Annotated in this window: 57 protein-coding genes and 2 pseudogenes (1 of these 59 only partly in view); 19 read left to right on the top strand and 40 right to left on the bottom strand. The window is 43.4% G+C overall.

The window, feature by feature from the left end; genetic code table 11:
- Nucleotides 1-93: 93 nt before the first annotated feature.
- Nucleotides 94-618, bottom strand: a complete 525-nt coding sequence (locus CVD23_RS13145; protein ID WP_101579003.1) for a hypothetical protein — start codon at nt 616-618, stop codon at nt 94-96.
- 158 nt (nt 619-776) lie between these two features.
- Here CVD23_RS13145 and CVD23_RS13150 point away from each other — a divergent pair.
- Nucleotides 777-941 (top strand): annotated as a pseudogene (locus CVD23_RS13150) (YtoQ family protein); the annotation flags it as partial.
- A gap of 46 nt (nt 942-987) precedes the next feature.
- Here CVD23_RS13150 and CVD23_RS13155 read toward each other — a convergent pair.
- On the bottom strand, nt 988-1,503 hold the full coding sequence (locus CVD23_RS13155; protein WP_101666269.1) for a DUF84 family protein: 516 nt from the start codon (nt 1,501-1,503) through the stop codon (nt 988-990).
- Between the two features lie 132 nt (nt 1,504-1,635).
- Complete coding sequence (locus tag CVD23_RS13160) at nt 1,636-2,709, bottom strand: M42 family metallopeptidase (RefSeq protein ID WP_101579006.1); 1,074 nt, start codon at nt 2,707-2,709, stop codon at nt 1,636-1,638.
- A 172-nt stretch (nt 2,710-2,881) separates the two neighbouring features.
- On the opposite strand from CVD23_RS13160, the gene CVD23_RS13165 reads away from it, so the two are divergent.
- The gene (locus tag CVD23_RS13165; RefSeq protein WP_101579007.1) at nt 2,882-3,196 is read left to right on the top strand and encodes a PepSY domain-containing protein; all 315 of its coding nucleotides are present in this window, start codon (nt 2,882-2,884) and stop codon (nt 3,194-3,196) included.
- 115 nt (nt 3,197-3,311) lie between these two features.
- Here the strand turns inward: CVD23_RS13165 and CVD23_RS13170 are convergent, their stop codons facing one another.
- The 4 genes from CVD23_RS13170 to CVD23_RS13185 all read right to left on the bottom strand — a co-directional run bounded on the left by CVD23_RS13170 (nt 3,312) and on the right by CVD23_RS13185 (nt 5,595).
- Nucleotides 3,312-3,512, bottom strand: a complete 201-nt coding sequence (locus tag CVD23_RS13170; RefSeq protein ID WP_101579008.1) for a hypothetical protein — start codon at nt 3,510-3,512, stop codon at nt 3,312-3,314.
- 263 nt (nt 3,513-3,775) lie between these two features.
- Complete coding sequence (locus CVD23_RS13175; protein WP_101579009.1) at nt 3,776-4,150, bottom strand: nucleotide excision repair endonuclease; 375 nt, start codon at nt 4,148-4,150, stop codon at nt 3,776-3,778.
- A gap of 266 nt (nt 4,151-4,416) precedes the next feature.
- Nucleotides 4,417-4,617, bottom strand: coding sequence for a cold-shock protein (locus tag CVD23_RS13180; RefSeq protein ID WP_101579010.1), 201 nt, complete (start codon nt 4,615-4,617; stop codon nt 4,417-4,419).
- A 99-nt stretch (nt 4,618-4,716) separates the two neighbouring features.
- Entirely contained in the window at nt 4,717-5,595 is an 879-nt protein-coding gene (locus CVD23_RS13185; protein WP_101579011.1) for a GNAT family N-acetyltransferase, read from the bottom strand.
- Between the two features lie 170 nt (nt 5,596-5,765).
- On the opposite strand from CVD23_RS13185, the gene CVD23_RS13190 reads away from it, so the two are divergent.
- Together CVD23_RS13190 and CVD23_RS13195 are read left to right on the top strand one after the other, a co-directional pair.
- Nucleotides 5,766-6,140: a hypothetical protein gene (locus tag CVD23_RS13190; RefSeq protein WP_101579032.1), complete on the top strand. Its 375-nt coding sequence runs from the start codon at nt 5,766-5,768 to the stop codon at nt 6,138-6,140.
- A 60-nt stretch (nt 6,141-6,200) separates the two neighbouring features.
- On the top strand, nt 6,201-7,466 hold the full coding sequence (locus CVD23_RS13195; protein ID WP_101579012.1) for an erythromycin esterase family protein: 1,266 nt from the start codon (nt 6,201-6,203) through the stop codon (nt 7,464-7,466).
- A gap of 63 nt (nt 7,467-7,529) precedes the next feature.
- Here the strand turns inward: CVD23_RS13195 and CVD23_RS13200 are convergent, their stop codons facing one another.
- Together CVD23_RS13200 and trmB are read right to left on the bottom strand one after the other, a co-directional pair.
- Entirely contained in the window at nt 7,530-8,369 is an 840-nt protein-coding gene (locus CVD23_RS13200) for a YtnP family quorum-quenching lactonase (RefSeq protein WP_101579033.1), read from the bottom strand.
- Nucleotides 8,370-8,482: 113 nt separating this feature from the next.
- The gene (gene trmB / locus CVD23_RS13205) at nt 8,483-9,127 is read right to left on the bottom strand and encodes a tRNA (guanosine(46)-N7)-methyltransferase TrmB (protein ID WP_101579013.1); all 645 of its coding nucleotides are present in this window, start codon (nt 9,125-9,127) and stop codon (nt 8,483-8,485) included.
- Nucleotides 9,128-9,325: 198 nt separating this feature from the next.
- On the opposite strand from trmB, the gene CVD23_RS13210 reads away from it, so the two are divergent.
- The gene (locus CVD23_RS13210) at nt 9,326-9,604 is read left to right on the top strand and encodes a YtzH-like family protein (RefSeq protein WP_101579014.1); all 279 of its coding nucleotides are present in this window, start codon (nt 9,326-9,328) and stop codon (nt 9,602-9,604) included.
- A 1-nt stretch (nt 9,605) separates the two neighbouring features.
- Here the strand turns inward: CVD23_RS13210 and CVD23_RS13215 are convergent, their stop codons facing one another.
- The 5 genes from CVD23_RS13215 to thpR form a co-directional block, all read right to left on the bottom strand.
- Nucleotides 9,606-10,376 carry a phosphotransferase family protein gene (locus tag CVD23_RS13215; RefSeq protein WP_101579015.1) on the bottom strand — a complete coding sequence of 257 codons (771 nt, stop codon included), beginning with the start codon at nt 10,374-10,376 and terminating at the stop codon, nt 9,606-9,608.
- A gap of 285 nt (nt 10,377-10,661) precedes the next feature.
- Nucleotides 10,662-12,812, bottom strand: a complete 2,151-nt coding sequence (gene pulA / locus CVD23_RS13220; RefSeq protein WP_101666270.1) for a type I pullulanase — start codon at nt 12,810-12,812, stop codon at nt 10,662-10,664.
- Nucleotides 12,809-13,786, bottom strand: a complete 978-nt coding sequence (locus CVD23_RS13225; RefSeq protein ID WP_101666271.1) for a diacylglycerol/lipid kinase family protein — start codon at nt 13,784-13,786, stop codon at nt 12,809-12,811. Before CVD23_RS13225 ends, pulA begins: the two co-directional genes overlap by 4 nt.
- Nucleotides 13,787-13,819: 33 nt before the next feature.
- Complete coding sequence (locus CVD23_RS13230) at nt 13,820-14,782, bottom strand: NERD domain-containing protein (RefSeq protein ID WP_101666272.1); 963 nt, start codon at nt 14,780-14,782, stop codon at nt 13,820-13,822.
- 25 nt (nt 14,783-14,807) lie between these two features.
- Nucleotides 14,808-15,380, bottom strand: coding sequence for an RNA 2',3'-cyclic phosphodiesterase (thpR, locus tag CVD23_RS13235; RefSeq protein ID WP_101579019.1), 573 nt, complete (start codon nt 15,378-15,380; stop codon nt 14,808-14,810).
- Between the two features lie 232 nt (nt 15,381-15,612).
- On the opposite strand from thpR, the gene cysK reads away from it, so the two are divergent.
- Nucleotides 15,613-16,548 (top strand): cysteine synthase A, encoded by a 936-nt coding sequence (cysK, locus tag CVD23_RS13240; protein WP_180955662.1) that lies wholly within the window; start codon nt 15,613-15,615, stop codon nt 16,546-16,548.
- Between the two features lie 409 nt (nt 16,549-16,957).
- Here the strand turns inward: cysK and pepV are convergent, their stop codons facing one another.
- Both pepV and CVD23_RS13250 read right to left on the bottom strand, forming a co-directional pair.
- Complete coding sequence (pepV, locus tag CVD23_RS13245; protein ID WP_101666273.1) at nt 16,958-18,373, bottom strand: dipeptidase PepV; 1,416 nt, start codon at nt 18,371-18,373, stop codon at nt 16,958-16,960.
- A gap of 143 nt (nt 18,374-18,516) precedes the next feature.
- Nucleotides 18,517-19,056 (bottom strand): DUF3231 family protein, encoded by a 540-nt coding sequence (locus CVD23_RS13250; RefSeq protein WP_101666274.1) that lies wholly within the window; start codon nt 19,054-19,056, stop codon nt 18,517-18,519.
- A 450-nt stretch (nt 19,057-19,506) separates the two neighbouring features.
- Here CVD23_RS13250 and CVD23_RS13255 point away from each other — a divergent pair, with 450 nt between their 5' ends.
- Entirely contained in the window at nt 19,507-19,728 is a 222-nt protein-coding gene (locus CVD23_RS13255; protein ID WP_101579035.1) for a DeoR family transcriptional regulator, read from the top strand.
- A 116-nt stretch (nt 19,729-19,844) separates the two neighbouring features.
- Here the strand turns inward: CVD23_RS13255 and CVD23_RS13260 are convergent, their stop codons facing one another.
- From CVD23_RS13260 to CVD23_RS13275, 4 genes are all read right to left on the bottom strand, one after another.
- Nucleotides 19,845-20,984: a dihydrolipoamide acetyltransferase family protein gene (locus tag CVD23_RS13260; protein ID WP_101666275.1), complete on the bottom strand. Its 1,140-nt coding sequence runs from the start codon at nt 20,982-20,984 to the stop codon at nt 19,845-19,847.
- A 15-nt stretch (nt 20,985-20,999) separates the two neighbouring features.
- Nucleotides 21,000-22,022, bottom strand: a complete 1,023-nt coding sequence (locus CVD23_RS13265; RefSeq protein ID WP_101666276.1) for an alpha-ketoacid dehydrogenase subunit beta — start codon at nt 22,020-22,022, stop codon at nt 21,000-21,002.
- Between the two features lie 30 nt (nt 22,023-22,052).
- Nucleotides 22,053-23,009: a thiamine pyrophosphate-dependent dehydrogenase E1 component subunit alpha gene (locus CVD23_RS13270; protein ID WP_101579036.1), complete on the bottom strand. Its 957-nt coding sequence runs from the start codon at nt 23,007-23,009 to the stop codon at nt 22,053-22,055.
- 800 nt (nt 23,010-23,809) lie between these two features.
- On the bottom strand, nt 23,810-25,756 hold the full coding sequence (locus CVD23_RS13275) for a sigma-54-dependent Fis family transcriptional regulator (protein WP_101666277.1): 1,947 nt from the start codon (nt 25,754-25,756) through the stop codon (nt 23,810-23,812).
- 284 nt (nt 25,757-26,040) lie between these two features.
- Between CVD23_RS13275 and CVD23_RS13280 the strand changes: the two genes are divergently transcribed.
- The 9 genes from CVD23_RS13280 (at nt 26,041) to CVD23_RS13320 (ending at nt 35,599) form a co-directional block, all read left to right on the top strand.
- On the top strand, nt 26,041-27,594 hold the full coding sequence (locus CVD23_RS13280; RefSeq protein ID WP_101579037.1) for a spore germination protein: 1,554 nt from the start codon (nt 26,041-26,043) through the stop codon (nt 27,592-27,594).
- 23 nt (nt 27,595-27,617) lie between these two features.
- Nucleotides 27,618-28,790, top strand: coding sequence for a Ger(x)C family spore germination protein (locus CVD23_RS13285; protein WP_101666278.1), 1,173 nt, complete (start codon nt 27,618-27,620; stop codon nt 28,788-28,790).
- On the top strand, nt 28,783-29,001 hold the full coding sequence (locus CVD23_RS13290) for a hypothetical protein (RefSeq protein WP_101579026.1): 219 nt from the start codon (nt 28,783-28,785) through the stop codon (nt 28,999-29,001). Before CVD23_RS13285 ends, CVD23_RS13290 begins: the two co-directional genes overlap by 8 nt.
- 13 nt (nt 29,002-29,014) lie before the next feature.
- A complete protein-coding gene (locus tag CVD23_RS13295) occupies nt 29,015-30,088 on the top strand; it encodes a GerAB/ArcD/ProY family transporter (RefSeq protein ID WP_101666279.1) in 1,074 nt (357 codons plus the stop codon).
- A gap of 167 nt (nt 30,089-30,255) precedes the next feature.
- The gene (locus CVD23_RS13300; RefSeq protein WP_101666280.1) at nt 30,256-31,890 is read left to right on the top strand and encodes a spore germination protein; all 1,635 of its coding nucleotides are present in this window, start codon (nt 30,256-30,258) and stop codon (nt 31,888-31,890) included.
- A gap of 12 nt (nt 31,891-31,902) precedes the next feature.
- The gene (locus CVD23_RS13305) at nt 31,903-33,111 is read left to right on the top strand and encodes a Ger(x)C family spore germination protein (RefSeq protein WP_101578688.1); all 1,209 of its coding nucleotides are present in this window, start codon (nt 31,903-31,905) and stop codon (nt 33,109-33,111) included.
- A 6-nt stretch (nt 33,112-33,117) separates the two neighbouring features.
- Nucleotides 33,118-33,351 (top strand): hypothetical protein, encoded by a 234-nt coding sequence (locus tag CVD23_RS13310; RefSeq protein ID WP_101578687.1) that lies wholly within the window; start codon nt 33,118-33,120, stop codon nt 33,349-33,351.
- An 18-nt stretch (nt 33,352-33,369) separates the two neighbouring features.
- On the top strand, nt 33,370-34,488 hold the full coding sequence (locus tag CVD23_RS13315) for a GerAB/ArcD/ProY family transporter (RefSeq protein WP_101666281.1): 1,119 nt from the start codon (nt 33,370-33,372) through the stop codon (nt 34,486-34,488).
- 7 nt (nt 34,489-34,495) lie between these two features.
- On the top strand, nt 34,496-35,599 hold the full coding sequence (locus tag CVD23_RS13320; RefSeq protein WP_101578685.1) for a GerAB/ArcD/ProY family transporter: 1,104 nt from the start codon (nt 34,496-34,498) through the stop codon (nt 35,597-35,599).
- 134 nt (nt 35,600-35,733) lie between these two features.
- Here the strand turns inward: CVD23_RS13320 and CVD23_RS13325 are convergent, their stop codons facing one another.
- The 9 genes from CVD23_RS13325 to CVD23_RS13365 all read right to left on the bottom strand — a co-directional run bounded on the left by CVD23_RS13325 (nt 35,734) and on the right by CVD23_RS13365 (nt 43,225).
- A complete protein-coding gene (locus CVD23_RS13325; protein WP_101578684.1) occupies nt 35,734-35,937 on the bottom strand; it encodes a hypothetical protein in 204 nt (67 codons plus the stop codon).
- Between the two features lie 102 nt (nt 35,938-36,039).
- A complete protein-coding gene (locus CVD23_RS13330) occupies nt 36,040-36,273 on the bottom strand; it encodes a hypothetical protein (RefSeq protein ID WP_101578683.1) in 234 nt (77 codons plus the stop codon).
- A 668-nt stretch (nt 36,274-36,941) separates the two neighbouring features.
- A complete protein-coding gene (locus CVD23_RS13335; protein ID WP_101578682.1) occupies nt 36,942-37,499 on the bottom strand; it encodes a glycerol-3-phosphate responsive antiterminator in 558 nt (185 codons plus the stop codon).
- 11 nt (nt 37,500-37,510) lie between these two features.
- Nucleotides 37,511-37,756 carry an HPr family phosphocarrier protein gene (locus tag CVD23_RS13340; RefSeq protein ID WP_101578681.1) on the bottom strand — a complete coding sequence of 82 codons (246 nt, stop codon included), beginning with the start codon at nt 37,754-37,756 and terminating at the stop codon, nt 37,511-37,513.
- 21 nt (nt 37,757-37,777) lie between these two features.
- Entirely contained in the window at nt 37,778-38,173 is a 396-nt protein-coding gene (gene dhaM, locus CVD23_RS13345) for a dihydroxyacetone kinase phosphoryl donor subunit DhaM (RefSeq protein ID WP_101578680.1), read from the bottom strand.
- Complete coding sequence (gene dhaL, locus CVD23_RS13350) at nt 38,170-38,796, bottom strand: dihydroxyacetone kinase subunit DhaL (RefSeq protein WP_101578679.1); 627 nt, start codon at nt 38,794-38,796, stop codon at nt 38,170-38,172. Before dhaL ends, dhaM begins: the two co-directional genes overlap by 4 nt.
- A gap of 18 nt (nt 38,797-38,814) precedes the next feature.
- On the bottom strand, nt 38,815-39,810 hold the full coding sequence (gene dhaK, locus CVD23_RS13355; protein ID WP_101578689.1) for a dihydroxyacetone kinase subunit DhaK: 996 nt from the start codon (nt 39,808-39,810) through the stop codon (nt 38,815-38,817).
- A gap of 115 nt (nt 39,811-39,925) precedes the next feature.
- Nucleotides 39,926-41,953, bottom strand: a complete 2,028-nt coding sequence (locus CVD23_RS22725) for a sigma 54-interacting transcriptional regulator (RefSeq protein WP_101666282.1) — start codon at nt 41,951-41,953, stop codon at nt 39,926-39,928.
- A 66-nt stretch (nt 41,954-42,019) separates the two neighbouring features.
- Nucleotides 42,020-43,225 (bottom strand): MFS transporter, encoded by a 1,206-nt coding sequence (locus CVD23_RS13365; RefSeq protein ID WP_180955659.1) that lies wholly within the window; start codon nt 43,223-43,225, stop codon nt 42,020-42,022.
- 266 nt (nt 43,226-43,491) lie between these two features.
- Between CVD23_RS13365 and CVD23_RS13370 the strand changes: the two genes are divergently transcribed.
- Nucleotides 43,492-45,531 (top strand): molybdopterin-containing oxidoreductase family protein, encoded by a 2,040-nt coding sequence (locus CVD23_RS13370; protein WP_101666284.1) that lies wholly within the window; start codon nt 43,492-43,494, stop codon nt 45,529-45,531.
- A 72-nt stretch (nt 45,532-45,603) separates the two neighbouring features.
- On the opposite strand, the gene solA is transcribed toward CVD23_RS13370, so the two are convergent.
- The 9 genes from solA to CVD23_RS13415 form a co-directional block, all read right to left on the bottom strand.
- A complete protein-coding gene (gene solA, locus CVD23_RS13375; RefSeq protein WP_257988426.1) occupies nt 45,604-46,731 on the bottom strand; it encodes an N-methyl-L-tryptophan oxidase in 1,128 nt (375 codons plus the stop codon).
- Nucleotides 46,732-46,888: 157 nt separating this feature from the next.
- On the bottom strand, nt 46,889-47,644 hold the full coding sequence (locus CVD23_RS13380; RefSeq protein ID WP_101666286.1) for a maleate cis-trans isomerase family protein: 756 nt from the start codon (nt 47,642-47,644) through the stop codon (nt 46,889-46,891).
- 65 nt (nt 47,645-47,709) lie between these two features.
- A complete protein-coding gene (locus CVD23_RS13385; RefSeq protein WP_101666287.1) occupies nt 47,710-48,486 on the bottom strand; it encodes an ABC transporter permease in 777 nt (258 codons plus the stop codon).
- Nucleotides 48,487-48,522: 36 nt separating this feature from the next.
- Complete coding sequence (locus CVD23_RS13390; protein ID WP_101666288.1) at nt 48,523-49,272, bottom strand: ABC transporter permease; 750 nt, start codon at nt 49,270-49,272, stop codon at nt 48,523-48,525.
- The gene (locus CVD23_RS13395; protein ID WP_101666289.1) at nt 49,269-50,081 is read right to left on the bottom strand and encodes an ABC transporter ATP-binding protein; all 813 of its coding nucleotides are present in this window, start codon (nt 50,079-50,081) and stop codon (nt 49,269-49,271) included. The genes CVD23_RS13390 and CVD23_RS13395 overlap by 4 nt, the downstream gene beginning before the upstream one ends.
- 88 nt (nt 50,082-50,169) lie before the next feature.
- Nucleotides 50,170-51,237, bottom strand: coding sequence for an ABC transporter substrate-binding protein (locus CVD23_RS13400; protein ID WP_180955660.1), 1,068 nt, complete (start codon nt 51,235-51,237; stop codon nt 50,170-50,172).
- Nucleotides 51,238-51,291: 54 nt separating this feature from the next.
- Nucleotides 51,292-51,921, bottom strand: coding sequence for a 3-isopropylmalate dehydratase small subunit (gene leuD / locus CVD23_RS13405; protein WP_101578669.1), 630 nt, complete (start codon nt 51,919-51,921; stop codon nt 51,292-51,294).
- A complete protein-coding gene (gene leuC / locus CVD23_RS13410; protein ID WP_101578668.1) occupies nt 51,918-53,342 on the bottom strand; it encodes a 3-isopropylmalate dehydratase large subunit in 1,425 nt (474 codons plus the stop codon). Before leuC ends, leuD begins: the two co-directional genes overlap by 4 nt.
- A gap of 15 nt (nt 53,343-53,357) precedes the next feature.
- The gene (locus CVD23_RS13415) at nt 53,358-54,560 is read right to left on the bottom strand and encodes a CaiB/BaiF CoA transferase family protein (protein WP_101578667.1); all 1,203 of its coding nucleotides are present in this window, start codon (nt 54,558-54,560) and stop codon (nt 53,358-53,360) included.
- Between the two features lie 235 nt (nt 54,561-54,795).
- Here CVD23_RS13415 and CVD23_RS13420 point away from each other — a divergent pair, with 235 nt between their 5' ends.
- Both CVD23_RS13420 and CVD23_RS13425 read left to right on the top strand, forming a co-directional pair.
- Nucleotides 54,796-55,467: a GntR family transcriptional regulator gene (locus tag CVD23_RS13420; RefSeq protein ID WP_101666290.1), complete on the top strand. Its 672-nt coding sequence runs from the start codon at nt 54,796-54,798 to the stop codon at nt 55,465-55,467.
- Nucleotides 55,464-56,348, top strand: coding sequence for a hydroxymethylglutaryl-CoA lyase (locus tag CVD23_RS13425; RefSeq protein ID WP_101666291.1), 885 nt, complete (start codon nt 55,464-55,466; stop codon nt 56,346-56,348). Before CVD23_RS13420 ends, CVD23_RS13425 begins: the two co-directional genes overlap by 4 nt.
- A gap of 79 nt (nt 56,349-56,427) precedes the next feature.
- Here CVD23_RS13425 and CVD23_RS13430 read toward each other — a convergent pair.
- Together CVD23_RS13430 and CVD23_RS13435 are read right to left on the bottom strand one after the other, a co-directional pair.
- Nucleotides 56,428-56,823: pseudogene (locus tag CVD23_RS13430) on the bottom strand (glucosamine-6-phosphate deaminase); the annotation flags it as partial.
- Between the two features lie 83 nt (nt 56,824-56,906).
- On the bottom strand, nt 56,907-57,671 hold the 3' portion of the coding sequence (locus CVD23_RS13435) for an MFS transporter (RefSeq protein WP_101578664.1). Its footprint extends 489 nt past the window's final position; only the last 765 of its 1,254 coding nucleotides appear in the window; the start codon falls outside the window, past its right edge; it ends in the stop codon at nt 56,907-56,909.

A 57,671-nucleotide genomic window follows, 5' to 3' on the forward strand; every position in this document is an offset into this window, starting at 1 on the left:
ATCAGCAAAACTATTCGGATTTATAACACATATTGACTTTTGGACAATTTATAAATCGCGTCCTCTTAATTGACGGAATGTAAAAAGGAAGGGCTATTTGCTCCCTTCCTTTTCGTTAAATTGCACTGAGCGGATGATTTGTGCCATGATTTCAGCTTCTGATTTCAGGTTTCTTGTTTTCACTTCAGAAGTGATTTTGATCCCGCCATTTCCAATCGTCACTTCATTCTTGTTCTTTTCAAGGTTTTTAATCAGTAAAAACCCAAAGCGATCATCGTCAGCAAAAGTTTTCTTGACATCATACTTCTGCTGCCTGGCAGTTGCCTCGTAAACTACTTGACTATCACTGCCTTCATGCTGGTTATAGAAGAGGAGATACTTTTTTGCCCCATTTTTTAAAACGATATTATTTGCTGCTGCATCTTCTATTTCCATACCAAACGGCAAATGGTATTGGATATCTTCATTTTTTTTATTTGTTTTTTTTGCATCGCTGCGTAAAGCTTTTTCAACAGCAGCTTCTGCAGCTTTTTGCTCTTCCTTTACAGATGCGGAACATGCTCCGAGTAAAAAAACAGCAATCACTAAAAGCAAGGCTGCTTTATAGTGCTTTCTCATACTATTTTCCTCCCTGCAATAGTCACAAATTCTCCTTTCCTATCATACCGTTCTTTTTAATAGGCTGACAAGACATCTTTGTAATTTTCATAACCAGCTTGGTTACATTTTGGTTAAAATGGTAAACTGAAGGAAGATCACTAAAGGAGGTTAGCAGGATGGAGTTAATTGTATACTTGGCCGGTGAGATTCACAGCAGCTGGAGAAAAGACTTAAAGGAAGGCGCTGAAAGGCTGCAGCTCCCTGTTAAATTTGTAGGACCAATGGAGGATCATAGCCGCTCCGATTTGATCGGCGAGGAAATTCTCGGTGAAATGCCAAATAAATTTTCAGTGCCAGCCTCCTAAGGAAGCTGGCACTGTCCTGTCGTTATTCATCGTTTTGCCTGTATATGTACTGCCCGATTAACAGATGCATGATGTGTGAGAACATCGCGGCTCTGTCGACCAAACCGGATGTGAAAATGCCTACCGCACCTGCATTTTTACGGACATTTGTCTTTTTTGCATAATCATCCATCACCGGACCCAACTCTTCCCCGGCCCGCAGCCTTTGCGAAATTTCCTCCGGAAGCACGAATCTTGCCCCTCCCGCGATGATTGGCGGCTTTTCTTGCTGGACAAATGCTCCCCAATTGCATAATAACAAGCCGCTGCTTGATTCTTGCACGCCTCCTTCGAGCCCGATTCCAATATCACATTCGCCTGTTTCGAGTGCAAGAATTGCTCTGTTAACAGCCCCCTCAATCGTTTCATCATCACTGAAAGGCTGTTCCCTCACCCCGGAAGGCACATCTGTGCTAATGACTTTTGCCTGAAAATTTGCAAACGCCTGTTGAACGGCCGAGACCTTGGCCGGATTTTTTGATCCAATGATCACCTTCATGATACTGTTCACCCTTTTTGAGTATGGTAAAAGGAGGACTGACCAAGCTCCTCCCCCAAGATCAGCTATTTTGTTTCATAGTTGCAACTTAACTGATGAAGGAAATGCGCGAGAACCGCTATAACCTAATGATCAGCTATTTTGTTTGATTGTCGCAACTGTCGAGCGGTCGCAAGCTTTCATAAGCTTTACCAGCAATTGCTTCGCCGCCGCATAATCATCGACATGGATGATTGAGGCATGGGTATGAATATAGCGGGAACAGATGCCAATCACTGCGCTTGGCACACCTTCATTGGAGATGTGGACACGGCCGGCATCGGTTCCGCCTGGTGATACAAAGTACTGGTATGGAATATCGTTCGTTTCAGCTGTATCAAGAACCAGCTCTCTCATACCGCGATGTGTGACCATCGACCGGTCGAAAATCCGCAATAACGCACCTTTGCCGAGCTGGCCGAACTCGTTTTTGTCGCCTGACATGTCGTTGGCCGGGCTTGCATCAAGGGCAAAAAACAGATCGGGTTTAATCATATTGGCGGCCGTCTGCGCCCCCCTTAGACCAACCTCTTCCTGAACCGTTGCCCCGGAATAAAGCGTATTTGGCAATTTTTCATCCTTAACCTCCTTTAATAGCTCGACCGCCAATCCGCAGCCATAGCGGTTATCCCATGCTTTTGCCAAAATCTTTTTATTATTCGCCATCGGCGTAAACAGACAGATCGGGACGATTTGCTGGCCCGGCTTAATTCCGATGTTGATAGCGTCGTCACGGTCATCTGCACCAATGTCAATCAGCATATTATTGATTTCCATTGGCTTATTCCGTTTCGCTTCGTCCAGCAAATGCGGGGGAATCGATCCGATAACGCCGATAACCGGGCCTCTGTCGGTAATGATTTGCACGAGCTGGGCCAATAACACCTGGCTCCACCATCCGCCTATCGTTTGGAAGCGGATCATGCCGTTATCGGTGATGGATGTCACCATAAAGCCTACTTCATCCATATGGCCTGCCACCATAATCGTTGGCCCGTTTTCCGGCCCTTTTTTCAAGCCGAAAATTCCGCCAAGCTTGTCCTGCACCACCTCATCGGCATATTGACTCAATTGCTCACGCATAAACTTGCGGACTTGATGCTCATTCCCCGCCGTTCCGGGCAGCTCCGTTAACGTTTTAAAAAGCTGTAATGTTTGCTCGTTCATTAACTTACTCCTTCTATCACCATTTTTAGTATGTATATTTTTTATTTTACAGAACTTTCGAACGGCTTACCACCATTGTCATTCGGCAAAATAAATTGTATGTTTATGATTTTTTCCCAGAAAAATATTTGATATGATGAAAAGAGCAATTGAAATCACTGGAGGTGCAATCATGAACTGGAAATCGTTTTTCCTTGGCGTCGGGGTAGGAATCGTGACCGGCTTCGCCGCAAAAGAACTGCTGGCTGAAAACAGCTGCGTTTCTTCCGAAAAAGTCCTTGCCCATGTAAAATCAGAATTCAAAAAAGAAGCCCCAATCAGCGGCTCATGGATCCATATGAAAACAGAACCTTACGAAAAAAACCAGCTGCACTACAACGTCTATCGAGGCGGCATTTCGAGGACCGTCAATGAGGAAGCTGAGCAATATGAGTTTGTAGCCGATGCAAAAACCGGAACAATCCTTGATATTTACCCGATTACTTAAAGAATTTGATTAGGAAAGAAATTCTGGATTATGGCAGCGCAGAACCGTTTACAGATGTTAAAAGCAACTCCTGAACCAAACATTCGGGAGTTGCACTCTTTTTTTCAGTCCAATTTTAATATGCTCCGTATTGTTGTCCAGGGTACTGATCTAATTGTGCTCTGTAATGATACGCTCGTGCCTTATGCTCGCTTTCTCTTTCTCCGTAAGTGAAATACGCCCTTGGGTCCTGGGCACAAGCCTCTTTCATCCTCTTAAATTCTTCACATAATCCCAAATGATACAAATACCTGCTGTAAGCATCCTGATGTGGCATAATGAGTCCTCCCTCATAAATGAACCGTTATTTGTTAAACAAGCATTTTACCCTGCAACTGCTGTTCACACGTTTAATTTATGTATAATTCAGAAATAGGTGTTAGGCATTTAATCACCTGCAAATGACATGGGCTTAAATCGTGGCAGCTATGCACGGGAACCAGTATTTTTGTTGCTAAAAAAAAGACAAACGATACTCCGTCAGAAGTATCGCACATGGTTCAGGGCTAGCTGCCTGTGTTTTATTGATTATCCGATAAATTACTTAAAATATACCTTATCGATATTGTATTTCGCCTGCTGAGTGTTAATAATATACGTTTCATATATTTCGCGCTCCATGGCGCTGTCCACGTAGCAAACGGCAATTTCGTATACTTCGTCCCGATGCTGTTTGATGGGTGAGACATTATCTTCAAAATGTTTCTTTATTCTTTGTCGGAGCTTCCTTGCCTTTCCAACGTATAGTAATTCGTCATTGATGTTAGAGAACATGAAAATTCCGCTTTTATCGCGTGGAATCCGCATATAATCAGTGAAGCCATACACGCTGCTGATTTCCGGCTCCCCTTGCTCACCCAATTGATTGCTTTTAGTGATAACTAAATCAGGAGTCGGTGCTTCTATTCTAATCATTACATTCACTTCCTATTTTCTATGGTGGTGTTCTTACCATTTTTTTATCCGAATCAGAACTTTTTCATTATCGCATAACAATGGCAAAAAATGCATCATCAGATTTTAATACGTCTAGGTATGTATTGCCTGGCACAGCTTTATACTAACATAAACCTTTTACTTTATCTGCCCCCTGCTCCTGTTACGGAGCAGGGTTATTTTTTATTACAAAATTAAAATAAAAACAGACTCAGGATTTCGAGTCTGTTTAGATGTATCCCTGGTTAGGCCTTATTTACGTTTGTCGCTTGCGGTCCACGCTGGCCATCTTCCACTTCAAAAGTCACTTCCTGGCCTTCGTCCAACGTTTTGTAGCCTTCGCCCTGAATAGCGGAGAAGTGAACAAATACATCCTCTCCATCTTCACGTTCGATGAATCCAAAACCTTTTTCACTGTTAAACCATTTTACTTTTCCGCGTTCCATTTTTTTCCTCCTACATGTAAAAATCAACAAAATTCCAATTTGATTTTGCGTAATTATTATAGCCAGAAAAAACCTTTTATAAACATATGTTGAAATTATTTATGCCTGAGAAGTAACTGGATGCTTGATATGTAGTGGAAATGGCTGACCGCCATTCGTTCTCACAAATAATCCATCATTAATCCTCTTTTTTTCTAACTCGTGTCTTTGGTCATCTGGCGTGTAATGAAAAACAATTGTATCGGTACTGTTCCCACTAATGGCCGATAAAATACCTTCAATATTCACTTGCCTTTTGCTGATAACATCAAAAATATCAATTCGGCTTTGTTGTTTTTTAAAGATGATCATGACTTCTTCCCGGTCGAAATAATAAATATCATGAGGAAACACGTTCATACAATGAAACATTAAAATTTCTCGGGAGTTGTCAGTGCCAAAACGTTGTGACACAGGCACTCTTTCACAAGCAAATTGATAGATAAAATCCAGATCTCCAGTGTTCGTTCCATCTAATTTACGAATATTTGCGCAATCAGAACTACTTGTTGACGTGAATTTCATAGAATATTGCAGTTCGTTCATTGCTTCGAACCCAAACTGCGGATAAAAATCCAGCACGGTCTGATTGGCAAACAGGTAAATAAAATCAACCTCGTCCTGATATTCTTCCAAAACTATATTCATCAAACTCGCGGAAAGACCTTGATTTCGATAGTCTGGATGCGTCATCACAGTTCCGATCTGTACCGCACTTCTTTTTTCACCATCGATAATCAAATCAAGCATATTTACTGACACATTGGCGGCCACCTGATTTCCTGCCAGATAGGAATAGGGAATATATCGATCAGTCCAAAATCCTTTCTCAAACCAGCCTTGAAAATTGATGGCAAAAACATTGTCAGCAAGCTGAAAAAAGCTTTCTCTGAGCTGCTGCTCATTTTTATAATCCTTAATAAATTGAAATGGTTTCATATTATTTCTCTCCTTACTCTAAAGTTCTGGACAGCTTCGTAAATTCCTCTTTTCCCAGCTAATTAAGTTGAAAAACAGGCAGAATAGACATACTTTTCACCTGAAAAGGAATTATACATAAAGGGAGACAGAGCATGGCTAATCCATCATCAACGAGGCAGGGGACAAGCATGGAGAACATTGTTGACGGAATGGAACAAGAAGAGAGAAAACGAATCCAGGAAGAAATTGATCGAATGGCCTTTACGAAAAATTTCCGATCCGCCACAGCTGAAGAATGGTATATCTTTTTGAAGAATTACGAGGATCCCCAGACTGGCGGAGCGGCCGGAAAAGCTATCATTCACTACAACCTTTATGGAAATAAGGATATTTTCATCCATACAACCGTTATTTTTGATGACCCAAAGCTGTATGAGCAGGAAGCCTATCATCTCGTCTACGCCCTTGCAGACGAATTAGTGAACCGTCTTGTCGGTTATGCTGATACTCTATTGTCGGTCCATGCCGGCCCTAATTCTTATCAGGCCGAGTATAAACAATAAAAATGCACAATGAAGCAGATCTCCAAATCACGATTAAAATCATTCAGGAGGCTATTTTCCATGCAAAAAACGCTAACAGACAATATTGAAGAACATGCTATTCCCTTAACACACGAAAATGACCTGGACTTGCTCGTCGAAAAAATAGGAAACGCTAAAATCGTGCTTCTCGGCGAAGCTTCCCATGGAACATCAGAGTTTTATCAAATCAGAGCCGAAATTTCCAAAAAGCTTATTCAGGAGAAAGGCTTTACAATCATTGCCGTCGAAGGAGACTGGCCTTCGTGCATGGAAGTAACCCGCTATATTAAAGGGTATGATCAAAGGTACGAATCCGCTAAACACGCTTTACAATCGTTTAACCGCTGGCCAACCTGGATGTGGGCCAACGAGGAAATTGCCGATTTTGCAGAATGGCTGAAGGATCATAACTCTTCACTTCCCGACCGACAAAAAACTGGTTTTTACGGGCTGGATGTGTACAGTTTATGGGAGTCAATGGAGGAGGTTGTTGATTATCTTGAAGAAATTCAATCACCGGATTTAGAATTGGCGAAAAAAGCATTTACCTGTTTCGAACCTTTTAATCGAAACAATGAGAAATATGCGGTCGCATCGGCGATTTATTCAGAAGGCTGTGTAGAAGAAGTAACCAAGCTGCTGACGCAAATCCGCAGAAACAAAGAACAATATGAGGACGGGGAAGAAAGCGGCTTAAGCCTGAGAGTGAATGCGCTTGTTATGGCTAATGCTGAAAGATATTACAGCTCGATGGTTTTAAACGATGAACAATCGTGGAATATCCGCGATTTGCATATGGTAGAGGCCCTCAAAGAGATTCTCGACTTTTTCGGTTCCGATTCAAAAGTAATTATTTGGGAACACAACACCCATGTCGGCGATGCAAGGGCGACGAACATGATCGACAACGGGACGATCAATGTCGGGCAAGTTATCAGGGAACGAAACAACCCGGACGATGTCTATATTGTCGGTTTCGGAACACATAGCGGAACCGTGATAGCGGCGGACGAGTGGGGCGTGAACATGGAAGTTAAAGACGTTCCCCCTGCGATGCCGGGAAGCTGGGAGGATATGATGCACAGAACCGGCCCATATAATAAAATGCTATTTTTTAATGACGAAAACCGGCCGCTGTTCAGTGAGATAATCGGACACCGCGCAATCGGTGTTGTTTATAATCCGGCCTACGAAAGGTACGGCAATTATGTGCCTTCCGTCATGGCCGAGCGTTACGATGCGTTTATACATGTTGACAGATCAAATGCCCTAAGGCCGTTAATCCTGCAACAAGTCCGAGTTTAACAAGCACTGCCGGGTCAGATTCCGGCAGTGCTTTTTCTTTGAGTGCACACGCTGTAAAATCTCTCACCTTGCCCGTTTTAGCGCCTCGGTAATTTTGCCGTTTTCATTCCATTTAACAGCACGGTAAAAGGGATCATGATAAAAAGAAAACCAGGCATTTTTCGATTTTCCAAATTCGATCCACTCCTGTTTCCCACGGATTGAGTCCATTGGATAATCATCATAGGCGAGAACCCATAATGGATTTTGGTGGGCATGGGTAGGCATGAGATCAGCCATATGGACGATAAATTCAGGACCTGAATTAATAATGACAATACTGTGCCCCTCACTGTGTCCACCTGTATGGACCATTTTGATGGAAGGTGTTGACCATTCTTTTTCAAACGTTTCGACCTGGTCCTGAACCGCCAGCCAATTCTCCTGCCAGTATGTATTCCGGGAGCGGATATTCGGCTGTCGCATTTCGTTCCATTCCGTCTCGGAAGTGATGATTTTTGCATTTGGAAACACGGAAACATGCCCGTCGTTCTCCGGCTTCGTTAGCCCGCACGCATGGTCAAAATGCATGTGCGTCATCAGGACAATGTCAATATCCTCCGGTGTTAAACCTTTGTCGATTAACGACCGTTCCAGCTTTGATTCCTCGGTTACTCCATAATTCCTTTTCTGCTTTTCGGACAGCTTCCCCGCGCCAAGCCCTGACTCAATTAAAATGTTCTTCCCATCTGCTTCGACCAAAATCGGGTCGGTGCGCAATTCGATTTGATTGTTTTCGTTACACGGATAATATTTGGACCAGAGTGGTTTTGGCACGACGCCAAACATCGCTCCTCCATCAAGATGGGTAACCCCGCCATTCATCCATGTCAGCTGCAAGCCGTTAAGCTGTAAACTTTCCATATCCATCACCCTTGCCTCGTGTTTTCTTTAGTGTACCATTGCAAATAAATGATGAAAAATATTTGAAAGTGCTCGCCAGAACAAGAACCCGGCCAACATGCACCGGGCTCCTGCTATTTCTTTCGGTATTGGACTTCACAGCGATAAATACGGTTGCCTTTTTTAGAGAATTTTTCTTCATACTCCGTCATAATATTTCCTTCGAAATCACTATTGTGCAGATCAAGGCTGACAAATTTCAAAAGCATGCCGTATTCTGAAAAACTCGTTAATGAATATTCAAACAAGCCTTGATTATCGGTTTTTAAATGGATTTCACCATTTTTGGGCATAATGCCTTCATAAAGGCTGAGAAACGTTTTATAGGTTAATCGCCGCTTGTGATGCCGTATTTTTGGCCACGGGTCGGAAAAATTGAGATAAATCCGCTCAACCTCGCCATTTGCGAAAAACGATTTTAAATCGGCCGCATTAACATTTAACAGCTTCACGTTCGGCAGCTCAGCTTCAATCAACCGGTCAAGGGCAGAGACGATCACGCTTTGCTGAAATTCGATCCCTACGTAATTGATATCGGGATTTACTCTTGCCATTTCGGTAATAAATCGACCTTTGCCAGTCCCGATCTCAATATGAAGAGGCTGGTTCTCTGCAAAGGCGTTACCCCAGTTTCCTTTTACCGCTTCCGGGTCAGCGACAACGTACTGTGGATACTGCTCTATTTTATCCTTTGCCCAAGGTTTATTTCTAAGTCTCAAGTTCAGACACCCCTAAAAAATAATATCGTTCAAACCATATCATTCATTTATGTGGCATGCAACCCCGCGAAATGAAGTGGGTTTTGAATTTGTGGCACCATGCATAAACAGAAAAAGGAATCCACAAGCTAATTGTGAATTCCTTGAACATGCCGCAACTAAAGTCCATACTCGAAGATTTCGAAAGGGTGTATACAAATGCCGCTCAATCAGCAGCATCAAGTTGATCTATTAAAAGATATATTGAGTAATCACCGCACAGATTGCAGCGGTTCTATTGCTGAATGTGAACAGTTGGAGCGCCTCGTTAAGTCGCTTATGGTCAATACTGAAATCAACCAGGATGTTAAAAATATTCTTCAGGAAATTTATGATTACAGCCAGCATGGCATTCAGGCCCGCAATTTAAATGCACACATTGAATCCAATCAAGGTCAATTGTCCGCATGGGTTAATGAGATTAATCAGCTTTCCTGACTTATATTTCGTCTAAATAGTCGATCCATCTTTCCATTTCAGAGAATCGCCCTTTCGTTTTATACCATTGAATGGATGTCAGCGTTTGCGCATACACATACCATTTCATCCGAAGACCAAGTTCTTTTGTCAGTTCGATACCGTAACGATTGAGCCAGTCTTCCCAGTTCTCGCGGGGCACATACCAGTTAAGCAGCTGGCCTAAATCAATCGCAGGATCGGCTATCATCGCTTCGTCCCAGTCGATCAAATACAGTTGGTTGTCTTCCGTCAGCAACCAGTTGTTATGGTTGACATCACAATGGCAAACGACCATGTCCGGGCAGGAAACGTTTCCGACCTCTTCCTTTAGAAAAGAGATGGATCGCTTCACAGACGGGAGCATTAACACCTCCGGGTCCAGCTCACCTTCAATCATATCGAGTAAGGTATCGGCATAGAGCGGTGTCTTTCCGAGCCTTTCAAGCATTCCGAGCAGCGGCTTTGATTGATGGATTTTCCTGAGTAGCCTGGCAATCCGTTCTTCAATCATTTCAGCAGGCTTGAGCTCTCTGCCGTTTAACCACTGCTGTGCGGTAATCACGTCTCCATTCTCAAGCCGTTTTGTCCAAACAAGCTTTGGGACGATCCCTTCCGCTGATAAAACGGCAAGAAAAGGTGAAGAATTACGCTTTAAGAAAAGTCTCTCTTCTTCATTCTGTGCAATAAATGCCTCTCCTGTAGCCCCGCCTGCCGGGATGATTTCCCAGCCTTGTCCAAATAAATGTTCCAAATGGTTCACCTTCAATTTATGCTGTTCTTGCGGCGATTATTGGCAAACCGCCTGAACCTGATTCTGTCCAACTTCCTGCAGTACCTTATATAGGATGCTCCCGGAAAGTATCTCCCTGTTGCTTCAAAGGCTCATCTACATGCCATTAATGTCCATTTTAATTTAACTATTCATCTGTGAAATAAAAAAGACAGCTACTGAAGCATACCTTCACAATAGCTATCTTTTAAATTTTATATCCAGAGAGGTATATCGTCAAGTCCATCTCCACCTACTTGAAAAATATCAGCGCACAAGAATATAAATGCTTGCTGATTGCATGTTAAGCGAACTCCCTTCAACAGAAAAGAAAGGGCGTGTTGCAGCTTTTTCATGATTGGCAAGGCCTTGCCACCCTCCACGGTTCCCAAGCTCAACGACAACATCCGCTAAAGTAGGGTTGAAAATAACGAGAATCGTATTCCAGCAACCAAAATCGCCGACGTCCTTTAACAGATAGCCAAGTATCGGTTTCGGCATCGGAATAAACTCGACATGGCGGCGAATCATCTCGGCGCTTGGCAAGCGAAAAGCCCGGTGCGATTTTCTGATTCCAATCATGTTTCTGATATATTCCACATTGTCTTTATGCGTGATTTTCCGCTCCCAATCAAGCTGATTGATCAAGTCCGGAGATCGGTAACTATTACCAATTTCTTTTTTAGTCCTGAAAAATTCCTGGCCGCTGTGCAAAAAAGGAATCCCCTGAGCGAGAATCACCATCGCGGTCGCGAGCCGATGATATTTTCTCCGGATATGTTCGGGTGTCTCCCCTTCACATTTCATCAGCTTATCCCAAAGCGTATGATTATCATGGGATTCCACATAATTCACAGATTGGCAAGGTTCGAGAAAAATTCCCCGTTCTTTTTTCTCAAGGCCAACGCTGCCGGCAAGCACTTGCTTTGCTGCTTCGTAATAATGCTCATTGCCAAGCGCATAGCCGCGGTCATAAATATTAAACGTACTTCCCTTTATCGAATCGCGAAACCAGTCGTTAAACTGTGCGATGCCGGGCATCTGATGCTGATTATGAAGATTCGCTTTTTTGTCCGGGTCAAGCGGAGTGTTTAAGTCCCAGCCTTCTCCGAGCAGCAGGGCTCCCGGATATATCTCGACGACTGCTTTTCTGATTTGGTTCATAGTCTCAACATCAAAAATCCCCATTAAATCGAAGCGAAAACCATCAATATGATATTCCTTCAGCCAAAAGCGGATCGAATCAATGATAAATTTTCTGACCATCGCTCTTTCGGTCGCAATATCATTGCCTACTCCCGTCCCATTTGAAGGCATGCCATCTTCACCATGTCGAAAAAAATAACCCGGAACAATTTTTTCAAAAGATGACTGTTCGCGTTTATATACATGGTTATAGACGACGTCCATAATGACACGCAGCCCCTGCTCATGGACGGATGAAATCATTCTTTTGAGCTCGCGGATCCGCTCATACGGGTTTTCTGGATCGAGGGAATAGCTGCCGTCCGGAGCATTAAAATGGACTGGATTATAGCCCCAGTTGTACTCCGCTCCTTTTTCCAGTTCATCGACTTCTTCAAAATCGTTAAAGGGCAGAAATTCAATATGTGTAACACCAAGGCTTTTTATATAGGAAAGGCATGTCGGCTCGCCGTCATTGCCGGTTGTATTAGTCTCCCCTGCACCCAAATATGATCCTTTTTGAGTCACACCGCTAGCTGGATGAATCGTTAAGTCGCGGATATGTGTCTCATAGATGACCGCGTCGACGGGATGATCAAATGGTGGAAGTCCAACTTTGTCCGTTCTTGTTTTTTCAATATCAATGATGACTCCATGGTGCCCGTTCGCCGTGACAGCAATCGCATATGGATCGTCGGCATCTTTCCATTCAAGATTGATACAAACAAGAAAAGAATATCGAAACCCCTCTAAATTGCCGATAACTTCAGCTGACCATGTACCCCTTTCGCAACGCTTCATCGGAATCGTATCAGCATCTTCATTGTCAAACTTTTTCAAGCTTAGCCTTACGTTAGAGGCAGTTGGCGCCCACAGCTTAAAGATGGATTTTTCAGGTGTGAATCGGACCCCGAGATCATCACCATCATAAAAAAATTTCTCATCAAACGCAGCCGTTCGGATAACGGCCCCGACTTGCAGGTCCGTCAGTCCCCCATATTCATCGATAATCGAATAATCACGGCCCAACTCCAGTTCATTGCCGGAGCGGCAAATATATTTTACCGCATCATCCAAATAGACCTTCTCTTCAATAAAAAGCTCAACGCGATTCCCATCAGTTTCGAGCATAAAAGAAGATGAAGCGCCTTCATGGTAGTCAAAGGGCAGCAGAACCGTAATACTCGTAAAATCGTCTATATAGGCGAAAAAATCGCGCTTGATTGAAATCATCCTGGATTCATCTCCTTCACATCCCGCTCCTCTCTGTGCAGGTTCCTCGCGCTGATCGGAAGAACGGCAGGACAAACCTGGACCTGAATGGGCGTCTTCCCAATAATTTCCCCATCAGCATGAACCATATAAGGCGATGCGGAGTTGATCGTGACGGTTCGTCCCTTGAAGCTATCTACCTCCTTAAAACGCAGATGTCCGCCATAGAAAACTGTTCCAAATACAAGCAGCAGCTTCCACCTTGGCAAGCTGTGAACAACCGTCACGTTTAAAAGCCCGTCATCCGGCATCGCATCTGGAGCGATTTTCATGCCCCCACCATAAAAAGGCTGGTTCGAGACGGTCACAAACCATACAGAATTAAAGCGATATTCTTTTCCGTCAACGGTTAGTTCGAGGGGACTGCGCCGGAAAGACACAAGTGTTTTAAGGAGAATATAAACATAAATTAGCCGGCCGATTGAGAGACGATTCAATATTCCTTTAAGGGGGGATGAATTTGCCGCGTCGGAAACAAGGGCATCAAAACCCGCCCCCATATTATTAACAAAGTATGTTTCATGTTGCTGTTCATTCACGATTTTTCCAATATCAATGTAACGCGGCGGGCTTTTTCGCTGCCTGAGCAAGATAGTTAAAGCATTTAGAGGATTTTTTGGAATTGAAAATCCGCGGCTGAAATCATTTCCCGATCCGCCGGGAATAAAGCCAATCCTGACATTTTGATAAGCGACAGCTCCGTTAATCAGCTCATGCAATGTTCCATCTCCCCCGACAGCGGCTAACACGATGTCCGCCCCGTCCGAGTTTTTCGCTATCGATTGTGCCAGTTCCTTTGCATGTCCGGGATATTCCGTAAAAAACGCCAAATAAGCTATGTGTTTCTCTTGCAGCTCCATTTCAATCTTGTTCCATACTATTTGGCAGCGTCCATTTCCGGCACGCGGATTCACAATAAAATAAATTTTCCCCATCGTCGTTTCCTCTTCGGCACTTAGCATCCGTGTTTATTTTTCATCACTGGCATCCCATTCCATTCGTCTCATACTGGATGTTTGGCAATATTCCAGCAACGCCTGGGCTGCTTTTAACTGCTGGGCTTTAAGCGGTGATCGCTGTTTGCGCATTGATTGGAACCATTCCTGAAAGCTGCGTTTCTCGATAAAACGGATATCATATGGAGCAGATGGAAAATCGATATACCCGTTTCTCGAAAGGATCATTTTTTGAACAGGAAGATCGATATCATATAGTTCCAATATCTTTTTAATAACTTTCTCCGTCCGGTTTAAGGCAAGCAACGGACTCAAGAAGTTTTGCTCCTTCATTTGATGGCGCTTTATCCAGAATCGCTCTGTTGAACCGGAAAATACCGCATTCTCTTCTTCCTCAAGAAAAGATATGCACAATACACCAGACGGCCCGATCAGGACACTTTCTACCTCGACCGGCGCCTGCTTCAATAGAAACACAGGCTTGTATAAAACTAAAAAAGTATCAGGAAAGCGCTGCAGGAAAAACTTTAGCCGTTCGTCATAATAGAATTTCTGCTCTACATCCGACTTTTCCAGAATCGTTGTACTTGCCCATTTCATTTGAAAACGGAACAGCTGGTCAAGGAAATGCTTTTTCAAATCTTCGACTGTTTCCGGTTTGGACGGCAGCGAGGGCGTGAACAACATGCCCCCATCTTCATCGGAATCTGCACCTTCATCTACTTCGACGATGGTTTCCGTTTCCGGCTCCTTCTCCGCGATTCGCAAAAATCCTTTTATTTTATGAAAGAGCGGTTTATGATCATCTTCAAGCCAAGCGGCTGATTGATCAACGTTGTCTTTAGCGTCTGTTTCCCAGTTCACAAGCAGTTTTTCCCACTGCTGTTTTTTTAACCTGACAAACCGGGAAGGATAAAGAAATATATTTTGTTCATAGCGTGATACATAATCTTGCAGCTTAATGAGCTGTCCCATATAGATAAACCTGCCTTTAATTATTTCATTCAATATGTAAGGGGAATGTCGCAAACGCCCGATATTTAGGCGTATTCCCTGGATGTATCCTATATAAAACCACTTCTGTTGCCAAAAACGAAAGCGGCTCTGTTTCAAGAATATTTTTTTCCTTAAGCTGATGCGGATCTAACCGTTCTGGCCCCGACCAGTTTCTCGCCAGTGTAATATGTGGCGCAAAAGGCCTTGTTTCGAGTGAATACCCGGCTCTTTCACAGGCAGAAAACACTAAATCCCGGACCTCATGAAGGCGATCTTCCCTTATCAATCCGGCCCAGAAAACCCGTGGCGAGTCTTTTTTTCCAAATACACCGATATGGTCGATTGTCAGTCGAAATGCGCCGACATTCGTTAACGCCTGATTCGTAAGTTCGATCGTCTTCGCAATCTTCTCATCGGATGAAGCACCGAGAAAGGCGAGCGTAACGTGAAAATCTTCTTCATGAACCCATTTTGCAAAAGGAAAATCCTCGCCGAGCTGCTTTGCTGTTTCATTGAGTTGCTGTTTCGTCTCCTTCGGCAGGCTTACTGCGATAAAATAATGCGGTTGATTACCCATTGGTTAGACGCCCTTTCATCGATAACTTTTACCTATTCTAGCAAAATCCTCTCCCAAATCGCAGAAGCTTAAACCCGGCTCTTGTTTGCCGGGCTCGCAGCTCAAGTCCTTCGATTTGCGAATTCAGGCTTTTTTATCGTATGATTTATTATATAAAATAAATTGGCTCTTCCAAACTGAGGGAGAAGCATTTAATCATACTTCCTATACTATTTTACCGAAAGGGACGAACATTGTGAAAGTAGTAAATAATATTGCTGAATTAATCGGTGATACACCACTCGTAAAATTAAACCGGCTAGCACCTGTCGGTGGTGCATCCGTCTACTTAAAGCTCGAATTTTTCAACCCAAGCAAAAGTGTAAAAGACCGGGCAGCATACCATATGATAGTCCTTGCCGAAAAAGAAGGCAAACTAAAGCCCGGCTCAACGATCATCGAACCGACAAGCGGCAATACCGGAATCGGTTTGGCGATGAACGCGGCTGCACGGGGATACAAGGCGATTTTGGTGATGCCGGATACGATGACCCAGGAAAGAATCAATCTTCTTAAAGCCTATGGGGCCGAAGTCGTATTAACTCCCGGTGATGAAAAAATGCCTGGTGCTATTTTAAAAGCAAGAGAACTGACCGAGCAAATTCCCGACAGTTTCATGCCGATGCAGTTTGAGAATGAAGCAAACCCCGACGCGCACCGCCATTCGACTGCTCTTGAAATCATTGCAGCCATGGATGAGCTCGGCAAAACTTTGTCAGCATTCGTGGCAACATCCGGTACAGGCGGAACGATAACCGGTACTGGCGAAGTGCTGCGCAGCCATTATCCTGATTTAAAAGTCCATGTCGTTGAACCAGCCGGTTCTCCAGTTCTATCCGGCGGCCAGCCCGGCAAACATAAGCTCGTCGGCACAAGCCCCGGGTTTATTCCAGAAATATTGAATGAGGATGTCTACGATCAAATTCATCAAATTAAGGATGAAGAAGCTTACGACATTACGCGGCGCCTTGCCAGAGAAGAAGGAATTCTGGTTGGCCCGTCTTCAGGAGCCGCCTGCTTTGCTGCGATTGAAACAGCTAAGAAGTTGACACCCGACGATGTAGTCGTCTGCATCGTGGCCGATACTGGTGAAAGGTATTTATCAAGCGATTTGTTCCGGTTTGAATAAACATTGGAACTGTTTTAGTTTCGATTTAAATGATAAATTGAGCCGTTTTAGTTCAATTTGAATAGAATTGACCCTTTTCAGGAAAAAAAGCTTGAAATATAGGCGGCTAGCGGTATTTTGATTGCAGATATTTACATTAAAATACAAAGTTTTACATTTGCAGAGGCAACCGAAAATAATTAAGCGGAAATCAGCGGGAATTAAGCGAAAATCCCTCTGATTTAAGCGAAAAAAACAGGAATTAAGCGAAAACTGGCTTTTATTAAGCGAAACGATTTTTTTCTGCTGATAATAAAAAGGGACTGATACCCCGGAAGTAATTTCCGATCCGTATCAGGCCCTTTTTTGTGTTTTCATTAAAAGCATATTGACCCAGGGCTGGCCGCTCTTTTTTGAGAACTCGGCTTATTTAGCGGGCCAACTCATAAATGGCCTGAGCATAAATCGCCGTTGCTTTCAGTAGGTCATCAATATAAATATGTTCATCCTTTTGATGTGCACAGTCCGGACGGCCCGGAAAGAGCGGTCCAAAAGCCACTCCGGATTTCAAGGAACGTGCATAGGTGCCGCCACCGATTGATAGCAATTCGGGTTTTTCGCCAGTTTGCTGTTCATACACTTTCTTTAATGTTTGCACAAGGAAATTGGATTCCTCGACATGATGCGGCTTCGAGTCGGAAAAATTCTCGATAACAAAGCCTTCCTCCTCAAGCAGCTCTGCGAGTATTGCTTTCGTTTTCTCCATTTTCAACGTAACCGGGTAGCGAAGATTCAAGCCGAGTCTTCCGCCTTCTTCATGGCTGTAAAACAGTTTCCCCGTATTGATCGTTAAATCTCCGGTAATCTCGTCGGAATAGGCAATGCCGAGCCCACGGCCGCGCGATTCTTTACAAAAATATTTTGAAACAAACGCGAAAAATTGCTGGGACTTGGTATCTGTCTCAAGCTGGCAAAGAAAAGCCGCCAGCAGCAGCCCGGCATTTTTTCCTTTGTCAGGCTCCATCCCATGAGCAGATTCCCCTTCCAATTCAAGGATCAGTTCACCGTTATCGACATAGTATTTTCCTTCAAGCTCGTTTTTCTTTAAGTACTCCGTAAAGCGCTGCAGTACTTCTGTTTGATCGTATGGAACGGACAAGGACGCCTTTGCAAAGTCCGGAACCATATTGTATCTTCTGCCTGATTGGAAATTGTTCACCTGGATTCTTGACTCGTCTTCTACTGTTTGAGCCGCCTTCTGAACAAGATCAAAATCGGCTATTCCTTTTTCCGCATAGATGATCGGGAAATCAGCATCTGGAGCAAAGCCCATCGTTGGCATTTCCTCATGCTTAAAATAATGCTCTACACAGCGCCACTCACTCTCTTCGTCTGTCCCGATGATCATCCTGACCCGCTTATTTAAAGGAAAACCAAGCTCCTTAACAATTTTCATAGCATAATAGGCCGCCATCGTCGGACCTTTGTCATCGATAGCGCCACGGGCATAAATTTTCCCATCGCGAATTTCCGCTCCATATGGGTCGCTTGTCCAGCCATCCCCTTCCGGCACAACATCAACATGGCAGAGCACGCCGACAATCTCTTCACCCTCGCCAAGCTCAAGATGACCAGCGAGATTGCCAACATTCTTTGTAACAAATCCATCTTTGTCGCCAAGATCGAGCATAAACTGCAGAGCTTCTTTCACGCCTTCACCAAGCGGAGCGTCAGCTGTAGCATTTTCCTCATCAAGCAAGCTTTTAATGCGAAGCAAATTTTGTGTATCATCAATCAATTCATCTTTACGGCTTACCGCCTCTTTTAGCCAATCAATTGGTTTCATCGCTTTGAAAAATCCTCCTAGAACTTTAGTACGATTTCTCCAACAATGTGGAAAATTTTTTGTCTGCCTTTATTATAAAGCTTTTTTTGAAAACTTTGTTGCTATGTAAACATAAAACAAAAGACCGCGCTTGCGCAGTCTTTTCACTTATGTCTCTCCTGGTTATAGAATGGCGGTGTTTTCAACCAGCCTTTATCCTCCATCATTTTCTTAAATGAAACAGAATAGGCGACCTTCATCATTTGGTATTTCAAAAACATATAAGCAACGTCCACTCTTACAGCTTCCGTCATGCCTCTGACGGCTGAAGTGATTCCGACGACTAGATTGTAGGCGAGAAAGTTTGCGATTTCTTCGTCGTTCATCTTTGCTCCGTCCGGAATGCTGCGGTAATCTCCAACGTTTTTTTCTGGAGTTGTGTCCGGCAGCGGGACACCCTCCTTCAGGAAAAACTCTTCCAGCTCCTTGACCATCGGCCTATGCACATCATTGATAGCCTCGTCAAGCTTCTTTTTTAGGTCTTCATCCTGGCAAATGTTGCGGGAAATTTCATCGCCCCGCAGCGTTTGCTTCGTACCGATCAAATAAAACCATAAATTCATCACTTCCCCGACATGGAGGGGCTTCATCTCTTTATCTGTGAATTGCTCAAAAGCATCCTTGGTGAGTTGAAAGAAATTCATGCCGCTGATTCCTCCTGGACATTGTTTCCTTTAACTTCCCCATTCCTCTTCTAATTATCCCCATGATTTTATGGTATTAAGAAGCCATAAGTTGCATCTATTTATTTTTCTTAATTTTCGTTTAATTTATCATAATAAGCCTGTTTTCGACCATAGTTTATAATAACAAGGCTGAAAGGTGTGATGCTTCATTTGGTTTTGCAAATAAACAAGTTTTACACACTGAAAAAGTAAATATTTTGTGAACTTTTTTATAAAGCTAGAAATTATCAGATTTTATGGGTAAAATAATAATAGTACAGGTATATACATCTTGGATTTACTCACGAAGGAATAAAAAGGAGTGTCTGGGGAAAAGAAAATTACATATCATTTGGAGACATGTTCCTAATAGAATCTGTCGGTCGCAGGAAGTGCCACTGGTTTGAAAAAAGGATAGGGAGTGGTTTTTTGAAACCTTCAACTAACCGAATGTTGAACCGCATCAAGTCCATCTACATGTTTATTCGGAACAATGGAACTGTAACAACTCAGGACCTTGTAGAGGAATTTGGTATCACACCTCGAACCATCCAAAGAGACTTGAACGTCCTCGCCTATAATGACTTAGTCACAAGCCCAAGTCGCGGCAAATGGACCACTACGCAAAAGAAAGTGAAAATGACCTCTTAAAAACAAAAAATAGGAACAACCGAGCAGGGGTGGCCAGGATATGGCCACCCCTTCCACATCGCTTTCACAATAGACAATTAAACAGAGACTGCCCCAGGGACAGCCTCACAGTCTATCTATTTTGCCAAAACCTCTTCCAATAGTTCAGCAGGCTCTTCCAGGCAACGAATCACGGTTTGCAGAAATCTCGCTGCCGGTGCTCCGTCAATGGCGCGGTGGTCGAATGTTAAGCTTAATGGCAACCTTTTTCGCTCGGCTGGTTGGCCGACTTTTAAAATAAGGTCTGTTTCGATTTTGCCTGCACCAAGAATAGCAGCCTCGGGCCGGTTAATGATTGGCGTAAAAAATTGAATGCCGAAGCTGCCTAGGTTGGTAACCGTGAAGGTGGCACCTGACAGTTCCTCAGTTGAAAGCCTGTTATGTTTTGCTTTTTCCACAAGCTGGCTGATCCGTTCTTTTAACTCTATTAAACTTAATTCATCTGCATTCCTGACAACCGGTACAAATAACCCTTGCTCTGTATCGACGGCAACACCCAAATGAACCTTAACGTATTGGTGAATTTGATCTTCATGCACATGGGCATTTATTTCCGGGTGCGCACTTAATGACTTGACTACCGCAAATAACAGAAGATCATTCCATGAAGGGCTGTCCTGGATGCGGTTTCGTTCTTGATCCAACAACGTCACATCTGCCCACGCTGTTTCCGTTAATTGGGCCGTTTCCTGCAGGCTGTCAGACATCCTTCTTGCAATTGTTTTCCTGACTCCGCTGAATGGAACAGCTGTGTATTCAGAACTATCCTCTTGTGAACTTGCCTGGCGAACATCCTCTTCAGTTGGCTGCCCGTTTCGTCCGGTCCCCTTTACTGACGCCAAATCGACGCCAAGCTCCCGGGCCAGGCGGCGGACCCGCGGCGACGCCCTGACAAACTGTGGATCTGCCGCTTCAGCAGCACTCATTTTTGGCGGCTCTTCCCCTGCCGGATCAGTTTGCTCCACATCGACGGAAATCTCTGCAGCCGTTTCAATTTTAGCAAGCACATCGCCTACGCCAGCTACCTCTCCCCGCGGAACGAGGATTTCTTTCAGTACCCCGCTTTCTTCGGCTTCTATTTCAAAGACAGCTTTTTCTGTCTGCACCTCCACGAGTACATCGCCCTCTTTGACAGGATCCCCTTCTGATTTATGCCAGAAAACGATGACACTTTCCAAATCCTCCTCGGATGTTTGCGGCAGCTTTACTTCAAACATGGTGACAACCTCCTGTTATTGTTCATTTACAAGTTTCATAGCCTCTTGAAAAATCTTTTCTGCATTCGGAAGCACAAATTGCTCCAATGGACGGCTGTATGGAATCGGGACATCTGGAATGGCGATGCGCTTAACCGGTGCGTCCATATCATACAATGCTTCTTCGGCCACAATCGCAGACACTTCCGCGGTTACCCCGTAAGATAAATAATCCTCATCGACGACGATCAGCCGGTGTGTTTTTCGAACTGATGTTAATAACGTCTCTTTGTCGATTGGAGCAAGTGACCGCAAGTCAATCACTTCCGCATTAACGCCTTCTTTTGCAAGCCTTTCCGCAGCTTCCAGCGCGTAGTGCATCGTCATTTGCAAGCCGACAATCGTGACGTCTTTTCCTTCACGAACAACATTCGCCTTGTCCAATGGAACGGTGTAGGCTTCTTCCGGTACATGTGAAATCGAAGCGTCGAGCTGATCCATCCAGCCAAGTCCCTGTAGTGTTTTATGGAACATAAACACAACCGGGTTATCATCCCTGATTGCTGAAATCATCATCCCTTTCAAATCGTACGGAGTCGATGGGGCGACTACCTTCATGCCTGGAAGATGGGCGAATGTCGCATATAATGTTTGCGAGTGCTGCGCCGCGTCGTTGTAGCCTCCGCCCACAGCGGTCATTAATACCATCGGGAGCTTTACATTGCCGCCAGACATGTATTGAATTTTCGCCATATGATTATAGATTTGGTCCATGCAAACACCAAAAAAGTCAACAAACATCAGCTCGGCAATCGGGCGCATTCCTTCAGCGGCTGCACCTATCGCCGCACCGATAAACGCGGTTTCCGAAATGGGTGTATCCATAACCCGTTCCGCGCCAAACTTTTCAAATAATCCTTGAGCCGAGCCAAAAATTCCCCCATATTTGCCAACGTCTTCACCTAACACAAACACATTTGGATCCCTGTCCATTTCCAAGGCAATTGCTTCAGCCATCGCTTTATTTCCTGTTAACATCCGCGTTTTTAGCGTTTCCATCTGAAATCCCCTTTCCTTTGCTTCAATTGGTTATTTTGAGAACACATCCGCCAGTGCATCTTCCGGTTTCGGGTACTCGCTTTCCTTTGCGAAAGCATATGCCTCATCGACTTCTTGCTTTGCTCTTGATTCCAGTTCTTCTATTTCTTCTGCGGTTGCGATTCCTTCCAGCAGCAATTCTTTTACTTTAACGATCGGATCGATTTTACGGAGATTTGGCACTTCTTCCATATCGCGATAAAGCTCCGGATCCCCCTGAAAATGGCCGAGATGGCGGTGCGTTTCGATTTCAATGATCGTTGGACCCTGGCCATTTCTCGCCCGCTTAATTGCTTGTTCCGATACACGATACATTTCAATAGGGTCGTTGTTCCGGACATAGGCACCGGCAATTCCATAAGCCGCTGCCCGTTTATCATTGGATTCAACAGCGGTTGAAGCGCGTTTCGGGACGGAGATTCCATATGCATTGTCTTCAACAACGACGATTAACGGCAATTTCCAAACCGCCGCCAGATTCAGGGATTCATGAAAGCCTCCGGCATTGGCTGCTCCTTCGCCGACAAAGGCAACGGCTACCCAGTTCTTTCCCTTTTTCTTGGCGGCCAGTGCAGCCCCGACAGCATGGGGAATACCGGCAGCAATAATTCCTCCGCACGAGAATTTAACCTCGGGGTCAAATAAATGCATATGACCGCCTTTTCCTTTGCCAAGTCCGGTAATCTTTCCAAACATCTCAGCCGTCATTTTTTTTAAATTTACACCCTTCGCGATCGCATGATGGTGCGGACGATGCGGGGACGTCACGGTATCCTCCTTGTTAAGATGAGCACAAATTCCAACGGCAGCCGGCTCTTGTCCCGTACTTAGGTGCATTTCCCCCGGAACAGGCCCTGCCCCAATATTGAAAACCGGTTTTTTCCCTTCGTTATAAGCCTCGACCATCGTATCTTCGTAATAGCGGCTTTTGACCATTGTTTCGTACATCCACTTCAGCTTCTCAACAGGAATACTAACTTTTTCACTTGTTAATGACACTTTAGTTCCTCCTTTTTTAAAAATACTCCCAACTATTTCGATGCAAGTTTCATGCCAAAAATGAAAACGCTTTCTTTATTGGTTGACAAAACGAGAGACTGTCCCGTTTTGGAACAGCTGCACCCTTGTTAATGGGACAGTGTTGCAAAACGGGACAGTTTTTACGAAAGTTATCTGAGCGGCGATGCGGCCATCCGGATGAAGGTGTGCCTTTTACCGCGTACCGCAAGAATCTCGTGCTTATGCAGATGTTGATCCGATAATGGTCGACAGTGCCTTTTACCGGGTACCGCAAGAATCTCTTGTTTCAAAATCTTTTTTGCCGATTATCTGAAAATCAGGCTCCCTGCGATCCAGGATTCTGTTCATTTTTATACCTCTTCGGCCGTGTTTTCCTCAACTTTTCCAGACTTATCGTCAACTTCGGCTATTTTATCGTCAACTTTTTAGACATATCATCAACTTCGGCTATTTTATCGTCAACTTCCAGACTTATCTCCAACTTCGCACAAGTTATCGTCAACTTTTCGAGACTTATCGTCAACTTCGGTTATTTTATCGTCGACTTCCAGACTTATCTCCAACTTCGCACAAGTTATCGTCAACTTTTCCAGACTTATCGTCAACTTCGGCTATTTTATCGTCAACTTCCAGACTTATCTCCAACTTCGCACAAGTTATCGTCAACTTTTCCAGACTTATCGTCAACTTTCAATATATATCATCAATTTCGCTCATGTTATCATTTCTTAGCGAATATTGTACCGTTCCATTTGCCGATACAGCGTGCTTCTGGAAATGCCTAAATATTTGGCTGCTTTACTGAAATTTCCGTTGTACTTTGTGATCGAATCCATTAACGCCTGCTTTTTTAATTCATCCTTTCTCGGTAACAATAAACGGGGATTTTCAGGCAAGCTGTGCAGTCCGGTTATTTCTTCCGGAAACAAATCAGCGGTAAGGTCCCTTCCGGAAGATTTCACAATCGCCCGTTCCAATATATTTTGCAGCTCGCGAACATTTCCAGGCCATTGATATTTTGTTAATAAATCCATCACTTCGTTTCGGATCGCCGGGATACTTTTCTGCAAACCGTAGGCTAGCTGGCTTGAAAAATGATGGACTAAGAGCGGGATATCGTCTTTGCGTTCCCGCAGACTGGTCATCGTAATCGGCATGACGTTCAATCGGAAATACAAGTCCTCGCGGAAGTTGCCTTTTTGGACTTCCTGCTTTAAGTTTTTGTTCGTGGCAGCGATAATCCGGACATTGACAGGTACTACTTTGAAACCGCCGATTCTGACCACCTCGCGATTTTGTAACACGCGCAGCAGGAGAACCTGCATCTCTAATGACATTTCGCCAATTTCATCTAAAAAAAGCGTCCCGCCGTCAGCCAGCTCAAACTTCCCGGCACTGCCACCTTTTCTGGCTCCTGTAAATGCTCCTTCCACATACCCGAACAGCTCACTGCCAAGCAAATCTCTTGGAATCCCGCCACAATTAATGGCGAGAAACGGATTTTGCCTGCGGCTGCTCTCATTGTGGATCGCTTGTGCCAGAAGATCCTTTCCCGTTCCGCTTTCCCCCATGATCAGCACAGTTGATGCCGATTGGGCGGCCAGCTTTGCCTCGTGCAGACAATCGAGAAAGCGCTCATTTTCTCCAATCATCTCATTAAAAGTAACCTTTGCCTGATTCCCTGATACATGATTGACAAACAGGCGAACCTTTTTGATTTCTTTCACCGTTACAAGCGAACCGATGACTTGGAGTCCCCTGATAATCGGCTTCGCATTGAACAATACGGACAGATGGACGCCGTTTTTGCGAATTCGCAGCTTTATTTCCCTGTCAACAACCTCCTGGCTCAGCAACAGGAAGCTTTCGATTGTTCTATTTTCAAAGACATTCGTCAGCTTTACACCTTCAATTTCATCTGGATGTAAGTGAAGCATCTTCTGGAGCGTTTTATTCGTTTTAATAATCGTTCCTTTTTCGTTGATAATGATGATTCCATCGCTCAGTGTGTTCGTTGTCTCCTCAAGATAGCTTTTCATCAGTTCATTCTTTTCAATTTTTTCTTTTAACTGCAGTTCATTCTCGATCGCCTTTGCCGTCGAGACGACCATCCCGAGCGTATGGGGATGGACTTTTTCAAACGGCCCCGACATATTTAAAACACCTACTAATTGGCCGTTACCCTCGTTAATCGGAGAAGCCGAGCATGTCCATGATTGGGTGGCGATTGTATAGTGCTGATAGGAAAAAATTTGGATCGGCGTCCCGACTTTGATGGCTGTACCGATCGCATTCGTTCCCATCACCTCTTCGCTCCAATTCGCCCCTTCAACGAACTGAATTTTTTCCGCAGCGATTAATGGATCCCTATCGCCAATCACCTTTAATAAGTAACCGCTTTCATCGCAGAGAATGACAAGAAATCCCGATCCTTTTACAAGTGAGTAAAGGGTGTTCATGAGCGGAAGTGAAATTTGGATTAATTCTCTCTTCTTTTCTGCCAACAACTTTAATTCATGCTCAGATAATTTTTCCTTGCCGGTGGCTTGATACGGATCTACCTTGTTCATTTTCGACCGTAACCAGGAACTCTTGACGATCGGATCTAAATCGCAATGCAGCCTCTCATCTTTCACAAACATCTCCCACATGTGGTGCAGCTCTTTCTCCTTCATGCCATTTCCCCCCAATATATTTAGCTTTAGACCAGAAAATTCAATGGAAATTCAAGAAAAATTGGTACATGTAATTGCTCTAACTACTTCTGTTCTAGTACGCTCTTTTCCTTCAAAAAATTAATCGGAAATTCCACCTGTTACAAGGGTCCCAGCATGTCCGCTTTTTTAAATAAACACCTTAAAAATTCCGCTTCTGCTTTAATTAGGCTATTTACATATATTTGCTAACCTGCGGATACATTAATTCCTATCATGGTTTTTAAGGGAAGTGAGACAGTATGATGAAACTAGACAGAAAGAAGAAAGTAACGGAAAGGGATTTTACGGAGATTTTACAACAGGAAAATCCCGCAAGTTCTATCGAAGAGAAGGTCTCCACTACCCTTAAAGAAAATATCGATTTATTAAAGGTGCTTTTTCAGGACTGCTCCGATGTTGTTTATCGAGACATTGCTATAAAACAGTCTTTAAAAGGATTGGTTATTTACATCGATGGAATGGTGAATGCAAAAGCGATTGCAGACAACATGATCGAACATTTAATTTATAAGTATACAAGGGTCACGCCTGCTGATGATCTCCCTGGTACGGTTGAAAACAATGTGTCATATCCGAGCGTTACCAAAACAAATAAATATCAGGATATTCTTTCATCCGTCCTGTCCGGGAATGCTGCCCTTTTTGTCGAAGGCCATTCTGACGCCTTGCTTATATCCGTTCGGGAGGGGACTCGCAGGGGCGTGGAGGAACCTGCAACAGAGGCGTCGATTCGCGGACCGAGAGAAGGATTTACGGAGAATTTACGGACAAATACGGCTCTCGTTCGATTCAGGTTGAAATCCACTAAATTAAAAATGGAAGCAATGGTACTGGGAAAACAAACCCAGACCAACATTGTTCTTAGTTACATAGACGGAATCATTCCCCCTAACGTTCTGGATGATGTAAAAAAACGCTTAAACAGGATTGAAATCGACAGTATTCTTGAATCTGGATATATTGAGGAACTTATTGAGGATAATCCTTATTCACCTTTTCCCCAGCTGCAGTATACGGAACGGCCCGATTCTGTAGCCGGGCAGCTGCTAGAAGGCAGTTTTGCGATTTTCGTCGACAATACACCTTTTGTGTTGGTCGGCCCGATCACATTTTGGCAAATGCTGCATGCAAGCGAGGATTATTATGAAAGATTTTATGCTTCAAACTTCATTCGTTGGTTGAGATATTTTTTCTTAATGGTGGCGCTTTTCACACCTGCTCTTTATATAGCCGTGATTACCTACCACCATGATATGCTTCCAACCACATTAATACTGAGTATAGCGGCAGCGCGGGAGGCTATCCCTTTTCCTGCTGTTGTGGAAGCATTAATTATGGAGGTAGCGTTTGAAGCACTAAGGGAAGCAAGTGTGAGGCTGCCAAAAACGATCGGACAAGCGGTAAGTATTCTCGGAGCCCTCGTCATCGGCCAGGCAGCTGTCGAGGCGGGAATTGTATCCGCTCCGATGGTGATCATTGTTTCGTTAACAGGTATTGCCTCTTTTACGATACCAAGATTCAATTTTGCGATCGCTATCCGTTTAATGAGATTCCCGCTTATGATACTGGCCGCTGCATTTGGTTTATATGGAATAGTTATCGGTTCCACTATTTTAATCACTCATTTATGCCAGCTCAATTCATTCGGCGTTCCTTACTTTTCCGGAATAGCTCCACTAAGAAAAAACGAAGTGAAAGATATCCTTGTCAGGGCACCGTGGTGGAGAATGTTTTCGAGGCCGTCAACCTATGCACGGCATAACCTAAAACGCATGCAGGAGGATAACAACTCCTGACTCAATGAGAAAGGTGACGGTAAATGAAACTTAAAAAGCTTCGCTATTTCGTACTTGCTTCAGTCCTGCTAACTTTGACCGGATGCTGGGACCGCCAGGAAATCAACGATGTCGCGTTTGTGATGGGAACAGCTATTGATAAATCTGACAAGCAATATAGATCGACGGTTCAGGTTGCATTGCCAGGACAGCTTGGCGGGGCTGGTAGCAAGGGGGGCGGCGGCGGTACAAGCGGTGGAAAATCGTATTTGATGCAATCAACTGAAGGAAAAAACATTCGGGAGATTAATAATCAACAACAGAGATCCAACCCAAGAGAGCTTAACTTTGCCCATAGACGGTTGATTTTGGTTGGAGAAGAAATGGCGCGTTCCGGAATAGAGCCAATCATCGATGTATTAGGAAGGATTCCACAAAACCGGTTATCGGCCTTAATGATTGTGACCAGGGGGGAGGCCAAAAAAATACTGGAAACAGACGTTCCTATGGAGAATTTTCCGTCTGAAGCCATACGTGAATTAGCGTTAACAGCAATGAAGGAACCCAGATCACTCAAGCATGTAGTCAATATTATGATTGCAGATGGCGTCGATCTCGCTCTCCCATATGCAGTTGCCGATAAAAACCAAAAGAAACTGATAAAGATTGAGGGCCTGGCTGTTTTTAAAAATAATAAATTGGTGGGATTTTTAAAATCGAATCAAGCCACAGGTGCTCTCTTGGCCATGGGAGAAGCACAACAGCCTGAAATAATCGTTCGCCCTCCCGCAGGAGTCGACGAGATCGTGACGCAAATACAAGAATATACAGTCGACGTAAAACCCATTGTGAAGAGAGACAAAATCACAATGGAAATGTCGATCAAGGGTAGAGGGGTGGTAGTTGAAAATGAATCGAATTACGATATTGACTCAGAGACGAATATTATCGCGTTAGAGCAGAAGCTCAACAAAGAAATAAAAGACAACATTTTGAAGTCGATGGATCGCTTACAGCATGAATATAAGGCTGATGTTGTAGGATTTGGACAACTCATTTATAACGAAAAACCGGCTGAATGGAAGAAAATCGAAAACAGGTGGGGAGAGATCTATCCAGAAGTGGAGGTTGCCGTAAAACCTGATATTCATATCGAAAACGTCGGAGCTGTCATTACTCCTTTAGGCAGAAAGGAGAGTCATTTGATAAATGATTAGACACATCTTAGCTGTTAGCATTGTCGTTATTATCATCTTATTACTTGAACGGAAAAACCTTAAGAAGGCGACAAAAATAACTCGGACAATCACGATTGGTATACTTCTAATCAGCGCCGCACTCCAAGTATATATCCTGAATAATCCGGACCATGTTAATCCTTCCATGTGGCTTCATTTTTTATTAGAACCGTTCGATCCTATTTCATAAGGAGCAGATTACTGTGAATAAAATCTCGCATCATCAAGTGATCTTAATGGGCGCAACGTTTATTTTAAGTGCAACCTTGGTAACCGTACCTGCCCAGGCGGCTGTTTATGCCCGCCAGCATACTTATTTAGCGCTCATCGTTGCAAGCTTGATTATTTTGCCACCGGTTTTCTTAATGTCGAAGGTTGCCGCCAGATTTCCCGGGCAAAATATATTCCAGGCCTTAGCAGAGAGATTTTCATTACTCGGCAAAATTATTATCGGTTTCTACGTATTGTTTTTTTTTCTAATTCTTGTCCGCGATATAAGAATGCTGATGGATTTTGTTGATATTGTTTTACTGCCTGATACACCGATCTTTATTTCCGCCATCCTGTTAATACTCGCGGTCTGGTATATCAGTCGCGGTGGCGTTGAAGCAATGGGCAGGTTTACAGAAGTTTATTTTCCTGTAATGACGATGGCCTTCTTGTTTATTCCACTTCTGCTGGCAAGGGAGTTTGACCCAATTCTGATCATGCCCTATAAAGAAATAAATCTGCCAGGTGTTTTAAAAGGGTCCTGGTTCTTTGTCGCATATTTGGGTGAAGTAATCGCGGTTTTTTTTCTATTTTCCCATATCACCTTCCGCGTGCGCTACGGCATATTCTCCCTTTTAATCGGGACAGGAATGCTGTTTATATTAGTGTTGTCATCACAGCTAATCCTTGGAACAAACATGCTGCCGAGGTTGTTTTACCCCAGCTATGAACTTGTCCGGCACTTGAAGGTAACCGATTTCCTTGATCGATTTGACCTTCCGCTTGTTGGGATATGGATGCCTACGATCATCGCAAAAATAGCCTACAGCTTATATATTGTATGCTACGGTATTCAAACAATCATCCCGGATACATCCGCGAAAATTCTAACCACTCCATTCGCCGCTCTTGCATATGTGTGCTCCTTTTTGTTTTTTAGGGATACTGTGCAGCTTATGAATTTAAATAAAACTTGGCCGGTCTTTGCGCTCATATTTGAACTTGCACTTCCGATCCTTCTCTTCTTTATATTAAAACCAGAGAAGAAACAGGGGTTAAACGCATAAAAGATTCTTCATATCTTTGCTTCCGTGTTCGTATTCGCAGGAAGTCGCCAAATAATAGTGCACGCTCCTGCCCATAACAGGGTTGCCGAACTTCGGCAGCTCTTTTTTTGCTGGGTGAAAAGTTTGCTAGCCACTAAGAAGTATGAAAGATTCGCATTAAGACCATAATGGGTAATAATGACTATGCAGAGGCGGGGAGATTCTTGAGATCTTTCAAAAATACCATCAGAAAAATAATAAAACTTTCCTCCACTGCAAAAAAAGATCCGACCGGGCCGAATCAAAAGGAGCCACTGAAATCGAGTATTCAAGAAAATATCCAGTTTGTGAAAAATGCGGTTGGCAATAGTTCGGATGTAACAATACGGCAAATTCGCATCGGCAATAAAGCCAATATCCGCGCTGCCGTGCTTTATACCGATGGCCTGGCCGATGCCAAAGCTATTAATAATTTCATTATGGAATCATTATTGCTAGATATGAGGCGATCGGAACTAGATCAAAAGATTTCCGCCAACCCAAATACCGCCTTGCAACTGTTAAAAGAACAAGCACTTGCAGTAGGTGGAATTAAGGATGTTACTGATTTTGAAACCCTACTTACCGCTATTTTATCAGGAGATACTGTCATCTTAATCGATGGGACTGCCAAGGGTCTGATCGTCGCGATAAGAGGATGGGCACAGCGGGGTGTACAAGAGCCATCGTCTCAAACCGTTATTCGCGGACCAAGGGAAGGATTTACGGAAACCATTCGAAATAATACGATGTTAATCAGACGAAGAATTAAAGATCCCAGCCTTTGGCTGGAAACATTCGAAATCGGTCGAGTCACAAAAACGGAAGTATCGATCATGTATATCAATGGCATTGTCAATGACAAGGTGCTTAATGAGGTCCGCGAACGGCTTAATCGCATTGATATCGATGGGATTTTGGAAACCGGTTATATTGAGGAACTGATTGAAGATGAAACCTATACCCCTTTTCCTACAGTTTATAATACCGAAAGACCTGATGTAGTGGCCGCAGGACTTCTAGAAGGGCGTATTGCGATTTTAGTGGATGGGACTCCATTTGTTTTATTGGTTCCCGCCATTTTCGGGCAATTTCTGCAAGCTGCGGAAGATTACTATCAACGCTGGGATATCGGAAGTTTGATCCGGTTTTTGCGGTATACTTCTTTAGCCATTTCCATGATCGCGCCGTCGCTATACATTGCGGTAACTACCTTTCATCAAGAGATGCTCCCCGCCCCGCTGTTGATCAATTTAGCGGCGCAAAGAGAGGGAGTGCCTTTTCCGGCGTTTGTGGAAGCGCTGATGATGGAAGTCACGTTTGAAATTTTACGGGAGGCAGGAGTCAGAATGCCGAGAGCGATTGGGCAAGCGGTATCGATTGTCGGAGCTCTAGTTATTGGCCAGGCAGCAGTGGAAGCCGGAATTATTTCCGCCGCCATGGTCATCGTCGTTGCGATCACTGCGATTTCGAGTTTTGTGTTGCCTGCTTTTAATATGGCCATCTCGGTTCGAATGTTGCGTTTTGGTTTGATGATTCTTGCCGCATCATTTGGCTTATTCGGCATTACGATTGGGATCATGGCCATTGTCCTGCACCTATGCAGTTTGCGCTCTTTCGGCATCCCGTATATGTCGCCGTTCGGCCCGTTAATTCCTGCAGATCAAAAGGACATGATATTCCGTGTACCGATCTGGGGGATGTTTTCGCGTCCGCGCTTAATAAGCCAGAAAAACGTGATTCGCGAACAAAATTCCCCTACCGGCAAACCTGAGGGGAAATAGAGGGGGGCGCTTATGAAACACAAAGTTCTGATGTCCTTTGTGCTTATCATCCTGCTCGTTCCGCTTACAGGTTGCTGGAACCGTCGTGAATTGAATGAACTCGCGATCGCTGTAGCGATGGGAATTGATAAATCAGGGGAGCAATATCAGGTTTCTGCTCAAATCGTCAATCCTGGAGAAATAGTTACGCAAAAGGGTGGAGGAACCAATTCACCGATCGTAACACTTACCTCAACGGGCGACTCCATGATGGAGGCAGTCCGAAAAATGACAATCAAATCGCCAAGAAAAATCTATTTTGCCCATCTTCGCTTGTTTGTCATAGGTGAAGAATTGGCAAGAGAAGAAGGAATTGCGAAAACGCTGGACCTGATTTCCAGAGATCCGGAGTTCCGTACCGATTTTTTCATTATTGTCGCAAAGGAAACAACGGCGGAACAGGTGCTGAAAATTTTTTCGATCCCATTAGAAAAAATCCCGGCCAATAAGATGTTCGAGTCACTTGAGACATCACAGAAAGTCTGGGCAGTGACCGCTACCCAAACATTGGATGAACTCATATCCGACCTGGTGGCTGCCGGAACCAATCCTTTGTTAACAGGAGTTGAGGTTACAGGAGATCCGGCAAGAGGAGAAAAAAGGGAGAATATCCAAAAGACAAGTCCTCAGGCCATTTTAAAGATTAATGGAATGGCTGCATTTTATAAAGATAAACTGGTTGGCTGGTTAAACGAGGACGAAAGCAAAGGGGCGAACTTTATTAATGACAAAGTGAAAAGTACTGTTGTTACAGTCCAATGCCCAAAAAAGGGGAATATTAGCGTGGAGTTAATACGTTCCAAAACAAAGGTCTCAGGCAAGGTTGTAAATGGGCGGCCAGAAGTAGATGTCACCGTTCGAACAGAAGCAAATGTTGCGGAAGTACAATGCGGCGAGGTTGATTTATCCAAAACCCAAACCATTTATGACCTGGAAACAAAAACAGAACAAGCCATTCAAAGTGATATTGAAGCAGCGTTAAATAAAGCTCAAAAAGACTATAAATCCGATATATTTGGCTTTGGTGAAGCAATACATAAAGCAGACCCGGCATATTGGAAAAAAGCAAAAAAAGATTGGAAGAAGGAATTTGTCAACCTTCAGGCAAATATCAAGGTGGATGTAAAGATTCGGCGCATAGGAACATTAAGTAAATCCTTCTTAAATGAATTAAAGGAGTAAATCCGCATGTGGGTAAGTGCAGGGATATTGGCTGTTGCGGTCATCATCGTGATTAAGGAAGTACCCTATCTTTTAAGGAAAAGGCTTAAAAAAGAACTATTGGTTTTTTCAATCCTTCTGCTATTTGGAACAGGATTAAGCATAGCCCAGGGATTACACAAGGATATTCCCAATCCCATGGATCGGATTGCTTTTGTTTATAAGCGTTTCAGCGATTTTATCTTTAGTTTTTTGACATAGAAGGACAGGTGAAAACGATTGCTGGAAAAAGGAAAGATCAGCGTAAGCCAGTTTACAGTGCTAATGATTCTCTTTATGCTTGGGCCTGCGATCCTGTTTTCACCTTCCGTTCTGGCTGCCGAAGCAAAACAGGATGCATGGATGGCAGCTGCACTCGGAGGAGGGATTGGCTTATTGTTCGTATGGTTATACACCACGATTGGAAATCGGTTCCCCGGGATGACATTGGTTGAATATTGTGAGGAAATTCTCGGCAAGTGGCTGGGCAAAATCGTTGCTCTTCTTTATTTTTCCTTCTTCTTCATCCTTGCGGCACTCCTTCTTCGAAATATCGGAGATTTCGTGACAGTGCAAATCATGCCAGAGACTCCAATTGAGGTTATTCATATTATGTTTTTAAGTGTGGTGATTATGGGGACGCGTCTCGGCCTTGAACCAATAGCTCGGGCAGGAGAAATTTTGATGCCGTGGACAATCATCTTTTTTCTGATTGTTGTCTTTTCTATTATCCCGCAAATCGACTTTCAAAAGATACAGCCCGTTTTTGAGGAGGGAATAAAACCAGTCATCAGGGGGAGTCTTTCTGTTGTCGCTTTTCCTTACTTGGAAACAGTGATTATGTTGATGCTATATCCTTTTGTCAATAGCATAAATAAAGTGCGGAAAGCTTTTTTAACGGGATCATTGATTGGCGGAATTGTGATAATCATCATTACAGCATTATGCATTTTGGTTCTAGGTGCTGATTATACAGCCAGAAATCTATACCCATCTTTTGTTTTAGCCAGAAAAATAGACATTGCTAATTTTTTGCAGCGGATTGAAGCGATTGTAGCCGGAATGTGGTTTATCACGATCTTTTTTAAACTAACCATATGTTTTTATGCTTCTGTTTTAGGACTTGCCCAAACATTAAAACTGAAAGAATATCGGCCACTAACCCTTCCTTTAGGAATGATTCTTGTCGTGCTTTCGATCATAATCAGTCCGAATATGGTTTATTTTCAAACACTCCTTGCTAAAACATGGTTCCCATTTACTTTAACATATGGATTTTTTCTGCCGTTACTTCTGCTGGTGGTCGCGATATTCCGAAAAAAATATTTAAAGGAACCAATCGATAAGGCGGAAGGATAGATAAGCTATGGAAAAAGTGCAAATTAGTCCATCCCAATTGTTTGCATTAATCTTTTTGTTTGAACTTGGAAGTGCTGTTGTCGTTGGATTGGGAATGCAGGCGAAACAGGATGCCTGGCTGGCGGTCCTTTTCGGGATGACAGGGGGATTGCTGATATTTCTTGTCTACAGGTATCTTTTCCGTCACTATCCGAATCTCCCCTTAACCAGTTATATTCCGAAAATCCTTGGTAAATGGATCGGTTATCCAGTCACTTTTTTATACATCGTTTATTTCGTTTATCTCGCCGCACGGGTTTTGCGTGATTTCTCGGATTTGCTTCTAACATCAACGTTCCGGGAAACCCCTATGCTTGCGATCAGTGCAACGATGATTGCTTTAAGTGTGTATGGAATCACCAAGGGGATCGAAACTTTGGCAAGGACCGGGGAAATCTTATTTGGCTTTATGATTGTTTTAATCGCTTTCGGATTTTTCTTCCTTTTTGCATCCGGTGTTGTAAAATTCGAAAACCTCGTACCTGTTCTGGATAACGGCTGGAAACCTGTTTTAACAACCGCCTTTCCGCAAACATTAACCTTTCCTTTTGGAGAGATGATTGTCTTTGCCATGTTGCTTCCTTTTTTGAACAAACCTAAAATGGAAATAAAAATTGGATTGTCTGCCTTGACGGTAAGCGGATTGCTGCTCGCTTTAACAGCAGCTATTAATATTGCTGTTCTTGGCCCATATATCGCTTCTACTTCGATGTTTCCTTTGTTAAAAACGGTGCAAAAGATTAATATCGCAGATTTTATCCAGCGGCTCGATGCGATCGTGATCTCGATGCTGATTATCGGCGGTTTCTTTAAGATTGTGATCTTTTTTTATGCAGCGGTAAAGGGAATTGAGGATCTATTTAAAGTGGCGAAACATCGATACATTATTATAAGTTCGGTCGGTCTCATCATACTGACAGGCTCTATCTATATGGCAAGCAATTTTCCGGAACATCTGGAAGTGGGATTAAAAATAGTTCCGATTTATCTGCATCTCCCTTTTCAAATCGGTATTCCATTACTATTGCTGATTGTAGTGCTGATTCGCAAACACTTTAATCCCCGCCGGTGAAGTTACGCTAAAGTCAGCCAGAATTTATCACATTGGAAAAGTTAAATTGCTTCTTATCTTTTTTAGGACAGTTCAATTTGAAGCATACAAAACACCGTTTGAAAACAAACGGTGTTGAAACTTATTGCTGATCATTACTCATCTTTATTATCTGGGTCTTCATCTTCAGGATCTTCAACTGGATCTTCGGAATCGGGATCCTTATCATTTTCATCATCTTCGTTTATCGTATCGTTATTATCCACTCCTGGAGGTGCATCATCTCCGTTGTTACAACCCATTAACATGGTGGAAGATAAAAAAACTGCTATTAATAGTGTTAACCACTTTTTATTCATATTACGCTCCTTCCATCAGCAGTTATATACAATATTATCTTCACCGTTCCCCCTTTTTTTATTAACGGTAATAATATACAATTTCTCAAATCATTGATATAGCTAATTAAAGGATGATTGATTTTGTTTAGTCTTTTGCTGATTCTGCTGATTTTGCTGATTCTGCTGAGTGTTTTGTTGCATCTGTTGACCGTTGTTACCCATTCCTGCTGCTAGTGGTAGAAATTGCTGGATAGTTTGTCCCATACCCTGGCCTCTGGTCATACTATAAAAAGCTGCTGCACCAATACCGGCAGAGGCTAGCAATGGCAACCATATTTGTTGTTGATTTTGCATTATTAATCACCACCTTATATAAACGTTTAATGCTTTTTTAATTTTTACTCGAGTCATTATCAATATGTGAATGAAACATTTCCATTATAAGAAACAAAAGGATTACCCTGTTGTTAATGTGTCAGTTGCAGAAGGACGGTCTATGGAAATCAGCAACTCATTTATAATCCGGATAAGTTTTTTCGAAGTCTGATTTCACTTTTTTTCGGTATTCGTTTAAGTGAAATCGACCAAATTGTCCTACTATTACTCCCACTAATAGCTCCTTATCTGCATTCACAGGTTTTGCGCTGCATGGGGGTGACTAAAGGGGCAGATTAGTTTAAGAAGGGGGGGGTTAAATTGATTGTGTTAGGCATAATAAAATTAGACATTCAAATGCTGAAAGGATAATCTAATGGACACATTTGGTATTTTCATTATAATAATAGGACGAATCTTGGCGTGCTTACTCCCTTCATACCTGATATATAGAATCGCCGCAAAACATAAGCAAAGGAATGGCAAAATCGTCAGAGAGAGTAATGTAAGCTATTTCTAGTTTTTTTCGAAATTTGCGTTTCCTAATCCTACTATTCTAAATAACACTGTATTAAAAAGAAAATCAGTAAAACAAAAAGACTGCCGATAAAGGTCGACAGCCTAAAAAATATCATGTTATTACATCATTAAATCCACGGAGCTCTCCAAAGCTCGACCCTCGAAGTGGTCACGGCAATGGCTCCGGCATTAATTGCAGAATTTACCTCTTCCTCGGTCTGGACAAGTCCTCCAGCGAGGATCGGAATAGTTATTTTTTCTGACATTTGCCTGATGATGCGGGGAATGATGCCTGGCAGCACTTCCACATAATCCGCTTTCGTCGTTTTCAAAAGGCTGTAGCCTCTCTCGATCGCTTGGGAATCGAGCAGGAAAATCCTTTGAATTGCAAGCACACCTTTTTGCTTTGCTTTGACAATCACATTGGGCCTAGTCGAGATTATCCCAAATGGCTTGATTTCCTGGCATAGAAACTCGGTAGCATACTCGTCATTTTTTAATCCATGGACCAAGTCCGCATGGATGAGTATTTTCTTATTATATTGGCAGGCCATTTGTGAGACATGTTTTAATTGAGCGATGTGAATTTCGAGTAAAACTCCGTAATCACAGCTGCTTTCAAGAAATAATTCAAACTGTTTCATATTTTTAGCGGCCGGGATAATCTGTTGACCGTTAAAGCTCATAGTCTCACCTTTCAAAGAAATTTAGTAAGCCAGTCAATTACTTCCCTTTCATCGCTTCCCTCGGCTACAACCCGAATCGTTTGTCCCTGTTTAATCGATGCTGTCATCATGCTTAACACGCTTTTCGGGTTGAACTGCTTTGCTCCGGCAAAAAAATCAACCTTACTTTCAAATCCGTTCAGCGTTTTGACGAGATCTGCTGCAGGTCTGGCATGGAGACCTTTATCGATTGTAACGGTAATCTCTCTCTCTATCATCCTGTTCACCTCTTATGTCTGTTACCTTTGGATCTTTTCCAAATGCTTTGCTCCTTCAGCAGCGGCAATGACGTCATCAATCGAGCTTCCGATCCCTGACTCAATAATCGCAGCATACGCACCTTCTACAAGAGGAGCATCGGCGATTTTAATGTTCTGCTCGCCTTCGAGCATTTCGATCGCCATCTCCGCATTCAATAAGGCGCTTCCGAGGTCAAATAAAATGGCGACACCCTTGTCCGAATACACCGATTCGATCGCTTTCTTAATGTCAAACATATCAGTGCCGATATCATCTGCTTCCGTTCCGCCAGCAATCGCCAATGGAACATCCTGCTGGATCTGCCTTAATAATGCTTCCAGGCCTTTAACAATATCCCTGCTGTGTGAAATTAACACGATGCCTACATAACTCATGATTGTGCTCCTTTAAACGCTTTCGCTAATTCCGAGAACAAATAATGGGATGAAGCGGCACCTGGATCGATATGCCCGACAGAACGTGCTCCGAGATACGTGGCCCGGCCTTTTTTCGCTTCCATATCTTTTGTTCCTTCCATTTTCTCTTGCGTAAATAAAATAAAGTCATCCCAATTTATTTTGTCCTGATGTTCCTGTAAATAGTCGACGGCAGGTTCCCAAACATCGATCATCGTCTTCTCCCGCAAGCTTGCTTTGCCGCGCTGCTTTAACCCTTCAACAGAAGCGGATAAAGCAGCGGTTAAATCCGCAATCGTGATTTCCTGCTTATCATTCAATGCGCCAGCCGCCTTTAAAAAAGCAGTTCCATATAACGGCCCTGATGCGCCGCCGACTTTCGCAAGAAGCGTCATCCCGGTATCTTTAAATAAGCTGCCCAGGTCGGCGTACGAAGTATTCCCGATTTTCTGCGCAGCCTCTTTGAAGCCTCTTGCCATGTTGATGCCATGGTCGCCATCACCGATCGCCTGATCCAGTTCGGTTAAATACTCTTTTTGTTGCTGGTATACTTCACTAAGCTGCGTGAGCCACTGTTTGGCTTGTTCTATTCCAAAACCCATCCGAATAACTCCCTTCTGTTATTTCTTAAAAGCAACCGTATCTGCTTTCGCATCGAGAAGCTCTGTTAGTTGATCATCAAGTCGGAGAATCGTGATCGAGCAGCCTGCCATTTCGATGGATGTCATGTATTCGCCAATAAAAGTTTCATGCACTTCAATTTCCTTTTCGTGCAGGATTTTCGCTACCCGCCGGTTAACGATATAGAGCTCCATTAACGGTGTCGCACCGAGTCCGTTAATCATCAGAGCCACTTTGCTGTTTGGCGCTAACTGGAGATGGTTAAGCACCTTTGAAAGGAGCGTATCCGTCACTTCGTCCGCACTTTTAATCTCCGTTCTTTCAATGCCCGGCTCGCCATGAATGCCTGTGCCGATTTCCATTTCATTTTCGCCGATTGTAAAGCCCGGTTTTCCTGCTGCCGGGACCGTGCTTGGCGATAACGCCATGCCCATTGAACAAAGGTTTTCAATCGCCTTGTTAGCAACAGCCGTTACTTCTTCAAGTGATGCCCCCGTTTCAGCCATGGCCCCGGCGATTTTATGGACAAAAATCGTTCCGGCAATGCCTCTTTTTCCGACCGTATATGTAGAGTTTTCGACGGCAACATCATCATTGACAACGACCTTGGCAACTTGAATCCCGTCGGCTTCGGCCAACTCTGCGGCCATTTCGAAATTCATCACATCACCGGTATAATTTTTAATAACTAAAAGGACACCCCTGCCGCCATCAACCGCTTTAATCGCCTCGTACACTTGATCCGGTGTCGGTGAAGTAAAAACTTCCCCTGCCACCGCGCCATCAAGCATTCCTGGACCAACAAACCCGCCATGTGCCGGCTCATGCCCGCTGCCGCCTCCGCTGACAATTCCGACTTTCCCCTGCACCGGTGCATCAGCGCGAACAATGACAGACGTATCAGGAACTTGTTTGAGCCGCTTCGGATATGCCGCAATAAATCCCTCCACCATTTCTTTGACTACATCTTCAGGATGATTAATTAGCTTTTTCATTATTATTGCCCTCCTTTTCGATTCATTCATTATGAATGCAAGAAGCGTGCCAACATGAAACGATTGATAAATGAAGGCGTTTTCATTATTTTTAAAAAAACTTGGGGAATTATTCTCAAGAGTGTTGATAATTTTTCCCAAGCAAATGCTCCAATTGGTATTTTCTTAGTTTGCTTGCCGCCGTTTTATGCGTGATTCCCAGCGCCCGCGCTAATTGATTGTAGCTTGGATAGTTGGGTGCGGCATGCTCAAAAATTTGCCGTTCATATTTCTCTAACGGTAAAAGATCTCCGTTTAATTGAATTTTAAAAGAGGACGAATCGCGATTTAATATATACTCGGGCAGATCTTTGCAGTACAGGGTTCCATCCTCGGTCAAAGTAGCGGCCCGCTCAATCGTATTTTGCAGTTCCCTGATGTTGCCTGGCCAATGATAGTCCCCAATCGCTTCTAAAAATCCTTTTTCGTAGCGCTTGATACTTTTTCCCAACTGGCCATTATACACTTGCCGGAAGTGGTCGACTAATAAAGGAATATCTTCTTTGCGATTCCGTAATGCCGGCAGGTGGATTGGAATGATGTTTAACCGGTAATATAAATCGGCCCGGAATTTCCCTTCTTGCACTAATCGATGCAGATCTTCATTCGTAGCGGCAATCACACGGACATCAAGCTTGATCGTCCGATTGCCGCCGACCCGCTCGATCTCCCTTTCCTGAAGAACACGGAGAAGCTTTGCCTGCAGGTCAAAATTAAGATCGCCAATTTCGTCAAGAAAAATCGTTCCCCCGTTCGCCAGTTCAAACTTCCCCTGGTGGGTTTTAAACGCTCCTGTAAACGCTCCTTTTTCATGGCCGAACAATTCGCTTTCGATCAAATTATAAGGAATTGCGGCACAGTTAACGCGAATGAACGCCCCCTTCTGCCTTTTGCTTGATTCATGGATCGCACGGGCAACGAGTTCTTTTCCCGTTCCGCTTTCCCCCGTGATTAACACGGTTGAATTTGTTTTCGAAACTTTACTGGCGATCGACAAGCTTTCAAATAACGTTTCACTGTGGCCGATGATCGTCTGAAACGCTTCGTCCAAGCCTAAATGCCTGGACAGCTCCTGCTCCAAATATTCCGTCCGTTTCTCCATCAGCTCCAATTTTTCGAGTAGCGATTTCATCTCGTTATAGGGACTGAGGGAAATGACCGCACCGCGAAAACCAGCATCGATCAAAACCGGATTTATCTTCGTAATAAACGCTTCGTCTTCCAATAGATTCATAACCCGATACACAGATTGCTTTTGAACTTTCAGCTGCTTCCATTCCCGTTTGCCAATCAGCCCGACAATCGATTCATTTGCATCGATCTTGAAAAGAAACTCGCGCATTTGTTCATTCATATATGTAAAATGGCCTTCTTCATCGGTCATTGCAATCAAATCTGAGACAGATTCGAGGACAAGATTCAGTCTTTCTTGAAGTTCCTTTTCCCTCTGTAGTTCAAGGCTTACCTTTTCCAAATCTGAGACATCCTGAAAAATCGCCACCGCGCCAATCACTTTTCCATCATAAAAAATCGGGGCGCGGTTGGCGAGAATCGTATAACTCTTTAAGATTTGCTTTTCTGCTATTCTAATTTCTCCGGTTTGCAAGATTTCGTGTAATTTTGAATGGGGAATAACTTGATCGGCTTGCTGGTTTAAAAGTTGATTTGAGGGGATTTCAAGCAGCCTGACAGCTGCTTCATTGACAAACGTAATGATGTTTTCCTGGTTGACAACAATCATGCCATTCGGCAAGTTGGCGATGGCTTCCTGGAGAATGACAGAGTTCTCCATTAACAACCGGTCCGTTTCCGAATCACGATTGTCCTCCTGGTCGATTTGTTCAAAGAAAAGCTTGATCTCATTCAAAATTGATTCAGGCACCGCTTTATCAAAACAAATCGCAAACTCTTCACCTTGCCCAATTTTGAGGGAGACCAGCGATAATAGATTGATAACTTCAACGCGTTTTCCTTTGAACTCAACAAAGATGTTTTTTAAAACCTTTGGGTTCTTTATTTCGTTTTGCAGCTTTGTGATCAGAGTTGCTGCAATCCTGACATGCAATCCGTTTTTTCGATAGACTTTGACGATTATTTTTTGCATGGGAACATTCGCCTGCCCTGTGGTAGATTACTGTATATTTTCACTATATCAAATCGTAAATACTTTTTAAATGTTATAAGTCTTATCTTTTTTAACGAGGGATTTTTCTGATTTTACAATGAGTAAATATCCAACCATTAACAAACCAAAGATCAAAGAAACAACACCAATCCAATGAAAATGTACCCAGAAGTAACCGCCGAAAGAACCGACCAAGCTTGATCCAAGATAGTAAAATAGTAGATAAAGAGCCGAAGCCTGTGCTTTATAGTTTACGGCAGACTCACCAACCCAGGCGCTCGCAATCGAATGACAGGCAAAAAATCCAAATGTAAAAATGGAGATTCCTAATATTTTAACTAATAATAAAGGGACAAGTGTCAAGATTACACCGCTAATCATAATCGCAAGAGAAATTTTTAACGTTTTCGAATACCCGAGTTCATCCGCTTTCCTCCCCATAAAAATAGAACTGAAAGTGCCGAACAAGTATACGACAAAAATAAATCCTACCACTGTTTGGCTTAAATTATAGGGTGGTTCAACGAGTAAAAAGCCTATGTAATTATATAAGGTTACAAAGCTCCCCATTAATAAAAAGGGCAGCGCCAACAGGGTCATCAGTTGTTTATTTTTAAAATGAGATTTATAGGCTTCACATGCAGCTTTCCATTGTAAAGGCTTTTTCACAAGATGGCGAGGGGCGGGAAGAGTCAGCCAAAACACAATACTTAAAAGAATCGTCATAATTCCCACCGCGGACAACGCGATCTGCCAAGTGAACAGATCGGTAAGTGCAGCCGTAACAATTCGTCCAGAAAGCCCGCCTATACTTGTTCCACTTATATAGAGTCCCATCACCTTGCCGATTTCTTTCGGACTGAATTCTTCCGAGACATATGCCATCGCAATCGAAGGAATTCCGGCGATAAATATCCCTAACAAAGCCCGGTAGATTAAGAGAGTCATAAAATTTGGACTGAACGCGGACAGCAATCCAAGGATAGATGTCGACAGCATCGAAAAAATCATGATCTTTCTTTTGCCAACCGCATCCGATAATGCGGCTGCAATTAACATCACAACCGCAAGCAATCCTGTTGATAAAGACAAAGATAAGCTTGCGACTGGAGCCGAGACGCCAAATTCTTTTGTAAAAACCGGCATCAATGGCTGGGTCGTATACAGGATTGCAAACGTCACAAATCCCCCAAGAAATAATGAAATGCTGGCCAGTCTCGATTGTTTTGTTCCTGATTGAATGTATTCCACAATGATCTCCTCTTATCTGCATACATTGGGTTATGAAGCTTTTAGATATGACTTGTAACAACAAGCGTATTTTTGTTTACTATCGTAACATTTTAGCATGGCGAAAAAAATAATTTTTGAATTTTAACCTACTACATGCAGATAAATAGGTTCGCCCGCGGTTATATAGATCATATTTTATTGATAGTGTTTACCAATTATTTTATTATATTAAATAACTAAACTAATAAAGTTCGTATCCAATTTCATGTTTAAAGGAGAATTCCATGCAATCTTTTGTTGACCAAAAAACCGGTATCTTTCCTTCCGTCTGTTCGCTTGACTGTCCGGATCAATGCGGCCTGCTTGTCCATAAGCAAGATGGAAAAATCATAAAAATTCAGGGAGACACCGACCACCCTGTTACAAAAGGCAATATTTGCAACAAGGTAAGAAACATGACCTCGCGAATTTATGATTCGAACCGGCTTCAATACCCTATGAAGCGGATTGGAAAAAAAGGGGAAGGACAATTTGCGCCGATCAGCTGGAGTGACGCGATCAATATGATTGGTTCACGATGGAAGGAGCTGATTCAAACAGATGGACCTGAAAGTATTCTGCCTTACAGCTTTTATGGCAACATGGGAAGACTGAGTGCCGAGGGAATGGACCGCCGCTTTTTTCATCGACTCGGGGCCGCCCAACTTGATCGGACAATTTGTTCAGTAGCTGGTACTGTTGGCTATAAATATACAATGGGCGGCAGCTTTGGCATCGACCCGGAGGATACGGTCAATTCAAAACTGATTATATTCTGGGGGATAAATGCCGTCAGTACAAACATGCATCAGGTTGCCCTTGCCCAGAATGCGAGGAAAAAAGGCGCGAAAATCGTGGTAATTGACGTGCACAAAAACCAGACAGGACAATTTGCAGATTGGTTTATCCCTATTTTACCTGGCACGGATGCCGCCCTCGCTCTTGGATTGATGCATATTCTATTCGCAGAAAATATGGCAGACAAAGCCTTCCTGAAGCAATACACAGTCGGACATCTAGAATTGCGCAAGCATGTTATTCAGTATGATCCGATTACGGTTTCAGGTATTACCGGCGTTCCGGTGGAAGACATCTATAAACTGGCCCGGATGTATGGCAGCACTTCACCCGCGTTTATTCGAATTGGAAATGGACCACAGCATCATGACAACGGCGGTATGTGCATCCGGACGATCGCCTGCCTTCCTGCCGTTACCGGCCAATGGCTTGCCAAGGGTGGCGGAGCCATCAAATCCAATGGAGGCTTTCTTGCTCCGAATACGGCGGCTCTGCAGCGCCCTGATCTACTGCAAAATAAAAACACAAGAACGATCAACATGAACCAGCTTGGCCAGGCACTGCTGGAAGCAGACCCTTCTGTAAAAAGTTTGTTTGTGTATGGAACGAATCCAGCGGTTGTTGCACCGGAAGGTAATAAAGTAATAGAAGGACTACTTCGGGACGACCTGTTTACCGTTGTCCATGATTTATTTTTAACAGAAACGGCCATGTATGCTGATCTGATCCTGCCGGCAACGAGCGCATTTGAAAACACCGATTTGTATACCTCCTACTGGCATCACTATATCCAGATCCAGCAGCCGGTCATTGAAAAGTACGGTGAATCTAAATCAAATGTTGAAGTATTCCAGCTGCTTGCCGAGGAAATGGGCTTTGACGATCAAGCTTTATATGAAACAGAAGCAGAAATGATCGCACAGGCACTTGATAACAAAAACAATCCTTATCTGGACGAGATTGATTATGAGGAACTGGCTTCCAAACAATATGTAAAAGCAAATATGAAGCCCCTGCTCTCTGGAAAACTGGCAACACCAAGCGGAAAAATTGAGCTTTATTCAGAGAAAATGGCACGGGACGGATATCCTCCGCTGCCAACGTATACACCGCTTGTTCACGACGGTGACTTTCCGTTCTTGTTTGTGCCCGGGCCAAATCATAATTTCTTAAACACAACCTTTGCAAATAATCAAAAGCATATCCTGCTTGAAAAAGAACCTCGTTTGCACATGAATGTTAAGGATGCTTCAGCGAGAGGTATTAACGACGGAGATCTGATCCGAGTATGGAACCATCGGGGAGAATGTGAGCTCAAGACTTCTGTAGGAGAAAATGTACTGGAAGGAGTAGTTGTCACGCAAGGGCTTTGGGCTGATCTCCCAGGTACAAAGCAACTCGTAAATACACTAACGCCTGATCGAATCGCAGATATGGGAGGCGGCGCCACTTTCTTTTCGGGGCGTGTGAATGTGGAAAAATTGTAGCTGACAAAAATTGATTACCCCAAGGAGATGATGTCTCTTTGGGGCTTTTTTTGTAACGCCGAAAAGTCTACTCTAAAACCTTGCAAGTGAAAACGCTGATATATCATGCTTCGTTTTGCCCTCGGTCACCATTTCAGACAGGATTTCCCCAACTACGCTGCTGAATTTAAATCCATGTCCGGAGAATCCGGCAGCTATGAAGACATTGGGCATTTGAGGATGAACGTCAATGATAAAATCTTCATCAGGAGTCATCGAATAAATACAAACATGACCATGGCTAGCAGTTTTCGAGGCAGAAGGAAAATACGATTGAACAAACCGGGCTAAATCCCCTTCATCCTCGGGCTGCGTGCCGAATTCCTGATTCATTAAATCAGGATCCATTTTTTGTCCGCCATCATGCCGCCCTACTTTGATGCCCTTCCCGAAGTTCGGAAAACCGTAAAAGGCGCTGTCTTCAAGCTGAAAAACAAAGGCTGGAAAGTTTTTATAACCGTACTGATGTTGTTCGTCTTCAAACCAGGCAACCGTTTTCCGAGTTGGTTCAATTGGCAGGTTCAATTCGGAAAGGAGCTTCCCGGTCCATGCCCCTGCGCAAACAATCACCTTTTCAGCGTGATATTCATTATCTTTTGTATGTACGACAGCCCTGTCACCATTTTGAACGATCGAAACAACGTCAGTATTTGCGATCAGCCTTGCACCATTTTGAAGAGCCAGATTCCTATATGCGCGGATACATTCCTCCACAAGCAACACACCGCTGGACTTTTCCAGGCAGCCAACGAAGTTTGCAGGTAAATGAAGGCCTGGCCATCTCGTGTGGATTTCCTCTGAATTCAAATATGTAATAGGAAGATTAAATTCTTTGGCAGATTCCATTATCTCTTTTAAAAACGAAGATTCCTCATCCCCAATCGAGACAACACCTGTGTTTAGGAAAAGCTCTTTCCCGGCTTCAAGCTGCAGTTCATGCCAAAGCTGCTGAGCTCGTAGGGTCAGAGGCACATAGCTTCTCCCCTCACCGTAAGCATGCCGAATGATTCTGGTTTCTCCATGGTGGCTGCCAATTGAATGAGGTGGATCATAGGAATCTATCATTAATGTCTTTACCCCGAGCTTTGAAAGATAATAGCCTGCTGCCATCCCCATAGATCCCGCACCGACGATTACCACGTCAAAATGATTCTCTGCCAATTTGTTCAACTCCCGTTTGTTGTTCATATTAGTCCGAACTCTCGCCTTCGCAATTTATTATCCACCAACAAAAAAGAGGTTCTCATACAGAGAGCCCTTCACTATTAAATATAAAAGTTTTTTTGTTTTTCATCAATCCGAACAATTGTGGAGCTAGTTAAAACTTTCCTGACAGCAAATATCCTGCGTCGGGGACCGCTGTGTTCAGATTCAATTTTTTAAGAATTTTATATACCGTTGAAGTTGCAGCTGATAAAACAGGAAGCCGCAACCTATCTTCAACCGTCTGAATAGCAGGAAGAGAAGGCATCTGAACACAAGCAGATAACACAACAGCGTCAGCTCCTTTTGTATTCAAACGAGTGGCATGATCAATAAGTTTAAGAGGATCCAAACGGCCGACTTCAAGATTGTCCGCTACTTCGAGACTAATAGAATCAACCACTTCGATTCCCGCTGTATTTAGATATTCAATCACCATATTGGTTAAAGGCTTCATGTACGGGGTGATAATCGAAACCTTCGTCGCGCCAATCGTCTCAATCCCTTCAATCAGTGCCCCTGCACTGCTGACGATGGGCGCACCTCCTCCATTTTCGATCGTCGCTGCGGATAACTTTTCCTCTGAGATTTGGTGGTACCCTGGTCCCTGGCACATAATCGCAATCAAACAAGCATACGCCAACACATCACAACGGGCATCGGAAAGCTCAATCGCACATCGTTCACTATCAATGTCCATCTTCTTTAACTCTTCCGGATTGACATGTTTCATTCGCATCCTTGACGAATGAAAGGTAAAAGTTTCGTTTGTTTGAAGCTGCTGCCTACTGTGAAGCATTGCCGGGATCTCAGTTTCCATTGTCGTGTTTGAGCTCGGTACGATTAAGCCAACTCGATAACTGTCACTCATCATTTGTTCCTCCATAAAGGTATTTACACCTGTGTTTTCTCTACCCGCCCTCTTACAGAGCTCTGTTACGATAAATTCATCTTACGTTTTCCAATCTTTAATTCATTCTTTTCCTGCCAGAGCAGAAATAAGAACGTAAAGAAAAACGCAATGAAAATAATGATGATGATCAAAGCAAGAATCGAGGCCGGTTCATTAAGCGACATATAATGGACTAAACGGTGTCCCAGCCCTTCATACGAAGCAAACATCTCTGCCAGGATTAACCCCAGAAAACAAAGGCTGAAACACATCCGCAGGCCAACGACAAGCTGCGGCATGATCGCAGGGATAAGGATCTGCCGTGCTTTTTGCGTAAAACTCATCCGATACGATTTTGCCAATTTTAGATAAATTTCAGGAACCGTTCTCGTTGCTTCCATACAAATAATCATCATTGGAAAAATTCCGTGGAAGACGGAAAATGCCATTCTTCCTTGAATCGTTAGCCCAAAAATTAATAGGAAGATCGGGTACAAAGTCACTTTTGGAATCGAGTATAAGCCTAATAACAATGGTGACAATGTTTTGGTCCAAAAAGAACTTAAACCGATAAAAAACCCTAGTATCACACCGGAAATTGCCGCGATTAGGAATGAGATTAACAACGTAAGCAAGGTGTTTCCCATATCACCGAGCCAGTTTTTTGTGTTTTCCCCTAAATCTGCAACACTTTGCCACGGAGAAGCCATCGCCGGTGCTCCAATGATTTGGTAAATAATCTGCCAGAGCAGGATAACCGCGAGCGGGACCATATATCTGCCAAACTTATACCGTTTTTGGTTTAAAGTCATTGTATTCATGAAGTTCTCCTCTCTTCTATTGTTAGACCAAAGCCTTTACATGTTTCTTCTATATACTCTCGCTTCAATAAAACCGAGAACTACATTAACGAGCAAAGCGATCACAATCACAAGGAGAACCGAACCGTACATCCCATTCATATCAAAATTGTTGTACGCATACGAAATGGTATAGCCTAATCCGCGCGAAGAGAGGATAAACTCGGTTGCAATCACCCCAATAATTGAATAGGCCGCCGCCAGTTTGACCCCGGTGAAAATATACGGCCATGCAGCCGGAAAATAAATATGGATCAACATTTGCCGAAACGAGAGATTACACGATTCACCGACTTTAACGAGCACCTTTCTGATTTCCCGGAAACCGATGGCGGTATTGCTGATTACGGCTGGCATGGCAAACAGCAGTCCAATCATGATAACAGGCAAAGGCCCAATCCCCAAAATACTGATAAAAATCGGATACAAAGCAAAAAAAGGGATCGCGTAAAATAAAAGCAAATACGGTTGAAGGACATGGTGGGCTAAATCAGAGCGCCAAAGGACGATTCCAAAGATTATTCCAAATATCATCGCGCCAATGAAACTAGCCAAAATTTCCATGGCCGTGATCCCAAAATGGTTTGTTACATATTCCGGGTTGCCTAGATTGCCAATCATATTCGTAAACATCGTCGAAAAAGGGATAAAGGTGAACGGATCAAGCCAGTTCATTCGCGTAGCCACTTCATATAAACCCAATAAAGAGGCGACAATCACGATTTGGACAACCCGATGAAGTCTCATTGTCCTACCACCTTGTTGTTGTACTTCATTTCAGGTTTTTTCGTTAAAGATTCTTCTTCCAGGCTGGACCAGAGCATTTGCGTGATTTCGGCAAATTCCGGAGTGGTCAATGCATGAGCATCACGTGGTTTTGGCAGCTTGCTTTCAATAAGATGCTTCACCTTCCCTGGCCTCGCTGACAAGACGACAATTTTGTCTGAAAGCAGGGCAGCCTCCTGAATGCTGTGCGTGACGAGCACAACTGTTGCTTTCGTTTGTTCAACTATTTTCAGCAGTTCCCCTCCCAAAATCAATCGTGTCTGTTCATCCAATGCTCCGAACGGTTCATCCATCACAACTATTTCCGGCTGCGTCACGAGTGTCCTTGCGATCGCGACCCTCTGCCGCATCCCGCCTGACAACTCATATGGATAAGAATGTTCAAACCCTTTTAAACCAACAAGTTCAATCATATTTTTTGCTTTTTCCCGATATTCCGACTTTGGCCTGCCCTGCATTTGCAATCCAAATTCAACATTCTCCTGGACCGTTCTCCACGGAAAAGTAGACTCTTCCTGAAAGACAATCCCAATCGAACGATGGGGACCTGTGACCGTTTCACCTTTGATTTTTACGGAACCGGTTGTCGCCAGCCGAAGTCCTGACAAAATCTCCAGCAATGTCGTTTTACCGCATCCGCTTGGGCCAACGATCGAAATAAATTCCCCTTTCCGGACAGTAAAATCGATATCCTGTAAAGCGACCACTTCTTTAGCGTCGCTAGTATACACTTTTGTCAAACTTTCCACTTTCATTAATGGTTCAGCCATATGTGTCCGCCCCTTTGCTCATAAGTTTATGGTAATGGCAGGGGCCGGTCGATAAAAGTTCATCACCGGCCATGCTGATAAATCCAGTCTATTTATTCGTGTCCAGTTTGGACGGATCCAGCCTTTGATCATCCGGAAGGAAGTCCATGTTTAAAACCTCATCCCAGACAATTTCCTGGCCTTTCTTCAAAGTATTGGCCATCTGCATCCCTTTGACGACATTATTGATAGAGTCCAGTTCAATCTTGCTGTTCCAGTGTTTTTTATCTGCAAGATCCTTAATCGCTGCAACCGAAGCTGCTTCATCAATCTCAGCTGATTTGGCAAAAATCTTTCCTGCCTCCTCCGGATTTGCGTACGTCCATTCTACCGATTTCTGATAAGCAGTCAGGAAACGTTTAACTAAATCCGGGTTTTCCTTAATCAACTGCGGACTTGTTATGATAACGCTCTGCTGATAATTAGGCACATGATCGGAAACACGAAACAGGGTCTTCCAGTCATCCTTTTGAACAGAATAGGCAGGTTCCATCATTAATGTTGCATCGACTTCTCCTGCCTGCAGCATAGTCAATCCCTCACTGACTCCACCAGATGCAACAAGCTTCAATGTTTTTGGGTCAATACCGTTTGAGTCAAAAATTAATTGTGATGTTGTTTCTGTTACGGACCCGGGGTTTGTAAATGCCCATGTTTTTCCGACCATATCTTCGACCTTCTCAATGTCAGCATCCGGGCGGGTAACATAGACTAGATCACTAACACTTTGAACTCCGCCGCTGACGATCTTCAATGGAGCTCCGGCAAGATATGACTGGAGTACAGCAGAGGTAGATACATCGCCAAACGGAAGATCTCCGGACAATACATTACGCACCGTCGTTCCACCGCCGCCGCTGCCAACAATCTTATTAATCTTGATTCCTTCTTCTTCAAAAAAACCTTGATCAATTCCTACATCGTAAGGAACCGCATACAATCCAGTCGGATAATGAGTGACAGAAATATCGATCTCATCGACCTTATCTCCTCCACCACTATCTTTTGAAGCCGATCCACTTGCCGGTTTTTCTCCACCGCATCCTGCAGCAATAAATAAAAGCAACATGATCATGACTGTAAACTTGCCCAACATCATCGTTCTTTTCCAATTCATTAGGTAACCCTCCTTGTATGTTATCGCTTTCATTTTCTTTTAATAAAGCCTCTATTAAGAATTTTTTGTAAACGCATCAGAATCAAGACGATAATAAATTTTATGTGTCTTCTCAAAAGCAGCAATTTTTTCTGCAAATTGCAAGGAAGCACCAATCTCGTCCAGCCCTTTGATCAACAGCTCTTTTCGATACGGAGCTACTTGAAAATGACTTATAAACCCTTGTTTGTCTGTTAAAGTTTGATTCTCTAAATCTATCGTTAGCTGGTAACCTCTTGTGCTGGCTGTTTTTTGAAATAGCTGTTCCACTTCTTCTTCACTTAGTTCAATCGGCAATATCCCGTTTTTAAAGCAATTGTTATAGAATATATCAGCGAAAGAAGGCGCTATGATCACTTTGATTCCGTAATCAGCGAGTGCCCATGGAGCGTGCTCTCTTGAAGAACCACATCCAAAGTTTTTCCGAGCCAATAATATCCCGGCATGCCGGTACTCCTCGTGATTTAATATAAACGTCTCGTTCTCTTTGCCATTTTCAAAGCGCCAGTCATAGAACAGAAATTGGCCGAAACCGGTTCTTTCAATTCTTTTTAAAAACTGTTTCGGAATGATTGCATCCGTATCAACATTGACTACATCCAAAGGAGCTACGATGTTAGTAAAATTCAAAAATGACTGTGTCATAGATTTATCTCCTCCGCAGTTTTCATTGGCCAAGTTCTAACGTCAACAAAATGCCCTTTGATGGCCGCAGCCGCTGCCATTTCCGGACTGACCAAATGCGTCCTAGCGTTCCTTCCCTGCCGGCCTTCAAAATTGCGGTTTGATGTTGAGGCACAGCGCTCACCAGGCAGGACGATATCTTCATTCATTCCGAGGCACATGCTGCAGCCTGCTTCCCGCCATTCAAAGCCCGCCTCTATAAAAATCTGATCCAGCCCTTCAGTTTCAGCCTGGATTTTAACTGCCTGAGAACCAGGGACTACTAAAGCTGTAACATTGTCAGCAACCCTGTAACCATTAACGATTTTCGCTGCTTTTCGCAGATCCTCAATCCGGCTGTTTGTACAGGAACCGATAAAGACCTTATTTATGGCGATATCTGATATTGCCGTATTTTCAGCCAATCCGATATAATTCAGGGCCTTTTCCGCAGCCCTTTTTTGAGCATCCGGAAGTTCGGCAACGGAAGGCACTTTTCCTGTTATGCCAGTTACCTGGCCAGGATTTGTCCCCCATGTCACCTGTGGAACGACTTCTGATGCATCAAACTCGACAGTTAAATCGAAAACCGCATCAGAATCGGAATAAAGTTTTTTCCATTCTGTCAACGCTGCTTCCCAATCACTGCCTTTCGGTACACACTCTTTATCCTTCAAGTATTGAAAGGTTGTTTCATCCGGTTCGATTAAACCTGCTCTTCCGCCCATTTCGATTGACATATTACATATCGTCATCCGCTCTTCCATCGACAGCTTGCGAATCGCTTCACCGCGATATTCGATTACACAACCAGTGGCAAAATCATGTCCAAATCTTCCTATCATAGCCAGAATTAAGTCTTTCGCTGTCGTGCCGGTTGGAAGCTCTCCATTGATATTGATCGCCAATGTTTTCGACTTGAATTGCTTTAACGTTTGCGTTGCCAATACATGTTCCACTTCACTCGTCCCAATTCCAAAGGCAAGAGCCCCAAATGCTCCATGGGTGGAAGTATGGCTGTCACCGCATACAATCGTCTGGCCTGGCTGGGTGATTCCCAGCTCCGGTGCGATGACATGGACAATCCCCTGATTTCGGCTGTTCAGATCAAAAAGCTTAATGCCGAATTCCCGGCAATTGTTGACGAGAGCGTCCACCTGTTTTTTGGCTATTTCATCTGTAAACGGCAGGTCCCGGTTTCTTGTTGGAATGCTGTGATCCATGGTAGCAATCGTTAAATCCGGTCTCCGCACCTTACGTCCTTTGATTCTTAGCCCTTCGAACGCCTGTGGTGACGTCACTTCATGTGTTAAGTGGAGATCAATAAACAAGAGTGCCGGTTGATTTTCCTCTTCATGGACAAGATGATTTTCCCAAATCTTTTCATATAAGGTTTTCCCCATTACGCAACTCCTTTTTTATATGACATTGGTATTCTTTAGCTCTTTCAGTCTTTCCTGGCTGTATCCGAGTAATTCTCTGTACACTTCATCATTGTGTTTACCAACCACTTCCGCTCCGGGATGCTTTATTTTCCCAGGTGTCCTGCTTAACTTCGGAACAACCCCCGGCATTGAAAACTCACCTAATTGGGGATGTTCAACATTTACAATCATTTCTCTTTCTTTATAGTGAGGATCCTCTAAAATGTCTTTTGCGGAATAGATAAGTCCTGATGGCACGCCCTTTTCCTCAAGAATTTCGAGTGCTTCCTTCGCTGGCAATGTTTTCGTCCACTCTTCGATCATCGAATCGAGCAGCTTCATATTTTCCCCTCTGGCATTATGCGTTGCAAACCTCGGGTCATCCGCAAGTTCAGGCTGATCCATTGCTTCACAAAGTCTAGTGAAGACATTATCTGCATTCGCACCAATAACGATGTAGGTTTTATCTTTTGTAAAATAAATATTTGAAGGTGCAACACCAGGAAGAATATTACCCATTCGCTCCCTCACATAGCCAGCCAGCAAGTAATCGGGAATGATACTTTCCATAATCGAAAATACCGATTCGTATAAGGCGGTATCGACGACCTGTCCTTTCCCGGAATGCTCTCTTTCATGAACCGCAACGAGACAGCCAATTGTTGCGAATAACGCGGCCAAGGTATCGCCGATTGAAATTCCAATTCTTGATGGCGGTCGATCCGGATAGCCTGTTACATAACGGAGACCTCCCATCGCTTCCCCCACACTTCCGAACCCGGCTCGATGTTTATAAGGTCCTGTTTGCCCGAAACCCGATGTTCTCACCATAATTATTTTCGGATTAATTTCAGCTAAAGTTTCATATGAAAGATTCCACTTTTCCATCGTTCCTGGGCGGAAGTTCTCGATGATAATATCCGTTTCCTTTACCAGCTCTCTTAAAATGGATTGCCCTGCTTCTTCACGTAAGTTTAGAGTAATCGATTTTTTATTTCTTGATTGAATCGGCCACCAAAGCCCAACACCATCTTTCGACTTTCCCCAGTTTCTCATCGGGTCTGATTTACCGGGTGGTTCCACCTTTATGACCTCAGCACCAAAATCGGCCAACAACCTTCCCGCAAAGGGACCAGCTAAAAGTGTGCCCAGTTCGATGACACGTAAATTTTCTAAAGGCAATCGATGTTTAGTCAATCGGATCCCTCCTGTCCGTGCTTTATCGTTTTAGCGCCGCTATTAAACTCACAAATCTAAATTTTCTTAATCTTGTATACAAATTTAATCTTTTGTATACAATAAGTCAACCACATTTTGAAAAATATTTAATTTTAAGCTAAACCGATTAATTTAACCGCTTACATTGATTGTTTTCAGAATATTATTGATATTCTTTCTTCTTTTGTATACAATAAGTTCGTGAGGTGTTTACATGTATGCATACGAATTTATAAAAGATGCGATTATCCAAGGAAAATACGAGCCAGGTATGAGGCTTGCGGAAGAAACCCTGGCAAAGGAATTGAACTTAAGCAGGACACCAGTGAGAGAAGCCATTAAACAGCTTGAAGCAGAAGGACTGCTTGTACCATTAAAGCGTGGAGTAAGTGTCAGGCATTTTACAAAAGAGGATATCCGGCAAATATACGACTTAAGAACATTGCTCGAAGGATATGGTGCCAGCCAAGCCGCGATTAACCGCACAGATGACGATCTGAAGAGAATGGAAACAGCCAATCAATTATATGAAAAAGCGATCACCCAGTATATTGAATCAGATATGGACAGCATTAAAGAAATTGTCGATGTTAATCAGGAGTTTCATAATTCAATTGTCGCTGCTTCCAAGAACGCACATATATTCTTCCATATCTCAAAGGTTGTCGTTGTTCCGGTCGTCTTTCGGTCTTTTTACTGGTATAACCACTTTCAGCTCCAACAGTCTTTAGAAGTTCATAAAATTATTCTCCAAGCCATTAAAAATAAAGAGCCTGAGCGTGCCCGAATCGCCATGCATGAACATATTTTTCAGGGGCGCGACCATGTGTTAAGGCATCTTGAGGAAATCAAAAATAGTCATCTATTAAAGGAGGAAGATTCATGATCGAAATTTGTGAAGTAGGCCCCCGCGATGGGCTGCAAAATGAATGTAAAATCATTTCCACCGAAACAAAAGTAGAATTGATTAACCGTCTGATCGATGCTGGAATCCGCACTATCGAAGCCGTTTCATTCGTTAACCCTAAGGTCGTTCCGCAGATGGCTGACGCTGAAGAGGTGCTGCGATTGCTCCCGAAACGAGAAGATATCATATATGCCGGACTCGTCTTGAGCCGCTCAGGCCTGGATCGTGCTTTGAAAACAGATGTCAACTTCTTGCATGTTGTCACAGCTACAAGCGACCAATTTAATATGCGGAATGCGAAAAGAACCGTGGACCAAGCTGTGGAAGAATTAGCGAAGGTCATTCGTGAAGGTAGTGAAGCAGGCAAAGGCGTTGCGGGTGTGCTCGGCACTGCGTTCGGCTGCCCATTTGAAGGAGAGGTCCCTTTATCACGAGTGCTGAAAGTAGCTGAGAAATTTTTAGAATCAGGTTGTACGAAAATTACACTGGCCGATACAACAGGAATGGCAAATCCGATACAGGTTCAAAATATAGTGGAAGCTTTTAGAGAAGCCTTTGGAACAGACTTATCGTTAGGACTTCATTTCCACAACACTCGCGGACTTGGTTTGGCAAATACACTGGCAGGATATCAAGCCGGGGTTAACAGATTCGATTCCTCGATTGCAGGCTTAGGCGGCTGTCCCTTCGCGCCAAAAGCCGTTGGGAATGTATGTACAGAGGACATGGTCAATATGTTTCATAGTATGGGAATTGAAACTGGCACGGATCTAAATCAGCTCCTAGACATCGCTAAATGGATGGAAGAGAACATGGAGCGTTCTTTGGATGGGATGCTGATGAAGGCTGGGATTGCTTAATATTGCCGAAGCTCCCTTGTTCTAGCAACCGGGAGCTTTTTTATCTTCAAATTTAAATTTAATCGAGGCAAAAAGTTAATCATATACTAATAGTTCTTAAAAATGAATTATTATCTGCAATGACTGTAACATTAGGATGCAGTTTTAAAATTGAAGCTGGAAAGGCTTCGCAAACATCACCTTCCAGCAGCCTGTGAAGAGCTTAGGCTTTTTCCTCTCCAGAAACAAGCAGCAAGATTTCTTTACTTTTTAAAATTGTCGAAATCCCCATTGTAATGGCATGAGCCGGTATTTCAGATGATTCATTGAAAAATCGCGAATTTGCCATCCTTGTTGTGTTGGCAAGCTCGACAACATGCGTTTTCGATTCGAAAGATGTACCCAGCTCGTTAAAACCGATATGCCCATTGCGGCCCAGTCCTAAAATTTGCAGATCGATACGCCCATTTTGCTCAATTAATGACTCATAATGGCTTTTGCGTCTCTCGCTTCTGCCCAGGTCGTCTATCCCCGGGCCTCAAAAATATAGTTACAATCCCTTCCTTGTTTTCTAAATAACTAGCTTGTAACTGCCAGATTAGACTTTTTGTTCCAAATTAAATATAGTACTGGGATCATAATAATATAAATAACTGGAAAAATACCGACTGAAATCGCTAAAAGATCCTCAATTTCAAATGCGCTTCGCATCCAAAGAAAAATGCCGACTCCGAGCATTCTTCCAACTCCGAGGGGGATTTCTCTTATGATAATATAGTCCAACCGTTTCTCTTTATAATGTGGATCTTTTTCAATTGCTTCGTACAACAAGGCATTCATAGAAATGTATATCATGTTGGAAGTGATCGGTTTTAGAATCGTAAACAAAATCAATGTGAACAGAAACGGCGCAATTGATAAGAAAATCGAAGACAATGACAAGCCCATCGCTCCTATTGCGAAAACCGGTAATCTCAGTTTTGGCGACGAAGCTTTTGCGAGCCACAAAAAGGCGATAACGCTGACCAATTCTGCAAGAGTATTAAAGATTCCGAGACTCATCTCGCCCCCCGCGACCGTATAGATCATCATCGTAATTAAAAATGTTTGATAAACGCCAGAAACGATACCGTCGCCAAAGGACACGATATACATCCCTTTCCATTCCCGAGTCGGCTTTCGAAATACTTCCATTAAGTAGCTAACTTTTTCAATCGGTGATCCCACTACCTTCATTGAAGCGATCATTGCCAAAAAGTAAAAGATAACAGATAAACCAAAAACTAAATAGTATCCGGTAGCTCCTGTAAATAATTCAATAATAAACCCTGCCAGAAGAGGTCC

Source organism: Bacillus sp. V33-4 (genome assembly GCF_002860225.1).
GTDB classification, from domain to species: Bacteria; Bacillota; Bacilli; order Bacillales; family Cytobacillaceae; genus Bacillus_BJ; species Bacillus_BJ canaveralius.

Coding starts and splice junctions, on each gene's coding strand:
- CVD23_RS13270 (WP_101579036.1), bottom strand. CDS start 23,009: ATGTACGAAACAATGGTCAAAAGCCGCTATTACGAAGATACGATGGTC.
- CVD23_RS13300 (WP_101666280.1), top strand. CDS start 30,256: ATGGGTAATAATGACTATGCAGAGGCGGGGAGATTCTTGAGATCTTTC.
- leuC (WP_101578668.1), bottom strand. CDS start 53,342: ATGGGGAAAACCTTATATGAAAAGATTTGGGAAAATCATCTTGTCCAT.
- CVD23_RS13165 (WP_101579007.1), top strand. CDS start 2,882: ATGAACTGGAAATCGTTTTTCCTTGGCGTCGGGGTAGGAATCGTGACC.
- CVD23_RS13380 (WP_101666286.1), bottom strand. CDS start 47,644: ATGAGTGACAGTTATCGAGTTGGCTTAATCGTACCGAGCTCAAACACG.
- leuD (WP_101578669.1), bottom strand. CDS start 51,921: ATGACACAGTCATTTTTGAATTTTACTAACATCGTAGCTCCTTTGGAT.
- CVD23_RS13275 (WP_101666277.1), bottom strand. CDS start 25,756: ATGAAGGAGAAAGAGCTGCACCACATGTGGGAGATGTTTGTGAAAGAT.
- CVD23_RS13160 (WP_101579006.1), bottom strand. CDS start 2,709: ATGAACGAGCAAACATTACAGCTTTTTAAAACGTTAACGGAGCTGCCC.
- CVD23_RS13385 (WP_101666287.1), bottom strand. CDS start 48,486: ATGAATACAATGACTTTAAACCAAAAACGGTATAAGTTTGGCAGATAT.
- CVD23_RS13285 (WP_101666278.1), top strand. CDS start 27,618: ATGAAACTTAAAAAGCTTCGCTATTTCGTACTTGCTTCAGTCCTGCTA.
- dhaL (WP_101578679.1), bottom strand. CDS start 38,796: ATGGGTTTTGGAATAGAACAAGCCAAACAGTGGCTCACGCAGCTTAGT.
- CVD23_RS13195 (WP_101579012.1), top strand. CDS start 6,201: ATGCAAAAAACGCTAACAGACAATATTGAAGAACATGCTATTCCCTTA.
- CVD23_RS13155 (WP_101666269.1), bottom strand. CDS start 1,503: ATGAAGGTGATCATTGGATCAAAAAATCCGGCCAAGGTCTCGGCCGTT.
- CVD23_RS13265 (WP_101666276.1), bottom strand. CDS start 22,022: ATGGAAACGCTAAAAACGCGGATGTTAACAGGAAATAAAGCGATGGCT.
- CVD23_RS13260 (WP_101666275.1), bottom strand. CDS start 20,984: ATGTTTGAAGTAAAGCTGCCGCAAACATCCGAGGAGGATTTGGAAAGT.
- CVD23_RS13250 (WP_101666274.1), bottom strand. CDS start 19,056: ATGAATTTCTTTCAACTCACCAAGGATGCTTTTGAGCAATTCACAGAT.
- pepV (WP_101666273.1), bottom strand. CDS start 18,373: ATGAAACCAATTGATTGGCTAAAAGAGGCGGTAAGCCGTAAAGATGAA.
- dhaK (WP_101578689.1), bottom strand. CDS start 39,810: ATGAAAAAGCTAATTAATCATCCTGAAGATGTAGTCAAAGAAATGGTG.
- CVD23_RS13200 (WP_101579033.1), bottom strand. CDS start 8,369: ATGGAAAGTTTACAGCTTAACGGCTTGCAGCTGACATGGATGAATGGC.
- thpR (WP_101579019.1), bottom strand. CDS start 15,380: ATGGGTAATCAACCGCATTATTTTATCGCAGTAAGCCTGCCGAAGGAG.
- CVD23_RS13340 (WP_101578681.1), bottom strand. CDS start 37,756: ATGATAGAGAGAGAGATTACCGTTACAATCGATAAAGGTCTCCATGCC.
- CVD23_RS13180 (WP_101579010.1), bottom strand. CDS start 4,617: ATGGAACGCGGAAAAGTAAAATGGTTTAACAGTGAAAAAGGTTTTGGA.
- CVD23_RS13400 (WP_180955660.1), bottom strand. CDS start 51,237: ATGAATTGGAAAAGAACGATGATGTTGGGCAAGTTTACAGTCATGATC.
- CVD23_RS13335 (WP_101578682.1), bottom strand. CDS start 37,499: ATGAGCTTTAACGGTCAACAGATTATCCCGGCCGCTAAAAATATGAAA.
- CVD23_RS22725 (WP_101666282.1), bottom strand. CDS start 41,953: ATGCAAAAAATAATCGTCAAAGTCTATCGAAAAAACGGATTGCATGTC.
- CVD23_RS13390 (WP_101666288.1), bottom strand. CDS start 49,272: ATGAGACTTCATCGGGTTGTCCAAATCGTGATTGTCGCCTCTTTATTG.
- CVD23_RS13395 (WP_101666289.1), bottom strand. CDS start 50,081: ATGGCTGAACCATTAATGAAAGTGGAAAGTTTGACAAAAGTGTATACT.
- dhaM (WP_101578680.1), bottom strand. CDS start 38,173: ATGAGTTATGTAGGCATCGTGTTAATTTCACACAGCAGGGATATTGTT.
- CVD23_RS13210 (WP_101579014.1), top strand. CDS start 9,326: ATGCCGCTCAATCAGCAGCATCAAGTTGATCTATTAAAAGATATATTG.
- CVD23_RS13145 (WP_101579003.1), bottom strand. CDS start 618: ATGAGAAAGCACTATAAAGCAGCCTTGCTTTTAGTGATTGCTGTTTTT.
- CVD23_RS13320 (WP_101578685.1), top strand. CDS start 34,496: ATGGAAAAAGTGCAAATTAGTCCATCCCAATTGTTTGCATTAATCTTT.
- CVD23_RS13305 (WP_101578688.1), top strand. CDS start 31,903: ATGAAACACAAAGTTCTGATGTCCTTTGTGCTTATCATCCTGCTCGTT.
- CVD23_RS13310 (WP_101578687.1), top strand. CDS start 33,118: ATGTGGGTAAGTGCAGGGATATTGGCTGTTGCGGTCATCATCGTGATT.
- CVD23_RS13175 (WP_101579009.1), bottom strand. CDS start 4,150: ATGATTAGAATAGAAGCACCGACTCCTGATTTAGTTATCACTAAAAGC.
- CVD23_RS13420 (WP_101666290.1), top strand. CDS start 54,796: ATGTATGCATACGAATTTATAAAAGATGCGATTATCCAAGGAAAATAC.
- CVD23_RS13425 (WP_101666291.1), top strand. CDS start 55,464: ATGATCGAAATTTGTGAAGTAGGCCCCCGCGATGGGCTGCAAAATGAA.
- CVD23_RS13190 (WP_101579032.1), top strand. CDS start 5,766: ATGGAGAACATTGTTGACGGAATGGAACAAGAAGAGAGAAAACGAATC.
- CVD23_RS13330 (WP_101578683.1), bottom strand. CDS start 36,273: ATGCAAAATCAACAACAAATATGGTTGCCATTGCTAGCCTCTGCCGGT.
- CVD23_RS13280 (WP_101579037.1), top strand. CDS start 26,041: ATGAAACTAGACAGAAAGAAGAAAGTAACGGAAAGGGATTTTACGGAG.
- CVD23_RS13290 (WP_101579026.1), top strand. CDS start 28,783: ATGATTAGACACATCTTAGCTGTTAGCATTGTCGTTATTATCATCTTA.
- CVD23_RS13370 (WP_101666284.1), top strand. CDS start 43,492: ATGCAATCTTTTGTTGACCAAAAAACCGGTATCTTTCCTTCCGTCTGT.
- CVD23_RS13185 (WP_101579011.1), bottom strand. CDS start 5,595: ATGAAACCATTTCAATTTATTAAGGATTATAAAAATGAGCAGCAGCTC.
- CVD23_RS13230 (WP_101666272.1), bottom strand. CDS start 14,782: ATGGGACAGCTCATTAAGCTGCAAGATTATGTATCACGCTATGAACAA.
- CVD23_RS13170 (WP_101579008.1), bottom strand. CDS start 3,512: ATGCCACATCAGGATGCTTACAGCAGGTATTTGTATCATTTGGGATTA.
- CVD23_RS13225 (WP_101666271.1), bottom strand. CDS start 13,786: ATGGGGAAAATTTATTTTATTGTGAATCCGCGTGCCGGAAATGGACGC.
- pulA (WP_101666270.1), bottom strand. CDS start 12,812: ATGATTTCAATCAAGCGCGATTTTTTCGCCTATATAGACGATTTTACG.
- CVD23_RS13325 (WP_101578684.1), bottom strand. CDS start 35,937: ATGAATAAAAAGTGGTTAACACTATTAATAGCAGTTTTTTTATCTTCC.